Here is a 57,671-nt window from a genome sequence, read left to right as displayed (position 1 = left end):
AGTGGCGGCGGGCAAAGCGCATTTGATATGCTGGGGATCATGCTGCTGCCGATCTGTGAAACCCTCGCCGATGCCTCTGGCCGCACGCTTACCGTCACGCACAGCCGCCCTTTGTCCTTAACCGTGCGCTGAGTCTATGGCGAAGCAGTTACCGCCTTGCTGAAGGTGATGTCACGGCTCACGCCATGTCCCGGTTGCCGGAGAGAGGCTGAGGCTCTCTTACTTCAACGGAAATATACAGCGCATCATAGCGCCAGTATTCAACATCACAGTCAATGATGCAGTCATGACCGTCACGGTTAATGCGGGTAATAAACAGTGCCGGGCTGCCTGCCGCCATTTTTAGCGCCGGTGCGGCGCATTTTGGCAGCGGCATCGGTAACATGTTGAATCCGACCCGACCATAATGAATCCCGTACTCCTGCTGATAAAGCCTGGTTAGCGAGCGGGTTAAATCAAAGCTCAGGAGATCAGGAAAATAGCGTGGATTGAGGTAGTGCTCGACGTACAGCACTGCCCGGCCATCAATGCGTCGCAGGCGGCAGATGCGGTAAACATCCTCCCCTTCACACATCTCCAGTTTCGCGGCCAGATCGCCGTCCACTTTTACCGTTCGCGCATCCAGCACTTCGGTTTGTGCGGTGCGGCCTTGCTGTTCAGCCATGGCATGAAAGTGGCTGCGTAACAGCGGATCATACGCCAGCCTTGGCGGGGCAATAAACCAGCCGCGTCGCAGCTCACGATAAATCATCCCCTGTGATTCCAACTGGCCCAGCGCCTCACGCAGCGTGATGCGAGTGGTGGAGAACCGTTCGCTCAGTTCACGCTCCGAAGGCAGACGACCACTGAGGGCAAAGTCACCTTGCCGGATAAGATCGGCCAGCGCCTGGCAAATAACATCCACAGTTAATGCTTTCATCACCGCAATGCCTCATTTTGGTGCCTGCTGCACAGCATCAGAACGACCGGAATGTATCATCTTCAGCCCATCTTACTTTTTCATTTGCTGGACTAGTCCAGTACGAATCGGGTCTGACATAAAATTGTCATCTGAGCAGGCTAGATTGGCTCGGATCTTGCTGGACTAGTCCAGAAGGCAATTTAACTTATCACCCGGAGCAGCAGTTATGAAATCTTTGTTTGCATCTGTGCTGGCCAGTGCCGTTTTTCTTACCCTGCCCGGCGCGCATGCGGCCGGAAACGATCTTTCGGCGCTGGAAAAAGCGGCGAAAAGCGAAGGTCAAATCAACAGCGTCGGTATGCCGGACAGTTGGGCTAACTGGAAAGGAACCTGGGCCGATATCACCAGTAAGTACGGCATCACGCACAGTGATACTGATATGTCCAGCGCTCAGGAGCTGGCGAAATTTGCTGCCGAAAAGAGCAATGCCACGGCGGACATTGGTGATGTTGGCGCCGCTTTTGGTCCGGTTGCCGTACAGAAAGGGCTGGCTCAGCCTTATAAACCCGGCACCTGGGATCAGATCCCCGCGTGGGCTAAAGACCAGGAGGGTAACTGGATGCTGGCCTATACCGGCACCATCGCGTTTATCGTTAATAAAGATCAGGTGAAAGAGGTGCCACACAGCTGGGCCGATCTGAAAAAAGGTAAATATGTGGTGACCATTGGTGATGTAGGCGTGGCGGCACAGGCGGCAAACGGGGTGCTGGCGGCGGCTTATGCCATGGGCGGCAATGAGAAAAACCTCAAGCCTGCGCTTGATTTCTTCAGTGAACTGGCGAAAGAAGGCCGGTTGGGCGTTACCGATCCGGTTATTGCCAATATTGAGAAAGGTGAAATTCAGGTGGCGGTGGTGTGGGATTTTAATGGCCTGAACTATCGCGATCAGATTGATAAAAACCGTTTTGAAGTGGTGATCCCTTCTGACGGCAGTATCACTTCAGGCTATACCACCATCATCAACAAATACGCCAAACACCCGAACGCCGCCAAACTCGCGCGTGAATATATCTTCTCTGACGCCGGTCAGATAAACCTTGCCCGTGGTTATGCCCGTCCAATCCGTGCCGAGCATCTGACCCTGCCTGCGGACGTTCAGGCAAAGCTGTTGCCGGGCGACGAGTACAAAAATGCGCATCCGATCGCTGACATGCAGGCCTGGGATAAAGCCAGCAAAATGCTGCCGCGTCTGTGGCAGGAAAACGTCATTATCAATATGAAGCAATAAGGGCTGGCGATGAAAACGATTCTGGTAGTGCTGGATGGCCTGAGTTACAGCGTGGCGCAACATGCTATGGGGTATTTACAGGCAGAATGTGCACAGGGAAACGGACAGCGCTACCAGATGACGTGTGAGCTTCCTTCACTTTCCCGTCCGCTGTACGAATGTATTCTGACCGGTGTGACACCGGTAAACAGTGGCATTATCCACAACGGTGTCAGCCGTCTGAGTAACCAACGCAGTATTTTTCACTACGCCCGCGCCTGCGGCCTGACCACGGCGGCCGCTGCTTACTATTGGGTGAGCGAGTTATACAACCGCTCGCCGTGGCATTCCATCCGCGATCGCCATACCGCAGACACGGAATTACCGATTCAGTATGGCCACTTTTACCATGATGACAGCTACCCGGATTCACACCTGTTTGAAGACGCGGAAAGTCTGCGTCTGCGGGTCGATCCGCATTTTCTGTTGATCCACCCGATGAATATCGATGATGCGGGCCATCAGTTCGGGCTTTCCACGCCGCAGTATCGCAACCGTGCACGCATGGCCGATGGTTATCTTTCGCACTGGATGCCGGGATGGCTGGCACAAGGTTATCAGGTGGTGGTGACTGCCGATCACGGCATGAACGACGATCGCAGCCACGGCGGTAGCTTGCCGGAAGAAACCCAGGTGCCGCTGTTTGTCTTTGGTGAGGCCTTCTCGCTGCAAAACCACATCGCCCCATTACAGACTGAACTCTGTGGCACCCTGTGCGAAGTTCTGGGTATCGCACATGACAAGCCGGTCTGCACGGCCTTGCTAAAACAGGAGTCTGGAGGATGAAAGGAAAAGGGATCGCGCTGCTTTGTCTACTGCCTTTTGTACTGTTTTATGTGGCTTTCCAGGTGGCACCGTTGGTGTGGATCGCCATTAACAGTTTTTACAGCGAAATGAACGAGGCATGGGGTTGGGGGAATTACAGCGATATTCTCACTTCCACCTTTTATCAGCAGGCAATCCGTTTCTCACTGGAAATTTCGCTCTGGTCGAGCCTGTATGGGTTGATTATTGCGCTGCTCGGAGGCTATTCGTTACATCGCCTGGGAAGCGGCAAACTGCATCGTTTTTTTATGTCGTTTACCAATATGACCAGTAACTTTGCCGGCGTGCCGCTGGCGTTCGCTTTTGTGATCCTGCTTGGGCTGAATGGTTGCCTGACGTTGCTGATGCGCAGCCACGGCGTGCTGGATAATTTTAAGCTCTACTCCACCAGCGGCCTGATTGTGGTTTACACCTGGTTCCAGATCCCGTTGGGGCTGCTGCTGCTCTATCCGGCCTTTGACGCGCTGAAAAAGGACTGGGAGGAGTCAGCGGCGTTGCTCGGTGCCAGCCGCTGGCGTTACTGGTGGCATATTGGTTTACCCGTGCTCACTCCGGCACTGCTGGGCACGTTTGTTATTTTGCTGGCTAACGCGCTGGGCGCTTATGCCACCATTTACGCCCTGACCACCGGCAACTTTAATGTCATCCCGGTGCGGATTGCTGCGCTGGTGTCTGGGGATATCTCACTGGACCCGAATATGGGCAGCGCGCTGGCGATGTTGTTGGTGTTGCTGATGTCGGCGATCACGGTGGTTAACCAGTGGCTGGTTCGTCGCAGTTATCAGAATGCACGCTGATGGTAAAGGGAGCGGGAAATGTCGAGAAGTGAATATATCTACCATCGGGTAATTGTCTGGTTGGTGCTGTTGATCCTGGCGTTGCCGCTGGTGGCGACCCTGCTCTATGCGCTGGCAACGCAATGGGGGGCATCTATCCTGCCGGATGGTTTCACGTTGAAATGGATGGTGCAATTGTGGTGCGATCCCCGTTTTCTGCTGGCCCTGTGGCACTCATTACTGATCTGTTTTGGCGCACTGCTTTTTTCACTGGTGCTGGTTTTACCTGTGATGTTTGTAATTGCTTACTATTTTCCTAAGCTCGATGCAGTAATGAATGTACTGATCCTGCTGCCATTCGCCATTCCGCCAGTGGTGTCTTCAGTGGGACTGTTACAGCTCTATTCTGCGCCGCCGCTGATGCTGACCGGCTCACCATGGATCCTGATCGGCTGCTATTTCACTATCGCTCTGCCGTTTATCTGGCGTGCTATCAGCAATAATATGCAGGCTATCAATATGCGCGAGCTGATTGATGCTGCTCATCTGCTGGGGGCCAGCACCTGGCAGGCGGCGCTGTTGGTGGTACTGCCTAATCTGCGCAAAGGTGCGTTAATTGCGGTGCTGCTTTCCTTCTCCTTCCTGATTGGTGAGTTTGTGTTTGCTAACCTGCTGGTGGGCACCAGCTACGAAACCTTGCAGGTTTATCTCTATAACGTGCGCAATGCCAGTGGCCATTTCAGTAGCGCGCTGGTTATCTCCTATTTCTTTGTTGTCCTGCTGGTGACCTGGTTGGCAAACGCCCTGAACCGCGAGAGAGACTGAATATGAATTGCTGGCTTAATGTGACCCGACTGAATAAAAGCTACGGCCCGACCACCATTTTTGAAGATATTAACTTCAGCGCGGGCGAAGGCGAGTTTGTTACCTTGCTTGGCCCCAGCGGCTGTGGAAAATCTACGCTGCTGCGCTGTCTGGCAGGACTGACTCCGGTTGACAGTGGGCAGATCCTGCTACAGGGAGAGGACATCGCGCCGCTGACGCCGCAGAAGCGCTTAATTGGTATGGTGTTTCAAAGCTATGCGCTGTTCCCTAACATGACCGTGGAACGCAATGTGGCTTTTGGTCTGAAGATGCAAAAGCTGGCGGCGGCGGATATAGCGAGACGCGTCGCGGAGGTGCTTGAGCTGGTGGAACTGAACGACTTTGCCAGACGTTATCCGCACCAGCTTTCTGGCGGCCAGTGTCAGCGGGTGGCGCTGGCCCGTTCACTGGTTACCCGACCACGTTTGTTATTACTGGACGAGCCGCTCTCGGCGCTGGATGCCAGGATCCGTCGTCATCTGCGCGATCAGATCCGTCGTATTCAGAAAGAGCTTAATCTGACGACGCTGTTTGTGACCCACGATCAGGAAGAAGCGTTGTCGCTCTCCGACCGTATTGTACTGATGAACAAAGGTAAAATTGTCCAGAACGGCAATGCGGAGGCGTTGTATACCCAACCTGCGGATCTGTTCGCCGCCGGATTTATCGGCCATTATAACCTGCTGACGGCAGAGCAGGCTTACTGTTTGACCGGCCACCGCTATACGGGGCAGGTGGCGCTGCGACCTGAATCCGTGGTGTTCTGCCCACCGACACAGGGGATAGCGGCAGAAATCCTCAGCCACAGCCTGTTGGGTAACGTTATTCGCTACCGCGTTCGTACACGGGAAGTGGAGCTGTGGGTCGATGTACTGAACCGTTCACCCGCCGACCTGCACCCTGCGGGATACCAGGTTGGGCTGTTGCTGGATGCGTTAACCCTGCGTGAAGTCGCCTGATTTTTTAAGACTATCACGCTGATTAGCAACATTTTTTCAGTATATCGGCTAAACTTAACATATTCAGCGGGTACAGATTGCCCGATCTGAATTGGTTATATTTGCAAAGATGTGAGGTCGATATCGGTGTTAACCCTGCTTAACCTTCTTTCCGCCGTGGCTCTGCTGGTCTGGGGAACGCACATTGTGCGAACCGGCATTATGCGCGTCTACGGTGCTGAACTGCGGCGCGTACTGAGCCGCAGCGTGTCCAAAAAACCTATGGCCTTTGTGGCGGGCATAGGCGTCACCGCGTTGGTGCAGAGTAGTAATGCCACCACGCTGCTGGTGACCTCGTTTGTTGCTCAGGAACTGGTGGGACTGACCCCGGCGTTGGTGATCATCCTGGGAGCGGATGTGGGTACGGCGCTGATGGCGCGTATTCTGACATTTGATCTTTCCTGGCTTTCACCGCTGTTTATTTTCTTCGGCGTGGTGTTTTTCCTTGGCCGTAAGCAGACCCGCGCCGGACAGCTGGGCCGGACCAGCATAGGTTTGGGGCTTATCCTGCTGGCGTTGCAGCTGATCGTTGCCGCCGCCACGCCTATTACCCAGGCTGCCGGGGTGAAGGTGCTGTTCTCCTCGCTTACCGGCGATGTGATGCTGGATGCGTTACTGGGGGCGGTTTTTGCCATTATCAGTTACTCCAGCCTGGCTGCGGTACTGCTGACCGCCACCCTGACCGCCACCGGGGTGATTTCCTTCAAGGTGGCGCTGTGCCTGGTGATTGGCGCGAACCTTGGCAGCGGGCTGTTGGCGATGCTTAACAACAGCACCTCAAATGCCGCGGGTAAACGGGTGGCCCTTGGCAGTTTACTGTTTAAGTTTATTGGCTCGTTGATCGTGCTGCCTTTTGTCGATCCGCTGTCTGATGTGCTACATAAACTGCCGGTCAATGATGAAGAGCTGGTGATCTTTTTCCACGTTTTCTACAACCTGATACGCTGTCTGATCATGGTGCCATTTACCGGTGCGATGGCCACGCTGTGCCGTAAGCTGATTCAGGAAGAACCGGAAACCGACCAGCGTCTGAAACCCCGGCATCTTGATTCGAGTGCGCTCGATACGCCGGCGCTGGCACTGGTTAATGCCTCGCGTGAGACGTTGCGTATCGGCGACGTGCTGGAACAGATGCTGAGCGCATTTGGTAAAGTGGTCCACGGCGAATTACGTGAAGAGCGGGAAATCCGTAAGCTGGACGATGATGTGGATGTGCTCTACACCGCAATTAAACTCTATCTGGCACAAATGCCGAAAGAAGACCTGCCGGAAGAGGATTCGCGTCGCTGGGCAGAAATCATCGAAATGGCGCTAAACCTTGAGATGGCTGGTGATATTCTTGAACGGATGAGTGGTGAGGTAGCTGACAAATCGCTGGCGGCACGCCGGGCATTCTCCGTCGAGGGCAGAGAAGAACTGGAGGCGTTGCTGGAGCAGCTTTCTGCCAATCTGCGTCTCAGTCTGTCGGTCTTTTTATCGCGCGACATCACGACGGCCAAACGTCTGCGTCGTTCCAAGCATCGCTTTCGCATTCTCAACCGGCGTTATTCACACAAGCATGTTGACCGCCTTCACCAGCATAATGTGCAAAGTATTGAAACCAGCTCCTTACACCTGGGATTGCTTGGCGATATGAAACGCCTTAACTCGTTATTTTGCGCGGTGGCTTACAGCGTGCTTGAACAGCCGGATGACGATCGTAGCGAAGAGTAAAGATGGCTCACCTCATGGCAGGCAGGGGAGCGTCGGCAGATTACTTTTTATCGACCGTTTTACCTGACCAGTAGCCTGCGAGCAGGGAACCGGAAAGGTTATGCCAGACTGAGAACAGTGCGCCCGGCAGCGCCGCCAGCGGTGAGAAATACAGTTTGACCGGCAGCGCCGCCAGAGCGGAGTTTTGCATACCCACTTCCAGCGCCAGTGTTCGGCAGGTTGACTCGTCAAAGCCAAAGCGTTTGCCGCCCCGGTAGCCATCAGGCAGCCCGATGGCGTTGTGCAGCATCACGGCCACCATCACCATCAGCCCGACCGAACCGATAAAGCTCTGGCTGCCTGCAACCACCGCGCTGATGACAGCAGAATACAGACCATTGAAAAAGCGGGCAGGTAAGGCTCCACGCGTTTCACCAGTCCGTTCAGGGTGTGCTGCACAATCAGGCCGATACCGATTGGCACCACCACAATTTTCACAATGCTCACCACATCGACCTGAATATGGGTATTGACCTACAGTTTGGTCAGCAGTGGTGTGGCGAAAACGCCGACCAGCGCCGGGACAGAAGAGAGGGTCACTGACAGAGCGACGTCGCCTTTAGCCAGATAGATCATCATATTTGAGGCGGTACAGCTGGCCAGCAGAATCATTCCGGCGGCAAGGTCTGGCGGCATATGAGACAGTTTAGCCAGTTCCCTGGCGGCCAGCGGCATCACCGGACAGGCCCTGTGGGAGCGAAACTGCAAAATGCGACATTTTACAAAACGAGCGGGTTCGGGAGACTGAAGGCGTAAAAAAAGGATCTCAAGACGATCCTTTTAGATAAAAAATGCATCATCATTTCATCGACAGTAATTTTTCATAATCTGGATTGATGCGAGGAATTTCCGAACGACTATGATCGGGATATATTGCTGTCCAATTATCAGTTTGAACTGGTGGTTCCAGGGTCACAACCCTGGAAAGATGAACAATCGGTTCAATGGATATACTTTTAGTATCATCAATCCGAAAACGCCTGCGCCACTTTTCAGTGGCGGTATCACCGCCGAAAAACTTCATACTAACATCGTTATCAGTGAATTTTGTTATGACTGGGAAAAAGTCTGTCTTTAAGTCCAAACTCCCACTGACGTCCTTTGCCCTTCCAGTCCCGTAACCGTCACTGAGGCCGTAGTCTCCAAAATCGAAAATATAACTGGTATCGATAACCTTTTTCCCCTTCACCAGAGGAACATCGTCCGCAATCCTGAAGCTCACCATCAGCGAGTTCAGCTGCCACTGGCACGGGCCACCGCCATCCACTGCAACCCGCAGACGTCTAATATTGCTGCCGTTCTGCGAACTGAATGGCCGCTCAATATCGTTATAACCCGGAATATCATGCGGTTCATTGCTTGAGTTATAGCGGACAGATTTGCACTGTGCCGAGCGGTACAACAGCTCGGCAGGCTGCAGTGTAATACCCTCCGGCACCCGGAAAGTGACGTCCACCCACTTTGTACCCGCCGGGGGGAAAAGTGTCTTGTCAGGACGGTTATCACAGCCGGAAAGCAGCGTCACTGCTGACATAACAACGGCAGTTCTACTGAGAAAATTCAACGTCTTCATCCGTTACCTCCGCAAAACGCAGCAGGGCATTTTTTCCGGTCTCCTCAGCCCGTGTCCGGCTCAGCGCCACCGACAGCATATCCTGAAGCGCAAGGAACTCGCGGTTACGCCCGACCTCATTCGAATTGCTGCCGGGTGCACTTTTCTCCACCTCGTCCCGGAATCTCTCCCGCATCACTTTTCTGCTCATATCCTGCGCCGGATCGGCCAGTTCCAGTACCTGATTGTGGATATACGGCAGATAGCGGTGCGCCATTGAGTGGCTGCGGGGATCGGTTCCGATGCCGTTCAGCGTCGGGTTGGTATTCTGCGGAAAGGTCTTTTTCAGGCTGGCCGGATCCAGACACTCGATAAACGCCGCCTGATGCTTACCGGTGGATTTCAGGCATTCCTCATTCAGGGAGGGCACCACATAAAGCTTGATGGCCACAAAATGCCGGGTGTAGGCCTGCCCGTCAACCAGGCTTTTCTGGTACGGACTGGCGGCCCGCATCGCGCACTGCTGCGCCTGGAAGAATATCACCGTATTGCCGTGGTGCCAGTACGGATCATTTTTCTCCGTAAGCCCCGCCGACTGATACGTCAGATCCCGAACCGCCACGCTGAATCCGGCTGCCGTAGTCAGTGACCAGTCGAACCCCAGCTTGGTGCCCAGCGGCCCCCATGTTTTATAGAACGCATTATCGAGGTCTGCATCCGGTGGGATCTGCGTGATGGTGTCGTTGTCATTGACGTGCCGGTAATGCGTGATGCCGTCCAGTAATGCTATCGCCGCGCGGGTGAAGGTACGCGGCATCCCGTAGGTGTACAGTACCGGCAGGCTGGCTTTCATCTCGGCGGCGTACAGCAGCGCCAGTGCCCCGCCCAGACTGTGGCCGCAAATAAATAAGGGCTTGTGCTTTTTTATTACTGCTTTTACATCATTAAATTCGTTTTCAAACTTCCGCTTCGCCAGCTGATAAGCTTCCAGGAAGCCGCCGTGAACGCTTCCCGCCCCGGCCAGTTCCGGTAGACACCGCTTCGGCGCAAAGGATAAATCGGTCAGGACATTCAGCAGACTGTCGGTTCCGCACCAGGCAACCAGCACGTGTGCGGCACACTCCACCGTAAACAGGCGGGTATCACCTTCCCCCGCATCCCCCGCACCAGTGTTCATATACACCGGAGGCTGATAGCGCTCGCGGAAAGGGACGTCCACTGCCAGCGTGTGAAAGTAAGACGGGAACTCGGCAAACTGAGGGATGCAGGACAGGTCCAGACACTTCTGCCGGAAAAAATAATCGATGGTCGGGTTCTTCGTTTCAGCGGCATACACAAGATCGGCCATGATGCCAAGGTTAAGCGCATTAGCGAGGTCATAGTCTTTTGTGTCGTGCAGGGCCAGCACCCATGCCCGGAACGGGCAGATCTCAATCATATGCCGCTGCTCCAGCGCCTCACGTGCTATCTCCGTGCCTTTCAGCGATTTTCCCGGCGGGAAATGGAATTTCGGTGGCTCAGGTGCATCCCAGCCCTCAATATGTGGCAGTCGGTCACACAGTTCCCCGATAGTGACATAGTGATGCGTATACCCGCTGGCCTCAGCTTTCTCCTGCACGTCAGTGCGCCATGACGGATCGCGGGTTTCCGGTCTGAATATATTATTGGTCACCGGCTGGCTGTTCGGGTTGCGCCGGAGTCCCAACGGCCGCTGTTCCATCCCATCGGCCAGTTGCTGGCCGTCAACCTTCACATCAACCGTAATCCAGTACAGGTCATCAAAGCGGACCAGCCCCTGGCTGTCGGTCACTCCGGTGGGCGGATTAGGCGGCGGCGTGGGATCGTAGTCATAGCCACGACGGTGAGCGATGGCCACCTCCTTCGCAGAGGCCAGCGGATGGTATTCCAGCTGAACATTCAGCCCGGTAACCGGGTGGTTGTTCTCATCCACGAACTGAAGTTCAAGCCAGTATTTATGCGGCTCACCACGACAGTAAACGACCTTACTTTTGGGCCTGATGCTGGTAATACAGGTGTTGTCGCCAATAATTTCCATGCTGATTCCCTGCACATTTTTATGTGTAAATCATATGCCATCGTAACCACGCGATATTTAACGTCATTGTTGCAGGACAAAGAAACGACGGATTCTGCCAGGTGTGGGGAGTGACTCTGCTGAACCGGTCGCCTTCACCCTGAGAATAGCTGGCTGGCGAACCCGGAAAATACCGTTCACAATATGTGAAATCGCTGAGTGCAAAGACTCTTATCCTGCCCCTCTTCCTCACTCAGTGTCTGAGTGATATCGCCCGTCGTGCGGAATGCAAAGCGATCACAGATCCGGGTCGTTGAGTATCAAAACGTGACGAAAAAAGAGGGAATAACAAGAGCGGGTTAAGGCGTAACCCGCTCTGAGAGGGGTTACTCCCTGGTTTCAAATAGTGTGCGATAAATCAGCCCGCCCACGACGCCACCGATGAGGGGCATTAACCAGAACATCCACAGCTGATCCAGCGCCCAGCCACCCTGGAAGATGGCTACGGCAGTGCTACGCGCCGGGTTGACCGAGGTGTTGGTCACCGGGATGCTAATCAGATGAATGAGCGTCAGCGCCAGGCCAATGGCAATGGGCGCAAACCCCGCTGCCGCGCGTTGATCCGTGGTGCCGTGAATAACAATCAGGAATATGGCGGTCAGCACAACTTCGGTCACTATGGCAGAACGCAGCGAGAAACCGCCCGGTGAATGCTGACCATAGCCATTTGCTGCAAAGCCGCTGGCCGCTGCATCGAACCCGGCATGGCCGCTGGCAATTACATAAAGTATGCCTGCGGCAGCAACACCACCGAGCAGCTGGGACGTCACATAGCCTGGGATCTGCGACGCGGGGAAACGGCCACCGGCCCACAGCCCCAGCGTCACCGCCGGATTAAAATGCCCACCCGAAATATGACCAACGGCATAAGCCATCGTTAATACACTCAGCCCAAATGCCAGTGCCACCCCGACAAAACCAATTCCCAGTTGAGGAAAGGCCGCCGCCAGTACAGCACTGCCACAACCACCCAGCACCAGAGCAAAGGTTCCTGTAAATTCCGCCAGCATTTTTTTTATCATGAGTCTCACCATTTTTATTATTAAACCCGTAATTATCACTACAGGCTGTAATTCAATGTAATGGTTCAAGCTTAATACGATAAAAGCAGCGTTTTTTTTATTAAGATTTATTCGCTGTGAGCGCGAATTTTTTTATTAAAAAGATTGGTATCTTTTTGAATTAAAATAATCAGGAGCAGAAGGACTGATGCGGCATAATAAATAAAAAAAACCGGGCCACGCCCGGTTGGAATAATTTTTAGCGTTATTCAAATAAATTATGATGCAGTGTCTGCACTACCTGCTCGGCATCATTGCCCGGCACCAGAAAGCACAGATTATAACTGCTGGCACCATAGCAAATCAGCCGCAGATTGAAGGGTTCCAGCACGCCAAACACTTCTTTGCCCACGCCACAGGCTTTGGAGAGGTTGTTACCGATAATGGCGATCAGCGCCAGATTATCTTCCACCTCTACCCGGCACAAGGAAGAGAGTTCGGTTAGCAGCGCCTGGGTTAGCAGGCTTTCGCCGGTTGAAGTGGAGCCAGTGGTATCCAGCGTTAACGCGACGCTGACCTCTGAAGTGGTGATCAGATCCACAGAAATATTATGGCGTGCCAGAATATCGAACACTTCAACCAGAAAGCCACGGGCGTGCAGCATATTCAGGCTGTGCAGCGTCAGCAGAGTTTGCTTGCGACGCAGAGCCAGCGCCCGAAACAGCGGCGGATTTTGCATCTGATTACAGACACGGGTGCCACCCGCGGCGGGATCTTTACTGGAGCCGACAAAAACCGGAATATTGCAGCGAACGGCAGGCAACAGTGTCGCAGGATGCAACACTTTGGCACCAAAGGTTGCCATTTCGGCGGCTTCTTCAAAGGTGATTTCATCAATGCGTTTCGCGGCAGGCACGACGCGGGGGTCGGTAGTGTAAATCCCGGCCACATCGGTCCAGATGTCGATACGGCTGGCGTGAAGCGCTTCACCAAGCAGTGCGGCGGTATAATCGCTGCCGCCACGGCCTAACGTGGTGGTTCGGCCTTTCGCCTCGCTGCCAATAAAGCCTTGAGTAACAATCAACGCTTCCGACAGACGTGAAGCCAGCTGCGACTCCGCCAGTTCCGCCAGCAGCAGCACGTCGGGTTCGGCGCGACCAAACCGGTCGCTGGTGCGCATGACCTTACGGACATCAAACCAGCCGGCAGCCACCTTACGCTGGCGCAAAACTTCTACAAACAGCAGGCTGGACATTAATTCACCGTGGCTGACCAGTTCGTCCGTCAGCGCGTTGGAGGTGGCCAACGCCGCCGCTTCAGACAGCATGGTGATATTTTCCAGCAGGCGATCTATCTCTTCACGGATCACCGCTGGCTGAGTTAACTGGTCGATGATGGCGTACTGAATACGGCGGATCTCATCCAACAGATAAGCGCGCTGTTCCTGTTCCTGACCATCAGCCAGGGAAACCAGTAAATTAGTGACGCCAGCGGAGGCAGAAAGCACCACCAGACGAACATTAGGATCGCGCAACACCACATCAGCACTGCGATTCATCGCGGCAAAGTCGGCAACGCTGGTGCCGCCAAATTTCGCCACGATTAATGAAGATTGGGACATGTCTTGACATACCTCGTGTCAGGTTAGATTCCATCAGCCTTGGCACAAGGAAAGAGCAGAAACGGGGTAGACGTAGAAAAGGGTTTTACTACGAGTCACCCAGAAGCGCCCCACCTTGTTGACCTGATGACCGGTTGCGGCAGCTCAGGGCTGCGACGCTGGTGAATCAGGTGTGGATTGCCCGACAGTCGGACGATCCTGGTGACAACCCAGAGGATTCAGCCTCTGTAGCCGATACTCTCCACCCGCGTGGTTTGTACCTCGGCGTCGCACCCCATCATGTGTTTTCTGCGGATTCGGTTCCTCCAACACACTGCCTGGGCGACGCACCTCTTCTGGCTTGCGCATCAGGGATGCGCAACTAGGCGACTAGAAATAGCTGTTTATCGCCTGACTGTCAATCACTGCCGTTGGCGAAGGTCTCATTTTATTGCCGTGGCGACAGGCTAAAGGGGACAATGATATTTTTCATCACCACCCTCGGTAAATATCCCGTGGATTCGGCAAAACAGCAGGATGACGCCCTGATTTTTCTGCATCTACAATAAGAGCATTAACGATTCAGCTTGTCGCAGGAGCACCTCATAATCTGAAAAGCAGCAGGCAAAGCCTGACCGGATGCTGAAAACCAGCCGCGACAAAGTGGCACCGGTACACCGTATCCATACTGGTCGGTAGAGGACTGGCGAATATCATCAAAGGTGACCATCAGACGTCGTAAAAACATCGGTACAAAGTTTTTCCTTTCGACGGGAAGTGTGGTCATACTGCAATGTTAAGCGTGTAAGCGTCGCACCGACTGAATGATAAATAGCCCCGGACAAAGGGAGGGGAGATTCTCTCTGGCGATAGAGGCCACCTGTTGCAGGAAAAGGGAAGCTGAATACTGACAACAGGTAATATGGCGTCCGGTCTGATTTACGGTTCTCAATTGAAAAAGAGTGTGTTGTTATGAAAAGTATTAATCCGACACAAACCGCTGCCTGGAAGGCTCTGGAGCAGCATTTTGACGAAATGAAAGAGGTACAGTTAGCCGATCTGTTTGCGCAAGACAGCGATCGCTTCTCGGCCTTTTCCGCCACCTTCGACGATCTTATGCTGGTGGATTTCTCCAAAAACCGTATTACTCGTGAAACCCTCAGCAAATTGCAGGATCTGGCGAAAGAAACCGATTTGCCGGCGGCGATTAAATCAATGTTTTCCGGCGAAAAAATAAACCGGACTGAAGATCGTGCCGTGCTGCATGTCGCCCTGCGTAATCGCAGTAATACGCCGATCGTTGTCGATGGTAAGGATGTGATGCCGGAGGTGAACGCGGTGCTGGAGAAGATGAAATCCTTCTCAGCGCGCATCATTAGCGGTGAGTGGAAAGGCTATACCGGGAAAGCGATCACTGACGTGGTTAATATCGGTATTGGTGGTTCCGATTTGGGACCATTTATGGTGACGGAAGCACTGCGTCCGTATAAAAATCATCTGAATATGCATTTTGTCTCTAACGTAGACGGTACGCATATTGCTGAAACGGTTAAGGATCTCAGCCCGGAAACCACGCTGTTTCTGGTGGCATCCAAAACGTTTACCACTCAGGAGACAATGACCAATGCACACAGCGCGCGTGACTGGTTCCTGCAAACGGCCGGTGATGAAAAACACGTAGCGAAACACTTTGCCGCGCTGTCTACCAATGGTAAAGCGGTGGGTGAATTTGGTATCGACACGGCAAATATGTTTGAGTTCTGGGACTGGGTGGGCGGACGTTATTCCCTGTGGTCCGCAATTGGTCTGTCAATCATTCTGTCGATTGGCTTCGATAACTTTGAGCAGCTGCTTTCTGGCGCACATGCTATGGACCAGCACTTTGCGACGGCTCCCGCGGAGCAGAATCTGCCGGTGATCCTGGCGTTGATCGGTATCTGGTATAACAATTTCTTTGGTGCCGAAACCGAAGCTATCCTGCCTTACGATCAGTACATGCATCGTTTTGCCGCGTATTTCCAGCAGGGCAATATGGAATCCAACGGCAAATACGTTGACCGTAATGGGCATCCGGTGGCTTATCAGACCGGGCCAATTATCTGGGGAGAGCCAGGGACTAACGGCCAACATGCGTTTTATCAGCTTATCCATCAGGGAACCAAGCTGGTTCCCTGTGACTTTATTGCACCCGCTGTCAGCCATAATCAGCTTGGCGATCACCATGACAAACTGTTGTCGAATTTCTTTGCCCAGACTGAGGCACTGGCGTTCGGTAAATCGCGTGAAGCGGTTGAAAAAGAGTTTACAGACAGTGGCAAAGACGCGAAATCTGTTGAGCATGTGGTGCCGTTTAAAGTGTTTGCAGGGAACCGTCCAACCAACTCAATCCTGCTGCGTGACATCACCCCATACAGCCTTGGTGCGCTGATCGCGCTGTATGAGCATAAAATTTTCACTCAGGGTGCCATCCTCAACATCTTTACCTTTGACCAGTGGGGCGTTGAGCTAGGCAAACAGCTTGCCAATCGTATCCTGCCAGAGCTTTCTGGTGACGCACCGGTGAACAGCCATGACAGCTCGACTAACGGCCTGATTAATCGTTATAAGAACTGGCGTGCCTAATCTTTTGTTAATCGCCATTTAAGGTATTTTTACAGGGCCGAATGCGAAAGCAGCGGCCCTTTTTGTTTCCAGCAAAGAACAGGCAAATATTGCGACAGGCTGATTAATTCGTCTTATTTCCACTCCTGAGAAAAATCTTAAAATTTATTGTAATCGCCAGATTTATCACAGGATAATTCTGAAACACCCCTTTTATAGCATGAGGTTAATTTTTCTCTGACATCGATTTAATATCTCTATAATTCATGGTGTTATATTAGATTTATGTGTAATTAATGCATTAATATTACATTTTGGTTTCTGTGTCATTTATTGGTGTGTGTCACTGTGATACCTCTGCATTACAGTAATTCATGCTATTACATTGCATAATTTATTATAAATACGCTTAAAACTACCAAAATGGCTTTATTTAAAACAAAAATAATTGGGTGGTAATAACCATTCTGCCGTGATGAATTATGTCAATTAATTGCCTTATAATGAACGCGCCTGAAACCTTTCAGGTTAGTTATCCATTCATTTAATGAAGGGGAAATTATGAAAAAAGTCTTATGCGCTGTTGCAGGCATAGTGTACTTAGCGGGTGCTTCTGCTGCTTTTGCCGCTCCTGAAGAGGCAGGCAGTGCAGCGGGCGTAACGGCGGGAACGCTTTCCGCCGGGACCTCGACTGCTGTGGGTGTAGGTGCGCTTGGCGCACTGGTTGGTGTGGCGCTGGCAGCAAGCAGCGGCGGTAACGGTTCTAATACTGGTACCACCACTACTACCACCACGGGTACAACTCGTTAAGTTCAGTAAATTAATCATAACCACACGTCAGTGTGGTTATTTTTTGACATTGTCAGACTTTGCTCAGGGATCCACTCCGGTGCGCTATATACCACTGCTGTTTTTATGCCTGTTTTTGCAGGCCTGTACTCAGACGCAAAAAGGACTCACCGATACTGTCGAGCTTGCTCTGCTTGGGCCAGATGATGTTGAGGTAACCAGTCAACAGGTCGAAAATCTTCCCTATGCCAGCATGTATCTGCGTCTTAACGACGGTCAGCGCATTTTCGTAGTGTTGGGCTTTGATGAAAACGGTCAACAAAAATGGATTACTCGCGATCGGTCCGTGGTCGTTACCCAGCATGGCCGCGTAGTCAAAACGCTTGGTCTTCGCGACAACCTGTCCGGTGTCACTAATATGCAACAGGACCCGCTGTCCGATCCGTTACATATCAAAGAGGGCGCGACCTGGACCAGTACACAAAGCTGGACTGAGGCCGGAAAATTCCGCTCCGCCACGGCGGTATCGCATTTCACGCGCGCGGAGGATCGGGTGTTGGATCTGGCGGGTAAAAAAATCCCTTGCCGTGTCTGGCTTGAACAGGTGTCACTGCCCGCGATCGGCAAATCATGGACCAATACCTTCTGGTTTGATACCACCACAGGGCAGGTTCGCCAGTCACAGCAACAGCTGGGCGGCGCTGACTTCTCCCTTGAAACCATCATCTTGAAGCCCGCGAAATCATGAAAAAAATAACGTATCTTCTCGCAGGAATCTCGCTGTGTGCGTCGTTGCAGGTATCTGCCGAAAGTCAGGTGACCGTATATTATCCCGGACAGTCGCAAACTGCCGTGGTGAGCCATGCACAAAATCTCGCTCAGCTGGTGGCCAGCCCGGCGCTGGCGAATAAAACCTGGTGGCCGGGAACGGTCATTGCAGAAAAAATGGCGACCGCAGCGGCGATGCAACAGCAACAGCAACTGCTGTCACGGCTGAAAAGCTGGAGCGCCGAACTACGTGCCGATGGTGATGCCGATAAGGCTGCTGTCGTGGATAGCATCTGGCGTCAGGTTGCCGCCGTGAAAGTTACCGGCCGTCAGTTCGTTTCGCTCGATCCTGACTGGGTGCGCGTCCGTGCAGAAGAGAACCGCCGTCTTGAAGGGGAATACCGTGTTTATACCCTGCAAAAACCCCATACTCTGACGGTTACCGGACTGGTCAGCAACAGTGGCCAGTCGCCGTGGTTACCGGGTCGGACGGTAGTGGATTATCTTGATGAGCACGATCGTTTCAGCGGGGCGGAAAAGAATGTTGCCACGCTTATCGCGCCGTCTGGTGAAGTGACCCAGGTTCCGGTTGCTTACTGGAACCATCGGCACACCGAGCCGGAGCCTGGCAGCATCATTTACCTTGGTTTCTCCTCCTGGTCGCTGCCTGACCAGTATGAAGATCTTAACCAGCAGATTGTTTCTGTTCTGACGCACCGGATCCCAGACTGATGAAAAAAAATTATCTCTTCAGCCTGCTGGCGATGTCTGTCGCCTGCGCATGTCAGGCTTATGCGGACACCTTTCCCGATCCTGTTGGCCCTTCCCAGTCTGACTTTGGTGGCGTGGGACTGTTACAGGTGCCAACGGCAAGAATGGCGAAAGATGGCGAATTCAACCTGAACTATCGCTATAACGATCAGTACCGTTTTTACTCTTCATCGGTGCAGCTGTTCCCCTGGCTGGAGGCCACTATTCGTTATACCGATGTCAAAACCCGTCGTTACAGTGCGGTGGAAACCTTCAGTGGTAGCCAGACCTATAAGGATAAAGCGTTCGACCTTAAAGCACGGTTGTGGCAGGAAGGCTATTGGCTGCCGGAAGTGTCGGTTGGCGCTCGCGATCTTGGCGGAACCGGCCTGTTTGACAGCGAATATCTTGTGGCCACCAAAGCCTGGGGACCGTTCGATTTCACCCTGGGGCTGGGTTTTGGCTATCTCGGCAACAGCGGTACGGTAAGTAATCCGTTCTGCGAGGTGAACAGCAGCTACTGTTATCGTTCTGACAGCAGCGGTACGGCAGGTTCGGTCAACGGAAAAGATATGTTTAAAGGCCCCGCAGCGCTGTTTGGCGGGATCGAATACCAGACGCCGTGGCAGCCGCTGAGGTTGAAAGTGGAATACGAGGGCAATAACTACCAGGACGATTTTGCCGGCCGTCTGGAACAGAAGAGTAAAGTTAACGTTGGCGCGATTTACCGCATCACCGACTGGGCAGATATGAACATCAGCTATGAGCGTGGCAACACCTTTATGGCTGGTTTTACCCTGCGTTCAAACTTTAACGACCTGCGTTCGGCATCAGCCGATCTGGCCAAACCAGCCTACAAGCCACAGCCGCAGGGGGCCTTCCTTCAGTCCACGGTGGTGGCGGATCAGCTAACCGATCTGAAATACAATGCGGGCCTCAATGCGCCTGACATCCAGGTTAAGGGTAATACCCTGTACGCCAGTGGTCAGCAATCGAAGTATCGCAATACGCAGGAAGGTATCGATCGCGCCAATGTGATACTGATGAATCACCTACCGGAGAACATTGATACGTTGAACGTGACGGAAACCCGCGACCGTATGCCGCAGGTAACGACGGTGACTCGTGTCGACAGCCTGCGTCAGCAGCTGGAAGGGTATCCGTTGGGCAAAGAGAAAACGCTGGATCAGCGGCGTGTCGAGCCGATCGAACCAGAGCGCACCGAGCAGGGTTATCACATCGATGCGAACGATTTTAACTACAGCCTTTCTCCGGTGCTTAATCAGTCGGTTGGTGGCCCTGAGAGTTTCTACCTCTATCAACTGGGGGTAATGGGCAATGCCAGCTACTGGGTGAGCAATCACCTGCTGCTGGATGGTAGCGTGTTCGCCAACCTGGCAAATAACTACGATAAATTCAGCTACAACGGTACGCCGACAGATTCCACGCTACCGCGTGTGCGTACACACATCCGCGATTACGTTGAGAATAACGTTTACGTGAACAACCTTCAGGCCAACTATATGCATTACCTCGGTAATGGTTTCTATAGTCAGGTTTATGGTGGTTATCTGGAAACGATGTACGGCGGCGTAGGCGGCGAAGTATTATATCGTCCGCTTGACTCTGACTGGGCGTTTGGCATCGATGCCAACTACGTCAAGCAGCGTGACTGGGACAATATGATGCAGTTTACCGACTATAACGCCAAAGTCGGCAATCTGACTGCTTACTGGCGACCATCATTCTTTCATCATCAGGTGCTGGTCAAAGCCAGCGTCGGACAGTACCTGGCACAGGATAAAGGAGCGACGGTTGATGTATCACGCCAGTTTGACAGCGGGATTATCGTCGGTGCTTACGCGACCAAAACCAATGTTTCCGCACAGGAGTATGGCGAGGGTGACTTCACCAAAGGCTTCTACATCTCAATTCCAATGGATTTGTTCACCACCACGCCAACCCGTGGACGTGCTCAGGTCAACTGGACACCGTTGACACGTGACGGTGGTCAGATGTTGGGTCGTAAGTATCAGCTATATGATATGACCAGCGATCGCGATAAAAATTTCCGTTAAGTCACCAAATCCAAAGGGGCGAATAATCGCCCCTTTTCTGTCATCAGCAGACACCAATGCCCGGTTATCTCGCAAAAACTTGTGAACTTCATCACACTGAAGCATATTGTACGCCCTGGGATGACCCGGACTGTTAACACTGCTTTCTGAGGATTTTTGCATGATCACCGCTGCGCGCATTGCCTGGGCTTTACAAATGGTATTGAATACCGGTCTGATTATTCTTGCCTCCATTCTGGCTGTTTTTTTGTGTAAGGAAACTTACCATCTTTACAGCGTGTTACTGAATACCGGTGAGCAGAAATCGTCATATCTGCTGATAGATGGAATCGTTATCTATTTCCTCTATTTTGAGTTTATTGCGCTGATTGTTAAATATTTTCAGTCTGGCTATCATTTCCCGCTGCGTTATTTTGTCTACATCGGTATTACTGCAATCATCAGACTGATTATCGTTGACCATAAAAACCCGTTTGACACGCTGGCTTACTCGATCGCCATTCTGATCCTCGTTTTTACACTCTGGCTGGCCAACAGCAACCGACTGAAGCGTGAATAAAGCGTCCAGGTTTTATCTTCGGGGCTGAGTGCCTGGAAATACAGCGGGTGATATTCCGGTTTTATGTCCGACGCCCCGGGTTAAAATTCTGTTTAACGCTAAGTGTTCTGCCGTCCGCTCTGCGCTACACTATCAGCCCCTGTATATTGCCCGGAGAAGCCAATGAACGACCCCGCGCTGTCAACGCTGCGCGCCCTCGAATGGCTACCCATATCTTCACCTTTGCTGAACGCACCGCTGCTCGAATGGCTGATGGAAGAGGATTCCATGACCCGCCGCTTTGAACTCCATTGCCGACAGGTGACGGTAAATGTATTGCACGAAGGATTTATTACCGCCGGACAGGTTGGGGCGGAGGCAGTGTTACTGCCGCCGGCGTCACAATACTGGCTGCGGGAAATTTTGCTCTGTGGCGACGGTGTGCCCTGGCTGGCGGGACGAACGGTCGTGCCGGACTCAACGCTCAACGGGCCGGAGCAGATGTTGCAACGTCTGGGAACCCGACCGTTGGGGCGTTATCTGTTTGCCTCTTCCACCCTGACGCGCGATTTCATCGAACCGGGGCAAGTGGATGGATTATGGGGACGTCGTTCGCGTTTACGTCTTTCCGGCAAGCCATTATTACTGACTGAACTGTTTTTACCGCCTGCACCGCTTTACTGGCCGGTGCAGGCTGAAGGGAGCCTGTGACGTGGAAAAAAGTCTGCCAATGAGTAAATTCCGGGCATACAGCCGCTTAATGCGTATTGATAAACCCATCGGGTCGCTGCTTTTACTGTGGCCGACAATGTGGGCGTTATGGCTGGCCGGGATGCAAATTCCGCCCCTGAATGTGTTGCTGGTATTTATACTGGGGGTGTTTTTTATGCGGGCTGCGGGCTGCGTGGTGAATGATTTTGCCGATCGTAACATTGACGGCCATGTAAAACGTACCCGTTCCCGGCCTCTGCCCAGCGGTGCAGTCACATCCACGGAGGCGCGGTTACTGTTTGCCGGGCTGGCGCTGGTGTCGTTTTGTCTGGTGCTGACCATGAATGCGATGACCGTCTGGCTGTCGTTTGGTGGCCTGGCGCTGGCCTGGGTCTATCCCTTTATGAAACGTTGTACTCATCTTCCCCAGGTGGTACTGGGTGCCGCCTTTGGCTGGGCAATTCCGATGGGGTGGGCCGCGGTAAGCGAATCCGTGCCGCCGGTGTGTTGGCTGTTGTTCTTCGCCAATATCTGCTGGACGGTGGCTTATGATACGCAGTACGCGATGGTGGATCGCGATGATGATTTATGCATTGGCGTCAAGTCGACAGCCATTCTGTTTGGGCGCTTTGATAAGCTGATTATTGGCCTGTTGCAATGTGCCACGCTGCTTCTGATGGCGCTGACGGGCTGGATGATGCAGCTGGGCGGCGCGTTTTACTGGTCAATCCTGCTGGCGGCCACGCTGTTTGTACACCAACAGAGGCTGATTGTTAACCGTGATCGCGAAGCGTGTTTCCAGGCATTTCTGAATAATAACTACGTCGGATTGGTGCTGTTTGTTGGTATTGCACTGAGTACCGCACCACTTTCTGGTTGGTTGTAACTGCAAATCGCATTTTATCAACGGTGGATTACCTGCCGTATTACGGGTCCGAAGGCAATGATGGCCGCTGTTCGCCGTCATTGATGCGAGGCACCGGGCTGGGCGGTGAAAGCTCAGACGTGCAGATAGCACTGCCGCTGAGCCTCACGTTAATCCCGCTTTACTCGTGGGCAACTGCACTTTCAATGGTCATTCTCACTTCCTGGGTAATCAAATCAGCCAGCATTTGATAAACCCTGTGCGTCTGTTCAACCAGCGCATCACCCGTATCACTGATATAACCTTCGTCGCGCAGGGTCAGCACCAGCGTTGAGAAGACCGCCTTGTCGAAAAATTCCGGGGCGTTGATACCATGTAGTACTGACAAACGCTGAGCCATGGTGCGGCTCTCTTTTTCCAGTGTGCCACGATTAATTGACGGATTGGCGCTAAGGATCGAGAAGGTGATTGCATAGCGCTGTAGCGTTTCACGCACACCTGCCGCCAGTAATTGCAGGGTATGGAAACGCACGGCAGAAAGACGCATACCCCCCTGTTCATCTGCGTTCAGCAGACCCTGATGGGCCATTTCACTGACCAGCGCGTCCAGCAGGGTTGGCAGGTCTTCTTTTTCCCAACGCAGAAACAGCTCACTTTTCAACATGGGATAAATGATGCTCACCTGGCGAAGTAGCTCGGCACGCGTCACTTCACGGTGCTGTGTCAGGATCACCGCGATGACCGACGGCATCACCAGCATATGGTGAATATTGTTACGATAGTATGTCATCAGCACCGCCTGTTCACGTGGCAGCACGATGATTTCGCCAATATTATCCTGTTCAATTTCAAACTTGTTCATTCCCAGAGCATGATCCAGCAGTTTTTCTGGTGTCAGGTCGGGTACCGTTGCGTCTGATGAATAGGGCACATTGCGCATTAGCTGGGTGTAGCACCCCAGCTGGTCGATCATCTGTTCACGGGTCAGCGAGCGCTGACGTGAAGCTAACAGGGCGGTCACACAAAGGTTCATGGCATTGGCCGCACCGGCGTTATTAATCCGCACCATCACCCGCTGGGCGATATCATTTACTGCAGGCGTCAGCCAGGCCGGACGCTGTGCTTCAAGGGGATCGATCGCCTCACGCCATTCAGGAACGTGCCTGTTCAGATAGGCAACCAGCGGCAGCGGTTCACCAAAGTTAACGTAGCCCTGGCCGAGGTTACGTAACTTGCGAAGTCCACGCACCATCTGCATAAAACCTTCTTTCTCTTTAGTGGCGCCGCGCAGCTCTTTGGCATAGGTTCCCACTTCCATGACATGTTCATAGCCGATATAAATCGGCACCAGGGTAATTGGGCGATTGCCCCCGCGTAGCATGGCCTGAATGGTCATCGACAGCGTGCCGGTTTTCGGGTCCAGCAAACGGCCAGTGCGGGACCGTCCGCCTTCCACAAAATATTCAACGGAATAACCACGGGTAAACAGTTCACCCAGATACTCCCGAAACACGGTGGAATACAGTTTGTTACCCTTAAACGTCCGCCGGATAAAGAACGCACCGAGGCGACGAAAAATCGGTCCGGCTGGCCAGAAGTTCAGGTTAATACCGGCCGCGATGTGTGGTGGCACCAGGCCCTGATGATAGAGCACATAGGAGAGCAGAAGGTAATCCATATGGCTGCGGTGACAGGGGACGTAGACGATTTCATGGCCGTCCTGTGCCAGCTGACGCACGCGCTCACCGCCATTCACGTTGATGCCCTGGTAGAGCCGGCTCCACAGCCAGCCCATAATACGATCGGTCAGACGAATGGCTTCATAGGAGAAGTCTGCAGCAATCTCTTCCATCAGTTCCACCGCATTCTGTTGGGCTTTTTCTGGAGAGATTTTTTTGCTGCGGGCCTCATCTTCTATCGCTTTCGCGATAGCTTTTGACTGTAACAGTTTATTGAATAAATCCTGGCGAACCGGTAAACGTGGTCCAACCGCTGCAAGACGCTGGCGGGCAAAATGCATTCTTGCCACTCTTGCCAGTTTTTGCGCAATGGTTTTGTCCGTGCCGTGTTCTGTTGCCATGCGACGCATTGAAACCATCGGAGAGAAACGAACAAAGCTGTCACGGCCGAGCCACGAGACAGCACAGAATTTCTGAATGCCGTTCAGGACCCGCAGATGAGGCTGTTCATCGCCCTGGACCTCACGGCCTGGCGCACGGCCAAACATCACTGACACCGGCACCATTTGTACGTCAAGGTATGGATTGCTACGGTGCAAATCCAGATAATCATGAAACAGCTTTGCCGATTCAGGATTGGGCACAAAATAGGGAAATACGCGGGGACCATCATGAATAAAGACATAACGCGGTAGTACAGTCCCGTCGATTTCCAGTGGTTCCAGTGGGTCCGGGAGTTCCTGTTTGCGGCACTGTTCCCGTAGCGCCAGCAGATCGGCCTTTGAATCGTAAGGCAGCACATACATAATAGGACGCGAGGTATCCAGTCCCAGTTCGGCGACGGGATCGGAAGGGATTGCCTTACTTTTCACCAGAAATTTAACCGGTAAATTCAGTGTCTTATAATAAAATTTACGCCAACCTGACATAGACAATATTGAGCCTCTTGTTAGCAAAACGCCGCAAGCATACCAGAAAGTGCAGGTGAGATCTGTGGTGTTGCAAAATGTGCTCGCCCTGTTTACTGACGTTACTATCGTATAAAGGTTTTTTCCAACATGACAAACAGTGTCCGCGGAGTAACCCGCATCATTAAAGCCGCTGGCTACTCGTGGAAAGGTCTTCGTGCCGCCTGGCAGAACGAAGCCGCTTTCCGCCAGGAAGCCATTGTGGCAATTCTGGCCATTATCGTTGCCTGCTGGCTTGATGTGGATGCAATCAGCCGCGTTCTGCTGATTGGCTCCGTCGCGCTGGTGATGATTGTTGAAATGATCAACAGCGCGATTGAGGCCGTCGTGGATCGTACCGGTAGCAACTTCCATCTGCTGTCCGGCAGGGCTAAGGATATGGGATCCGCTGCCGTATTACTGGCTATTCTGTTGGCCATTTTCGTCTGGAGCACGCTGTTATTCGCCCATTTTCGTTAGCGCTCGCATAATCTGATAAATGACTGTTTTTTGCATAACTTTAAGTTTTCAACGCGCAAATACCTGTATATACTCACAGATGACTGTATAAACAACCAGGGGGTGGGATGAAAGCATTAACAGCAAGGCAGCAGCAGGTGTATGACCTGATACGTGAACACATTAGCCAGACGGGGATGCCACCGACGCGGGCTGAGATCGCCACCCAGCTTGGTTTTCGCTCCCCAAATGCAGCTGAAGAGCATCTTAAGGCGCTGGCGCGTAAAGGCGTTATTGAAATCATTTCCGGGGCCTCGCGGGGTATCCGTCTGATGATGGAAGAAGAAGCAGGCTTGCCGCTGATTGGTCGGGTTGCCGCTGGCGAACCATTGTTGGCTGAACAGCATGTTGAAGGTCATTACCAGGTCGACCCAGGCCTGTTTAAACCCGGCGCAGACTTCCTGCTGCGTGTCAGCGGCATGTCGATGAAAGATATTGGCATTATGGATGGCGATCTGCTGGCCGTACATAAAACGCAGGACGTACGCAACGGCCAGGTTGTGGTGGCGCGTATTGATGATGAAGTTACCGTAAAACGACTGAAAAAACAGGGTAATGTCGTCCATCTTCTGCCCGAAAACAGCGAGTTCCAGCCTATTGTTGTCGATCTCAACAAGCAAAACCTTTCCATCGAAGGGCTGGCAGTGGGTGTGATCCGCAACGGTAACTGGCTGTAATCCTGATTCGGTGGGTAATTCTGGTGGCGCATTCTGCTGGCTATCGTGCCCGGCCAGACTGAAGGCTGAATGGTAACGCCGTTGAGCAGTAGGTGATAATGCAATTCTTCAGCTCTTCCGGCAAGCACCTTTGGCGGCTGGCATGGCCGATGATCCTGTCCAATGTCAGCGTGCCGTTGCTTGGCCTTGTTGATACCGCCGTGATTGGACACCTCGACAATTCCAGCTACCTCGGCGGTGTGGCGGTGGGTTCTGGTATCACCAGTTTTCTGTTCATGCTGTTTTTGTTCCTGCGTATGAGCACAACCGGGCTGACTGCCCAGGCGTTTGGTGCCGGCGACAGGGTTGCACTGGCCCGTGCTCTGATTCAGCCTTTGTTGATTGCCCTGACCGCCGGACTGGTTTTTATTCTGTTGAAATTCCCCCTGAATCATTATGCTCTGTCGGTTATTGGCGGAGATGCCTCCGTATTGCACCAGGCCTCGCTTTTCCTGAACATTCGCTGGCTGAGTGCTCCTGCAACGCTGGGTAACCTTGTGCTACTGGGATGGTTGTTAGGCGTACAGTATGCCCGTGCGCCGGTGATCCTGCTGGTGGTGGGTAACCTGGTGAATATCGTGCTGGATGTATGGCTGGTGATGGGCCTGAAGTGGGGAGTGCAGGGTGCCGCAGTGGCAACCGTTATCGCTGAGTACAGTTCGCTGGCTATCGGGCTGTATATGGTGTGGCGAGTGATGAGGTTACGCGGCATTACTTTCGCGGTGCTGCAAAGCGCATGGCGGGGTAATGTCGCCCGTCTGCTCAGACTCAACCGCGATATTATGCTGCGTTCGCTGATGCTGCAACTTTGCTTCTTTTCGCTGACGATCTTCGGCGCCCGTCTTGGTCGTGACGTGGTGGCGGTGAATGCCGTACTGATGATGTTTCTTACCTTTACTGCCTACGCGCTGGATGGCTTTGCTTATGCGGTGGAAGCCTGTTCAGGAGAAGCTTATGGTGCCCGTGACAGCAGCAACCTGTTGAATATCTGGCGTACCGCATGTTGGCAGGCAGGACTGGTGGCCCTCTTTTTTTCGCTGGTTTATGCCGTCGCCGGACGTGACATTATTGCGCTGCTCACTTCTCTGCCGGCGCTGCGGCAGCAGGCCGACGCCTTTTTGCTCTGGCAATCGATATTGCCCGTCTGTGGGGTATGGTGCTATCTGCTCGATGGCATGTTTATCGGCGCCACGCGGGCCAGAGAGATGCGCAACGGTATGGTGATAGCGGCATCTGGCTATGCGCTTACCCTGTTTAGCGTACCGCTGCTGGGAAACCACGGCTTATGGCTGGCGGTGACTGTTTTTCTGCTGTTACGTGGTCTGACGTTATGGCTGATCTGGCGACACCACTGGCGCAATAACAGCTGGTTTGCCTGTTGACATATTCTGTTACGCAACGAGTGTGCTTCTTGTCTTCTGTTTTTACTGGCTTTTTTCCCTTTTTAACGAACTTTGGTATTAATATCGATTTTCGGGCAGGTGACTTACTAAATTTCAACTATATTTAACTGTAAGTTAAGCATTTTTTAGCGCTTAATTTTGATTTAATACGTTTATTAAACCGATCTCACTTAGTCCGTTAATGTCTGATTGAAGGAATAATGCAATGAACAAAGATGAAGCCAGCGGTAACTGGAAACAGGTTAAAGGTAAAGTGAAAGAAAAATGGGGCAAGCTGACTGACGATGACATAACCGTGCTGGAAGGCAAGCGCGATCAACTTGTTGGTAAAATTCAGGAACGCTATGGCTACGCTAAGGATCAGGCTGAGAAAGAAGTGAGCGACTGGGAAAGCCATAACAATCATCGTTTCTGATTTAAGACCCTTTTTACCCTCGGCGGCACAGGGAGAGTGCCTGCATACTCTTCTGTGATATATCTCACGAACCTCTTAGCTCTTATGCCTGACGCCCACGTTTACGGCTGATTATCGTATGATCGTGCTGACATGCGTCCTGATGTGTACAGGCTTCTACTTCAACACACTCCCGACATAAACCATGTGCTTCAATAACGCTGTTCGTCAGGATAAATCCTGAAGGCAGGGCCAGTGATTTCAATATTTTTTCCACACCGTCAGCGTGTTGTTCTGCCACGGCGCCACAGCGGTCACAGATTAGCATCGCTGAGGCGTGTGATGGCTGCTCAAAATGATGACAAACCACGTAACTGTTTGTGGATTCAACGCGATGTACAAAACCCTGCTCAAGCAGAAAATCCAGCGCGCGATAGACGGTGGGGGGTTTTGCCTGAGGTTCATTGGCGCGCAACAAGTCAAGCAGGTCGTAGGCGCTGATTGCGCCCTGGTGCTGGCACATCAGGCGCAGCACCTCCAGCCGCTGTGGTGTCAGTCTCACATTACGCTGTTTGCAGAGCGTTTCGGCCTGTAAAAGAATTTTTTCAGCGCTGTTCACATTCATGATTTTCTCCCCGGCCAGATCAGAATGTTATGTTATCACGCCCGTTCTCAAACGCCGAATTCTCGCCTCTTTGTCCTGGCGTATGGCCAGATTTGCTCCTGCTGACCCGTTATCCTATGAAAAATCGTGGTATTTGCACTATGCGTAAGGATTTTATGCATGCAACGTTTAGTGGCTAATGATTTAGTACCATATGATTTGTATAAAACCCTGCTAATGTTATTTGCAGCCTGTCATCTTAATGGCTACATTTTTGCAGTATTTAAGGTCATTTCTGAGCGAAAACCCCCGCTGTGTGTGGGGAACGATCAGTCTTTTTAACAGATAAATAAAACAACAATAAGCAGATAAACCACCTCATTGTTATTTAATTCACAGCAATGAATGACTGACTTTGTGTTCATTATGCAATCAGACTCTCATGTGCGGGCTTTCGCTGAGCACTTACCCCTTCTCTGGACAGGTTTAAACTTAAATGGCAAAAAAATACAGTACGTTAAGCAGGATCTCTCGCCCTGTTGTCTGGCCGGTTTTCTTTTTTGCTCCCCTCAGTGCTCTGGCTGCGGGCAACTATTATGACGCACGCAATGATGCGATGGGCGGGACGGGTGTTGCATCTTCAACGTATAGCTCCGCGGTGTTGGCTAACCCGGCGCTAATGACGAAAGCAAAGCCCGAAGATAATGTCAGTATTATTTTGCCTGCGGTAGGTGCCCAGCTGACGGATAAAAACAAACTGATTGATAAGGTCGACGATTTAACGGATAGCGTGGACCACTACCAGGACCTTTATGACAATTTGCTCGCCACGCCGCTGACCGCAGCCGGGTTGAACACATTGTCTGCCAACCTGGCCACTGTTCGCGCCGCGGCGGGCGATCTGGCCAGCCAGTTGCGTGGTATTAAGGGCTCCAAAGCAAGTGCCACAGCGGGTGCAGCATTCGCCGTAACTATCCCCAATGATACGCTGTCGGCGGCTTTTGTTACCAAAGCCTATGGCACGGCGAATGTCACAACCAATGTTACACAAAGCGATATTGACTACCTGCAGGGCGTGGCAGATGGCGGGACAATACCTACCTCAAACCCCAAAGATACGTTAACCTCGTCCGCCACGGGCGTTGGCGCGATTGTTTATGATTACGGTATTGCTCTGGCACATGAGTTTGATATTGCCGGCCATCCGGTATCCTTTGGCGTGACGCCAAAATTACAAAAAGTTTACCTGTATAATTACAGCGCTTCTGTTTACAACTACGACAAATCAGACTTCACCAACGGTAAATATAAAAACAGTGACAGCGGCTTTAATCTGGATGCGGGTATGGCTACCGATCTGGGAGAGAACTGGACGCTGGGCGTGAGCGCACAAAACCTTATTTCGCGTGATATCGAGACTAAAGAGGTCAATGGCTCGAAGGATACTTACCAGATCGGTCCGGTTGTAACGCCAGGTATTTCCTTTCACACCGAGCGCTTCACCGCCGCACTGGATGTTGATGCCACGCCGACTAAAGGCTTTCAATCCGTGGGGGACAGTCAGTTCGCGGGTATAGGTGCTGAATACCGCTTGCTTAGCTGGTTGCAACTGCGTGCGGGATACCGTGCAGATATGAAATCTAACCAGGCCAATGTTGCCACTGCCGGTTTCGGACTGTCACCGTTCAATAAGGTGCATCTGGATCTGGCGGGTATGAAGGGCGATGACAAGACATGGGGTGCCGTTGCCCAGATGACCTTTACCTTCTGATTATCGGTGGGGGCTGTCGCCCCCGCTTCTTTCCGTTCCTTCTCTTCAGCCGATAAGCTTCTGCCGCAGATGATTGCTCATCCGTGGCATGTTATGATTGAGCGCAACTGTCCCCATTGTTTATCTCACCGAGTTTTTGTGTTTTATGACCCCAAATTTACCCGCCCATCGCTTTTCCGTCGCCCCGATGCTTGACTGGACCGATCGTCACTGCCGCTATTTCCACCGTCAGCTGACGCGGCAGGCGCTGTTGTACACTGAAATGGTCACCACCGGCGCGATTATTCATGGCAAGGGGGACTACCTGGCCTGGAACCCGCAGGAGCAGCCGGTTGCATTACAGCTGGGCGGGTTTGATCCTGCGGCGCTGGCGGAGTGCGCGGTACTGGCAGAGGCGCGTGGCTATAACGAAATAAACCTCAACGTTGGCTGTCCTTCCGATCGGGTACAGAATGGGCGCTTCGGAGCCTGCCTGATGGGAGAGGCTGCACTGGTGGCAGATGGCATCAACGCCATGCGTGATAAAGTCAGCATCCCGGTGACGGTCAAAACCCGCATTGGCATCGATGAACAGGACAGCTACGCGTTTCTGTGTGACTTTATTCATCAGGTTTCCGTGAAGGGGGGTTGCGGGATGTTTATTATTCACGCCCGTAAAGCCTGGCTGTCGGGACTCAGCCCGAAAGAAAACCGTGAAATTCCTCCGCTGGATTATGAGCGCGTGTACCAGCTTAAACGGGATTTCCCGCATCTGACCCTGTCAATTAACGGTGGTGTGAAGTCGCTGGAAGAAGCGAAAATCCATTTACAGCATGTGGATGGCGTAATGATGGGGCGTGAAGCCTATCAAAATCCTGGCCTGTTGGCACAGGTGGATCGTGAGTTGTTTGGCTGTGAGCAACCGCCAGTGGATCCGGTAGCGCTGGTTCGTTCGATGTATCCGTATATTGAACATGAACTCGCCCAGGGAACGTATCTTGGGCATATTACCCGCCATATGTTGGGGCTGTTTCAGGGAATTCCCGGTGCGCGCCAGTGGCGACGCCATTTAAGCGAGAATGCGCACAAACCTGGCGCCAGCATTGCTACGCTGGAACAGGCGCTGGCACTGGTAGCAGACAACATTCCTGCCGGTATTTAAACGGCGTTGACGGCCGCGCTGGCTACCTTGCAAGCATCGTATGACGGATGAAATTTTCACTGAAAAGTGGTGTATTTCACCATATTCAGTTGCGGTATATGATTAAAGTTAATTTATATCAGTGGCTTAATTAACCCCCTTTTTCTGGCGCGTATTTTGCATCAACTCTACCATACCTTATGATGGAGCATCCTGATGGACATTCTCTTTGTTGTTGGCTTTTTTGTGATGTTGCTGCTGGTTGGGATTACGCTACCCGCGATCATTGCGGCGCTGATTGTGGCGACCGCCTTGATGGTGCTGGGTGGCATGTTGGCATTTGTTGTTAAAATGTTACCGTGGCTGTTGCTTGCGGTGGTGGCAGTAGGGCTTTATCGCCATTTTCGGAAAACGCCATCGAAGTATTCCGCCAGGTTATCCCGGTAATCTCACTTTCCTGACGATATTGTGTACAGGATAAATGCGGTACCGATCACAACCTGAAAAAGCATTGAGATGATTTCTGATTAAACATATTTTTTACTTATGAATTCTGCCAGGATGTTTTCCATTGAATGTAAAAAATTCATAGCCGCTGACCCTACAAACAGCGCGAATAAAAAAAGGGCTTCCTGCGGGAGGCCCTAATCATTTCTGACCGTCAGGGAATGAGCAGGCTTGACCCCAGGGTTGCGCGGCTTTGCAGCGTTTTATGCGCCAGTTGTACATCATGCAACGCAAATTTCTGTTGTGGTGGTACATCCACCTGAATCGCGCCGCTGGCCATCAGTGAAAACAGCTCGTTACTGGCGGTGATTAAAGCCTCCCGTGTGGTGATGTAACCATGAAGTGAAGGGCGGGTAACATACAGCGAGCCTTTCTGATTCAGAATGCCCAGATTGACGCCGCTGACCGGGCCGGAGGCGTTTCCGAAGCTGACCATCAGGCCGCGACGTTGCAGACAGTCCAGTGATGCTTCCCAGGTATCCTTACCCACTGAGTCATAAACCACCCGCACTTTTTTACCCTGCGTCAGCTCGCTGACACGTTGAGGAATGCTCTCTTCACGATAATTAATGGTCGCCCATGCGCCAGCCTGCCTCGCCCGCACGGCTTTTTCATCTGAACCTACGGTGCCGATCAGACGGGCTCCGAGGGCTTTTGCCCACTGGCAGGCAATCAACCCGACACCACCTGCCGCTGCCTGAAACAGGAAAATTTCCTCCGGCTGAACCACGTAGGTTTGACGCAGCAGATAATACACGGTCAACCCTTTCAGAAACGATGCGGCTGCCTGCTCAAAAGAGATTGCCTCAGGAAGCAACACCAGCTTATCACTGTGTACCGCATGATATTCGCTGTATGCCCCAGGCGCTGACTGCGCATATACTACGCGGTCACCCACTTTCAGCGTAGTCACGCCCGCGCCAACGCTTTTCACCACGCCTGCCGCTTCTGTGCCTAATCCGGCGGGTAACGTTGCCGGATACAACCCGCTGCGAATATAGGTATCAATATAATTGATGCCGATCGCTTTGTTTTCCACCACCACTTCACCCGCTGCCGGATCGGGGAGATCAACATCAATTACCTGCATGACTTCCGGGCCGCCGTGCTGGCTGATTTGTATACGTTTTGCCATTGGTCACTCCTGTTGATTGGGTGTCATTGAGGGAGGACGGCAGGTAGGCAAACGGGTATACTTGCGCACTTCCCCTCAGATTTTTGGTATCTCATCACTATGGCAGGAAATAAACCCTCCAACAAATCCGCTGACAGCCGTGGGTCGCATGACCGGCAAATGGAAGGGCTGAAATTACCTCCCCATTCTCTGGAAGCGGAGCAATCCGTATTAGGTGGGTTGATGCTGGATAACGAACGCTGGGATAACGTTTCTGAACGGGTGGTGGCACAGGACTTTTTCAGTCGGCCACACCGGATGATCTTCAGCGAAATGCAGCGCCTGCTTGAACAGGGTAAGCCAATTGATTTGATCACCCTTTCGGAATCGATGGAAACCAAAGGCGAGCTGAGTATGGTGGGTGGTTTTGCCTATCTCGCCGAATTATCGAAAAATACACCAAGCGCGGCGAATATCGGCGCTTATGCGGATATCGTGCGTGAACGCGCGGTGGTGCGTGAGATGATCGCGGTGGCAAATGAGATAGCCGACGCCGGCTACGATCCGCAGGGGCGCACCAGTGAGGATCTGCTCGATCTGGCGGAATCCAGGGTGTTCCAGATTGCCGAAAATCGGGCTAACAAAGACGAAGGGCCAAAAGGTGTCGATCAGATCCTTGAAGCGACCATCTCCAGGATCGAATCGCTTTATCAGACGCCGCATGATGGCGTTACCGGCGTTGATACGGGGTATCAGGATCTGAATAAAAAAACGGCGGGGTTGCAACGTTCAGATCTGATCATTGTCGCTGCCCGTCCATCAATGGGTAAAACCACCTTTGCAATGAATCTCTGTGAAAATGCGGCGATGTTGCAGGATAAACCGGTTTTAATCTTCAGCCTGGAGATGCCCGGTGAGCAAATTATGATGCGTATGCTGGCCTCGTTATCGCGGGTGGATCAAACCCGTATTCGAACCGGTCAGCTGGACGATGAGGACTGGGCGCGCATCTCCAGCACCATGGGCATTTTGCTGGAGAAAAAGAACATGTTTATTGACGACTCTTCCGGCCTGACGCCAACGGAAGTACGTTCCCGCGCACGACGCGTCTTTCGGGAACATGGGGGGTTGAGCCTGATTATGATCGATTACCTGCAACTAATGCGGGTGCCGTCGCTGTCAGACAACCGAACGCTGGAAATTGCAGAAATCTCACGCTCCCTCAAGGCGCTGGCGAAGGAGCTACAGGTGCCGGTGGTGGCATTGTCACAGCTTAACCGCTCGCTTGAACAGCGCGCTGATAAGCGACCGGTCAACTCGGATCTGCGTGAGTCTGGCTCGATTGAACAGGATGCTGACCTGATTATGTTCATCTATCGTGATGAGGTTTACCACGAAAACAGCGATCTCAAAGGCATTGCAGAGATTATTTTGGGTAAACAGCGTAACGGTCCTATCGGGACAGTGCGTCTGACCTTTAATGGCCAGTGGTCACGCTTTGATAATTACGCCGGGCCACAGTACGACGATGAATAATTTCCCTGACTAATCCTCTCCCGCTAATGACTCTCTTCCGTCATAGTATTAATGTCGGAAGAGATATATCCTTGTGTTAATGGTTGTGTCTGATTTTTTTTATTGCCGTTGTGTATTTTTAATTATTAATTATTAGCTGCATCATTCCTTATTCGGTAAAAATATTTGGTTGCTGACCGATATTTCACGCATCAATGCGGCGGAATATCCGGCCAGACAAAAAGCTATTTTCTAACTACCGAAAGGGTCTCCATGTGAATATAAATAACAATACACCATCCTTGATCTCGTCCAGGGTTCAGACGGCCACTATCGTACTGGAAGTGGCAGGAGGAAGCCGCGTGGCGTTCAGTGCGTATCAGCCTTCCGGTGCTGAGCAGGCCTCGCTGAGCTATCGCTGGCACGCAGACCATGCCGCTGTCATCAGCCCTAATGAGGTGAATACCGACATCCTGATGCCGCAAGTGGCTGCTGCCACCCTGGCGAATATAACGCTGACCGTCACTAATCATCGTGGCGATATCGCTCAGCGTTCCTGGCCCGTTTGCGTGATGCCATCCGATCATGGTGCAGAGAGTGATAACCAAGAGCCCCTGCCACAATATCCACTGTGGAATGCTTCCTCAACCTATCCGGGACAAAGCCGGGTAAGTCATAAAGGTGCGAATTACCAGGCGAAATGGTGGATTGTCGCGGGTGTTGAACCTGGATTGCCTGGTACGACAGGACCAGCATCCGGCAATGCCCTGCCGTGGATGCAAATCTGATTAATCCCCCAAAATATTTTTATGAAATAAAGACACCGTGCCATGCACAGGTGTGACTCATTTCAATTATTGACAAAGAGCAGGGTGTTTATTTTCACTTATTCTCTCTGTCCCGTTTATTGCTGAATAATCAAAAATATATTTATATCAAGGTGAGTGTGATGAAAGAACTTCTTGAGGTTTACCGCAGCCTGCAATTTGATGGTTGTATTTATGCCCGACTCCATTCTGATCTGTCGGTAAATTGTATTACCTACTCGCTTTATTGCAATGATGTGTTAGTGGCACAGCAAAGCGCACAGGGAGCAGGTATTACCGTTAAATTTACCGGACAGACAGCAGGTAAATTCGAACTGAGGGCAGACATTCTGGATAGCAACGAAAGTCTGCGTCTGCTGACCCGTAAACTGCACATTTCTGCCCATCCACGGCTGTTGGCAAGCGTTCAGCCACTGGCTGAAACCTGCAATATTAAAGATGTTTCATTTGGCTGTGATAACATCAGCAACTACTTCCTTGAGATTCAGTTTTTGGTTGATGGCGTTGACCTTTTTTACAATGAGGATGATGCCTGCACCCCGCTGTTCGCCGAATTTAAGAAAAAGCATTTGGCGGAGGTAGCCAGAACGAACCGTCATGCTATTGCCGCGGTGTTTCCAGAAGGTGACTCCCCGTATCTTGCTGACCTGTACCAGGTTGTAGCCAGCGGTGATTTTGGCGAATTAAGGCTAATCGCTAACGAACTGGAGGCGCTGTCATATATTGCGTCCTGCTCGCTAAATCCTGATACCAAAGATTTGCTTCCCCCGACATTGACTGAAGAAACCTCTTCCCCGCTTATGAAAGAGGATGTTACGACCATTTCCGGCCGAAGCAGCGTAGGCACACCCGATTTTACGTCCCGCCAGAATTATCTGAACAAGGGAAACGGCCTCAATGTTCGCGCGGCATGGCAGGCAGGTGAGAACGGCAGTTTTTCCACCATCCATTTTCTGGATTTCGGTGTCTATCGTAATCATGAAGACCTGCAGGGTAACATCAACGTGGTGAACAGTCGTGCCGAAACCAATGACTGTAATCATGGTACGGCGGCAACGGGCTGTATATCGGCTGAAAATAACGCATTTGGCGTTACCGGTATCGCTTATGGCAGCCAGTTCAACTTTTATGATACCGGCGACCTTAACCTGATTGTCCAGAACGCCCAGCCGGGCGATATCGTGGGGCTGAATATTCAGCTGGTAGTCAATGGGCGCTATCTGCCATGGACGTATTCCCGAAGTATCTGGGACAGGATTAACCTTCTGTCCCGCCGTGGTGTTACTGTTGTACTGGCCGCAGGTAACGGTAACGTTGACCTCAGCCCACAGGCAGGCATCATGCCAGATTATGGTGACAGTGGTGTTTTTCTGGTGGGTGCCGTTGCCAGCACAACCGGCCGTCGGCTCTCATTTTCTAATTATAACAATATCAGTTCACTGATCTGTTCATGGGGGCATCAGGTCGCTACCACCGGATACAGCGGACTACAAAGATTACCGGGGAATAACCATAATTATACTGCGGAATTCAACGGTACCTCCAGTGCCACACCGTTGGTTACTGGTGTTTTGGCGCTGATCCAGTCTTACACGAAACGCAAGTTTGGTATTTATCTTAACTGCCTGGAAATGCGAGAGTTAATTGCTAAAACCGGAAGTGATGTTGGTGTGGTGGATGGCGTGGGACACCAGCCCGATGTCATGAAGGCATGTGCCTGGCTGGACGCGAATCTCGGCGCTGATGGCGATGAAAATAGTGATGAGCATGATGGTAGTGACAGTGATGACGATATCACAGACATTGCACCGGTTGCACAGATGCGTATCAACGCTGTCGCGGGCAGTGAGCTGGCTTTTTCTGTGCTACTGCCGCCGGATGTGGATGCAGAAAATGTCAATTTCCACTGGCTGACGACGGCGAGAGAGATATTGTCGACGCCACGGCAGCAGCGCACGCTGGTACGTTTCCCGGCAGTGACTGAGCAGACCATCAGTCAGATCTCAGTCAATCTGGCTGGCGCTTATCAGGGAAGTAACGTGATAGGTTTGATCATCGTGCCAGCGGCAGAAGACGGGAGTGATGACCATGACACCGCACCGCTTTATCCGCTATGGGCAGCGAACAGAAGCTACAGCGGAAGCGAACGGGTTAGCCATAAAGGCGGTAATTATCTGGCCAAATGGTGGATCTCTGCCGGTGTTGAGCCGGGGCTGGAAAGCACGACTGGCGCTGCCAGCGGGGATGCAAAACCCTGGACCCGCATCTGATGCTGTAAATTGACTTTTCACCCGGTACAGGCTGTCCCTGCCGGGTGTGATGCATGGTGACATCAGCCAAATAGTGTTGGACAACAGAGTAAAATGTGCGGTTATCTGTCCTGCCAGATAACCTGATTTACTGCCGGATGAATAATGACCCAGATTGATGATTATGACCTTAAGATACTGACGTTGCTGGAGAGTAATGGTCGACTGACTAACCAGGAACTCAGTGACCTGGTGGGGCTTTCTGCCTCGCAATGCTCGCGGCGTCGTATCGCCCTTGAGCAGGATGGCCTGATCCTGGGTTATCACGCCCGGCTTTCCCCTGACGCTGTGGGTTTGAGGGTGATCGGTCTGATCGAGGTCCGCCTGATTAACCATACCGCAGACTACGTTGACAGTTTTCACCGCATGGTGGCGGAACAGCCAGCCATTGTGGACGCCTATAAAACCACTGGCGATGCCGATTATCTGCTAAAAGTTGCCGTGGCCGATTTGGCCGGACTGAGCGCACTGATCAGCCAGCTGGTGGCAGGCCATCAGAGCGTTTCGCATGTGAAAACCTCGGTGGTGCTTTCCCGCCTGAAAGAAAATGGAGCAATGCTCCCCGCTTAGGTTAACTGTGCCGCACCGGCCTGGTGCGACGAGCCGTGCTGTTTTCCTGAGCAGACAGCACCTGAATGCTGTTTCTGACTGAATACAGACCTGAAGTCAGCGGGTATGACTCCCTGTTGTCCTGAGGAAAATCATCATCCATGTCACGCGGGAGCAGATGAAGGGTATTTCACAATGTTATTGAGCATAAAGGCACACTTATAGCTGAGCGGGGCATCCTGCTATAGCTGAGCGGGGCATCCTGCCCCGGAGGGGTATGCGTTTATAATCATATTTACGGATACGCTTTGAATACAAAATAACGGTTCTGTGGTTCTGTCGCATTAAGACGCCGGCAGGTAACATTCTGTTTTTTTTATGTAATGTTGTCGACTATGTACCTGATCAGAAAATCTTTACGACGCCTCCATTATCCCACTGATATTATCGCCCAGTGCGTCCGCTGGTATCTGGCGTACTCACTTAGTCTGCGCAACCTCGAAGAGATGATGGCTAAGCGGGATATTATTGTTGATCACTCCACGCTTCACCGCTGGGTCATCCGCCTGGTGCCGGTACTGGATAAGGCGCCCCACCGGGCGGTATGCCATAGCCCTGAATGCCGGCGTGAACGGCATTTATCTCTCACGGACTAACCTCGACGCGGCTTTTGACGACGATGGGCGACAGATAAATCCGCTGCTGACGCGCCTGACCGGTAATGTGGGGGGCGTGGTAAAGCTGTTTAACCGGTGTGGCTGGCAGGCTGATTCAGGAGATGGGCGTGGTGCGGGTGCCGGGCTACAGGCGGCCCAACAGGGGCCTTAATGAATATCAGAAAAAGCGCTTCCGTTACGACGCAGGGCGGGACCTGTACCTCTGTCCGGCGGGCAGCGAGCTGATCTGGAGCACCACGGACCGCAACGGCTATCGTCACTACCGCTCTGACAGCCAGATATGCGCGTTATGCCCGGAGCGAAACCGGTGTACGCAGAGCCGGGGTATGCAGAAAACGTTGACGCGGCATGTGTGGGAAGAGGGGAAAGAGGAAGCAAACGCGCTGCAGCTGACGAAGTGGAGCAAAAAGGTGTACGCGCGGCGAAAACAAATGGTGGAAAGGAGCTTCGCGGACGCAAAACAGCACCATGGTCACCGGTACGCGTGGTACCGTGGGTTGTTTAAAGTACAGATACAGTGCCTGCTTGCGGTGACGGCGCAGAATATGAAGAAAATGGCGCTGCTGGCGCTCTTTTTACCCTGAATATGCTGGCATAAGGTCTGAAAAAGGGACAGAGGCGCGGGAAGTACCGGATAAAAATGATAAGAAGCTTGCAGGGAAAAATATCGCGATCGCGAACTGCGGTCGCTACAAAAGAAGAACCCCACATAAAAACGTGGGGTTCGTCAGCAGTCAGACCCCTGAATTAACAGGGGTCTGTGTATTTATTCTTTACAAATGACTCTCAGGTCAACTCTAGAACGGAATATCGTCGTCAAAATCCATTGGGGGCTCATTGCTGGCCGGAGCGCTATTCTGCTGTGGCTGTGGACGCGACTGCTGACCGCCACTGAACTGGTTGCTGCCCTGCGGCTGCTGCGGCTGACCCCAACCGCTGTTGTTACCCTGGTTACCACCCGCTGGCGCTCCACCGCCCTGACGGCCACCCAGCATCTGCATGGTACCGCCGACGTTAACCACAACTTCCGTGGTGTATTTTTCAACGCCAGCTTGATCGGTCCATTTGCGGGTCTGAAGGGAGCCTTCAATATAAACCTGGGAACCTTTACGCAGGTACTCGCCCGCCACTTCGGCCAGTTTGCCGAACAGCACCACCCGGTGCCATTCCGTTTTCTCTTTGGTTTCACCGGTTTGCTTATCACGCCAGCTCTCGGAGGTGGCCAGGGTGATATTGGCAACAGCACCGCCATTCGGCATGTAACGGACTTCAGGATCCTGACCCAGGTTGCCTACCAGGATCACTTTGTTTATGCCTCTGCTGGCCATGTTCGCATCTCCGATAAATGTTCTGCGTTAAGTCTAAGCCGTAAATTCTAACATTGTATATCGCCAAATCCTATCTTCCGATCTCGGTCCATCCTGGCAGATCACGCTTGCAGTACTACATTTTACCGCTGAAGACAGATCGCAATTTTTCCCCTGCAAAGCCTAAGCAGTACTCACCTTAGCAACCTCCTCCTCCATAACACTGTATATCCAATCAGGTTTTTTTGTGCCATAATGACAGGCTTCATTCTGGCTGTGCCAGACGGGCATGCTGGGGTCTGTGTTAATCCGGGAATTGTGAATGGATAAGATCGAAGTTCGGGGTGCACGCACCCATAATTTGAAAAATATCAACCTGATCATCCCCCGTGACAAACTGATTGTGGTCACCGGCCTGTCAGGTTCTGGGAAATCCTCACTGGCGTTTGATACGCTCTACGCCGAAGGGCAACGCCGCTATGTGGAGTCGCTGTCGGCCTATGCGCGCCAGTTTCTGTCCCTGATGGAGAAGCCCGATGTCGATCATATTGAGGGCCTGTCTCCCGCGATTTCCATCGAACAGAAATCAACCTCACACAACCCACGTTCTACCGTAGGGACCATCACAGAAATTCACGACTATCTGCGCCTGCTGTTCGCCCGCGTTGGCGAACCGCGATGCCCGGATCACGATGTGACCCTGGCCGCCCAAACTGTCAGTCAGATGGTGGATAACGTGCTGGCCCTCACCGAAGGACGCCGCCTGATGCTGCTGGCCCCGATCGTGAAAGAGCGCAAAGGCGAGCACACCAAAACCTTGGAAAATCTGGCCTCGCAGGGTTATATCCGCGCGCGCATCGACGGCGAAGTCTGCGATCTTTCCGATCCGCCCAAACTGGAATTGCAAAAAAAACACACCATCGAAGTGGTCGTGGATCGCTTTAAGGTGCGCGACGATTTGCAACAACGCCTTGCCGAATCCTTTGAAACCGCGCTGGAACTCTCCGGCGGCACCGCGGTGGTGGCCGATATGGACGATGCCAGCGCCGAAGAACTGCTGTTCTCCGCCAACTTTGCCTGCCCGGTGTGCGGCTACAGCATGAGCGAGCTGGAACCGCGCCTGTTCTCCTTTAACAATCCGGCAGGGGCCTGTCCAACCTGCGATGGACTGGGGGTTCAGCAATATTTCGATCCCGATCGTGTGGTACAGAACCCGGAGCTTTCCCTGGCCGGTGGCGCCATTCGCGGCTGGGATCGCCGTAATTTCTATTATTTTCAGATGCTGCGTTCGCTCTCCGATCATCTGGCCTTCGATATCGAAGCGCCGTTCAATTCACTCGATGCCAGCACCCGCAAGGTGATCCTTTACGGTTCAGGCAAAGAGAATATCGAATTTAAGTACATCAACGATCGCGGAGATACTTCAGTCCGTCGTCACCCGTTCGAAGGTGTCCTGCACAATATGGAGCGCCGTTATAAAGAGACAGAATCCTCCGCCGTTCGGGAGGACCTGGCGAAATTTATCAGTAACCGCGCCTGCGCCAGCTGTGAAGGGACTCGCCTGCGCCGTGAGGCTCGCCATGTATTTGTTGACAATACCAGCCTGCCAACTATTTCCGATATGAGCATTGGCCATGCGATGGCGTTTTTTCAGAATATGAAGCTGAGCGGGCAGCGGGCAAAAATAGCGGAAAAAGTGCTGAAAGAGATCGGGGATAGGCTGAAATTTCTGGTCAATGTCGGCCTGAACTACCTGTCTATGTCCCGTTCAGCGGAAACGCTCTCTGGCGGTGAAGCACAGCGTATCCGACTGGCCAGCCAGATTGGTGCCGGTCTGGTGGGGGTGATGTATGTGCTGGACGAGCCCTCCATCGGCCTGCATCAGCGCGACAATGAGCGCCTGCTGGAAACTTTGGTGCATTTACGCAATCTCGGCAACACGGTGATTGTGGTAGAGCATGACGAAGATGCGATCCGTGCCGCAGACCATGTGATTGATATCGGCCCCGGTGCTGGCGTGCACGGCGGCCAGGTGGTGGCTGAAGGCACCGTCAATGACATTATGGCGGTGGATGCCTCACTGACCGGGCAGTTCCTCAGCGGCAAGCGGGGGATCGCCGTCCCACAGGAACGGGTCAATGCCGATCCAAATAAAGTCCTGAAGCTCACCGGTGCGAGGGGCAACAACCTGAAGGATGTGACCCTGACGCTACCGGTTGGTCTGTTCAGCTGCATTACGGGCGTTTCCGGCTCCGGTAAATCCACGCTGATTAACGACACGCTGTTCCCGATTGCCCAACGACTGTTAAACGGTGCCACTATCATCGAGCCGGCCCCTTACCGCGATGTCAGCGGCATGGAACATTTCGATAAAGTTATCGATATCGATCAAAGCCCGATTGGGCGAACCCCTCGCTCGAACCCGGCAACCTACACCGGCATTTTTACCCCGGTACGTGAGCTGTTTGCCGGCGTTCCTGAGTCACGCACCCGTGGTTACACGCCGGGCCGCTTCAGCTTTAACGTTCGCGGCGGTCGCTGCGAAGCCTGTCAGGGCGATGGTGTGATCAAGGTGGAGATGCACTTCCTGCCGGACATCTACGTCCCCTGCGACCAGTGCAAAGGCAAACGCTATAACCGTGAAACCCTGGAGATTAAGTACAAGGGCAAAAGCATTCACGAAGTGCTGGAGATGACCATTGAGGAAGCACGGGAGTTCTTTGATGCCGTGCCGGCGCTGGCGCGTAAGCTGCAAACGCTGATGGATGTCGGGCTTTCCTATATTCGTTTGGGACAGTCGGCCACCACGCTGTCCGGCGGCGAAGCACAGCGCGTCAAGCTGGCGCGTGAGCTGTCGAAGCGCGGTACGGGCCAGACGCTGTATATTCTTGACGAACCGACCACCGGCCTGCACTTTGCCGATATTCAGCAGTTACTGGAAGTGCTGCATCAGCTGCGCGATCAGGGCAACACCATTGTGGTGATTGAGCACAACCTCGATGTGATCAAAACCGCCGACTGGATTGTTGACCTGGGGCCAGAGGGTGGTAGCGGTGGTGGTGAGATCCTGGTGTCCGGCACGCCGGAGACAGTGGCTAAATGTGAAGCATCCCACACTGCTCGCTTCCTGAAACCGTTGCTGAACACCAGGTAATTTTCTCCGGGCATCCTGTGGCACAGGCGAAATATTATCCATGCCACCCAGCCACCTGCCGCTGTTGATGACAGAGCTCCCCTGTTCGCCGGGGAGCACAGCAACATATTTCCTGTCTGCCTGTCGACATTTGCTGGCCATTCCCCCGCTATTTTGTGCCACTTCTGACTGAAATTTGCAGGATCAGGCAAGATTTAAACAGATTCCGACATGTCCCCTTAGCCGATGGCTGACTATCCTTAACCTTCGTGTTTTGCACATTACCACAGGAGTCTGTGCCACCAGGCCATCGCCAGCCAATGCAGATGCGGCACACCAGCACTCAACGGCGGCTAAAACCGTCCTTGTAAATCGGGCTTCGCGACATTTTCAACCCTGGGAGGAACCATGAATATTACTCATGCTTATGCAGCACAGGACGCCAAATCTGAGCTGGCACCGTTTGAATATCAACCGCGTGAACTGCGCGATCATGATGTGCTGATCGACGTTCTGTACTGCGGCGTCTGTCACTCCGATCTCCACCAGGCCCGCAACGAATGGAAAAACACCCTTTTTCCGGTCGTCCCTGGCCATGAAATTGTTGGTCGGGTAAGCGCAACGGGCAACCATGCCCACAAATACAAACCGGGCGATCTGGTCGGCGTAGGCTGCCTGGTCGACTCCTGCCGCACCTGTGACAGTTGCCAGGAAGATCTGGAGCAATACTGCGAAAACGGCTTCACCGGCACCTATAACGGCCAGGATCGCATCACCGGAGAAACCACCTACGGCGGCTATTCCACTCAGGTGGTGGTAACGGAAGATTTTGTCCTGCGCGTCCCGGAAAACCTTGATCCGGCCGGTGCCGCACCGCTGTTGTGTGCCGGAATCACCACCTACTCTCCCCTGCATCACTGGGGCGCGGGACCGGGCAAGAAAGTGGGTATTGTCGGTCTGGGTGGTCTGGGTCATATGGGTGTTAAAATTGCCCACGCAATGGGTGCCCATGTGGTGCTGTTCACCACCTCACCATCAAAAATCGCAGACGCAAAGCGCCTGGGTGCAGATGAAGTGGTGATTTCGAAAGATGCCGACCAAATGGCGGCGCACGCTAACAGCGTCGATTTAATTGTTAACACCGTCGCGGCGCCACACGACCTGAACCCCTTTATCAACCTGCTACGCCGCGATGGGACCCTGACGCTGGTTGGCGCGCCGGAACATGACCATCCGTCACCACAGGTTTTCAATCTGATCTTTAAGCGTCGGAGCGTCGCCGGTTCACTGATTGGCGGCATTAGGGAGACGCAGGAGATGCTGGATTTCTGCGGCAGGCACAATATTACCTCAGATATTGAGATGATCAGGATGGACGAAATTAACGAGGCCTATGAACGGATGTTGAAAAGCGACGTGAAGTATCGTTTTGTGATTGATATCGACACCCTGCGCGCCTGAACACAGCGGGGCGAGACATCGCCCCAGTTGCTCAGGCGAGTCAGGCATACGTCCTGCCAGCAGGCCGGCCAGAACTGGCGATGCAGCGTTTCAGCAGCCTTTGCGACTCGCGGCCCGATGCAAGGTATCAGTGCCCGATCGATGGCAACGATACGCCGGTTTTACATGCGGCGGTGTGAGTGATGCCGATAAACACCTTTACCGGCCGGCACCGTGTCACTTACGTTGTCCGGCCGCTGACGAGTGTGGCTTACCCTCACCTTACCCTGTGCAGCTGGGTGCCAGCGTGTAAATATCGTTATATGTCTGCTCAACCCTGGCCGGGAGGCGCGGCAGCGTAATCAGCGGTACCTTCTGCACACGAAGCGTCACGATCGCCAATGGCGGCCCGCCATTCTGCCTGGTAAGAAAACGGTCCGGGTTCAGCGATAAAAGCGCTGCTCTGTTAAGCTGTATCCGGTTTCCGGCAGAAAATGGAAGTTATCCCCCTGGCACCGGTTCTCCAGGCCCAGGGCAAAAATCAGCGCACCACGTGAGTCATCCGAAACCTACAGTTGGTCAGCTGCTGAACAGACAAAACCGCGCCAGTAATCCCGCGGCTGTTTTCTTCATTTATCTGAAATGCCATGCAAAGCCGAGAGCGGCGTTAAAACCTGCGGCGGGGATTGATTCATGCGCCGTCCGGTAACTTTTATTGGTCAGATTATTCAGTGCCAGATTGAGCTGGTAGCGATCCTGTGGGCCGAATTCGGTATTAAGGGCAAGGTGCAGCGTCTCCCAGCCGGGGTAATGCGCGGTTGTACCAGCAGTCTTATCCGTTGCATCAGAGGCAGCACGCAGATAAAAGTCAGAAGTGAGCGTCATGGCGTCAAGCAGCAGCGTATGCTTCAGCCCCAGGCGACCACTGAGGGTCGGATCGCCGGTATCCCAGGTTTTCAGCGCCGCACCGTCGTACCGACGGCGGATAAGCGTACCGCTCAGATACGGCGATACCACCCAGCCATTGTACTCAGCCACCAACTCCATCCCCCAGCTTTTGGCGCGGTCAACATTATCGTAGTAGTAGTATCCCCCGCGGGAAGTGCTGCTGTTGCCAGCACAAACTGCCTGTCCCGTACAGGCAATGCTGGCGATATAGCCTTTTGCTTCGGAATACCATACCGCGCCATCAACCAGCCACGTGCTGCCCAGGTAGCGCATCCCCAGTTCAATGTTATTTGAGTGCTCTGCCTGCAAATGCGGGTTGCCATAGGTCACACCACCGCCAGCTGATGTCTGCATAAACTGCTGGTTCAGCGTCGGAAAAGCATATCCCTGAGCGAACGCAGCGCGCAGTTCAAGATGCGCAAAGCCGGAATAGTGCAGGCTGGTCGAGGTAACCAGCTCATTATCACGCACGATATGCCCTCCCTCTGAGGTAAAGGTACTGAGGGTGTTGGTGACGGAATGCAGCTCGCTGCCGTTCAGCTTTGATGACAGCCAGTAGTGACGGACGCCGAACATCCACCGCCAGTCTTGCGCAAAACGCCAGTCATTTTGTGCAAACAGGGAGAACGTGGTTTGCTCTGATTCATTATGCGACAGCGTATGGGTTTCATTATCAAATAAGCCAGTCGCCGCCATCTGCCGGGTATAGCCGCTGGTCGTCTGCCTGATGTTATCGTGCTGGTACTGGGTGCCGGTCACCAGCTCGTCATTGTCGAACAGCAGAAAATGGCTTTGTAGCGTGGCACCCTGAGTAAGCTGCCTGTCGTTGGTATGCGTCTGATTGTGTACCGTCAGGGCTTTGATCAGAGGGCTGGCGATCGCCTGTGTCGTCACGACCTCATTTTCAAATTTACGATCGATAGTCTGACTGTAGGCGTCTACATGGAGGGTTTTCAGCACCTCACCGCCCATCTCATTATCGTAAAACAGGCCAATTTTCTGGCGTTCCAGTTTTGGGATCTTCACGCTGAAGGCGGCATAATCTCCTTCACCATGATTAAACCAGGTTTGCGTGGAAAGTTTATAGCGATCGAGCGATAAGCCTACTTTCTGCCGTTGAAAACGATAGCCCAGCCACGCCCCCTGGCTGTTATTGCGAAAATGTGTATCCGGTAATCGGCCATCCGCTGTGTCACGATCGCCCTGATCGGCATAGCTGCCGTTAATACGGTAATCAAAACGGCCAATGCTGCCCCAGCCAGTGGCGGACTCTTGCCAGCCCGCCGTGGCGGAGCGGTAAACGGCTTTTACCGTCGCCGCCAGCGGACGGTCACCGCCTTTTTTGGTGATAAAATTCACCACGCCGCCGACAGCCTGCGAACCGTACAGCACGGAATAGGGGCCTTTCAGCACTTCAATCCGTTCAAGCGCTGAGGCGTCGATTAGCAATCCCGCGCCGTAGTTTTGCCCTGCCCGTTGATAGGTCACTTGCTGGCCATCAATCAAAATCAGCACGCGGGAAGAGGTTTCGCCGCGAATGCGGATTTGCCTGCGGCCTGCCAACGCATTATCCGTCAGTTCAACGCCTGGGATATCCTGAAGATCGTCAGCAATCGCAACATGGGTGGAATTTTGCAGCATGTTGCTGTCGATAACCTGTATCGTCGCCGGGCTGTGCCAGAGCGATGTTTCACCACGGTTTGCCGTGATAACCATCGTATCTTCTTTCGTCGTTTTAGCCTGCGTGGTGGGTGCGGCTCCGGCGACAGTTTCACCCGCGGTAAATAATAACAGGGTGGAGAGCATGACAGCTCCCCGGCAGATCCATTGCGACATGTGAGCATCCCTTACAACACAAATGATAATGAATATCATTTGTGTTTATCCTAAAAAGGTTATCGGATCTACCCGGAAATATCCCAATAGAATGGCGGCTTGACCCATATCACAGTAAAACTGCTGATTAATTTATAACCGTGAAAAAGGTCACGCTTTATTGCGCCAGAACCAACCCACCTGTCTTTTGTGCAGCACGGCATGACCTGACTTAACTGGCACCACGTGTCTGTCAGACTGCATTATTACCGGTCCGGGAACACACCAGACCGATAAATACTGCCCGCCCGCACCGCGTGAGCCGGGACGCCAGGCAGATGTGTGACTGGCAACGGGGTTACAGGCCAGAGAATATATGGCTACCGCGAATATATGGCTAACGCTGTGCCGGACTGAAGCCATCCGGCGGCCACTAATGGCCGGTTTTATTGCCCAGCGCCTGCTGCAACGAGGCATCCACCAGAAAGTAAATTTGCGAATCCTTCAGCGTTCCATTCAGCAACACCGTACTCCAGTGAGATTTGTTGAGGTGTTCGCTGGGCTGCACATCGTGGTGCTTCTCGCGCAGTAATTCAGCCAGTGCGGGCGTGGTTTTCAGTGCCACCGCTGGTCGCCCGTTAATCTCATACACCTGTGCAAACAGCACATTATTCACCTTGATCTGCGTGGCTTTCCAGTCGCTGTGTACGCTTTGCTCAGCACCAGGTTTGCTCATGCAATAAGCGAGAAGATCCGATATGGTCATCCTGTTTTATTCCCCTTGTAACGTGGCGACGATACGTCTGGCGCCACCATGCTGACGGTGTTCGCCCAGCCAGATACCCTGCCATGTCCCAAGCACCAGACGCCCACGGCAGACTGGCAAGGTCAGTGAAACCCCAATTGATGAAGATTTAACATGGGCGGGCATATCATCCGCCCCCTCGTAATCATGTTCCCAGGGCGCACTCTCCGGCACCTGTCGCAAAAAGTGTTGTTCCATATCGCGTCGCACACTGGGGTCGCAGTTTTCATTCAGCGTTAATGAAGCGGAGGTGTGTTGCAACAGCAAATGCAGCAGCCCCACCTGCACATCGATGCGGCGTAGCGCGTCGGTGATCTCATCGGTCACCAGATGAAACCCGCGTGATTTGGGGGCCAGGGTAATGATTTGCTGATACCACATCGTGCTGCTCCTTAAACGAATAACTGTTGTTAAGTGTGGAGCAAAAGGCGAAAAGGTAAACCCGGAATTGTTGCAACGTGCTGTCCGTTGCACCTGCTCTGTTTGTCCGCCGGGTCGCACCCGCCAGACAAACAGAGTAAGGTCACAGCGCTTATGGAGTGGCGGCGACACAATGGCGCTCTGGACGCAGGAAGAACCAATAACCCACACGGTTAAGAACGAAAAACGGCTCCCGAAGGAGCCGCCCGTAAAGCCATCGGCAGTTACATGACCGCCGCAAACGCTTTGGCAACCTGATGAACATTTTCGCTGTTCAACCCGGCCACGCACATCCGACCGCTGGCGATCAGGTAGATGCCAAATTCCTCCCGCAGCCTGTCCACCTGTGCCTCGCTCAAGCCGGTGTAGCTGAACATACCCCGCTGCCGGAGCAGATAATCGAAGTTTTTATCCGGCATCGCCGTCGCCAGTACATCCACCAGCCGCTGGCGCATGGTCAGAATACGCAGGCGCATCGCTTCCACTTCCGCCAGCCAGCTGGCTTTCAGTTCAGCATCATGCAACACGCAGGAGACCAGTTGCGCACCAAAATTGGGGGGACTTGAGTAGTTACGACGCACGGTTGCCTTCAGTTGTCCCAATACTCTGGCGGCTTCTTCCGCATTGTCACACACCACCGACAGGCCACCAACGCGCTCACCGTAAAGCGAGAAGATTTTCGAGAAGGAATTGCTGACCAGCGCTGGCAATCCCGCCGAGGCCACAGCCCGGATAGCATAAGCATCTTCTTCCATCCCCGCGCCAAAGCCCTGATAAGCAATATCAAGGAACGGGATCAGCTCGCGTTGTTTCAGCACGTCCGTAACAATATCCCATTGTGCATTGGTCAGGTCGGCACCGGTCGGGTTGTGACAGCACGGATGCAGCAGCACAATGCTTTGTGCCGGGAGTGTCTTCAGCGTCGCCACCAGCCGATCAAACTGCACGCCATTGCTCTCTGCGTCGTACCACGGGTAGGTATTTACTTGGAAACCGGCACCGGAGAAGATCGCCACATGATTTTCCCAGGTGGGATCGCTGACCCAGACCTGAGAATCGGGAAAATACGCTTTCAGAAAGTCCGCGCCAATTTTCAGCGCCCCGGAGCCGCCAACCGTCTGGATAGTGGCGATACGTCCGGCCTGGAGTACCGGGTGCTGTTGGCCGAACAACAGCGATGCAACAGCACTGCGGTAAGGTGGCAGTCCTTCCATTGGCAGATACAAAGACGCACTGGCCGCCTGAGCGTTCAGACGGGCTTCTGCGATGGTCACGGCGTTCAGCTGTGGGATCTGCCCCTGTTGGTCATAATACAACCCGATGCTCAGGTTCACCTTGTGTGGTCGCTCATCCTGTCTGAAGGTTTCCATCAGGGAAAGAATGGGATCGCCGGCGTAGGCATCAACGTTTCGAAACACGGTACATATCTCCATAATTAACTAACAGGGGGTTGACGCTGCTTTTTGCAACATCTCAGGCTCAGACGAAATAACGGCCAGGACGATGGTTCATGGCAATAATCAGGTTAAGGACTGCGGCTCCGGCGACAGAGGCGACCAGCATGGTCGGGGACACCACAAACAGCGAGGCCAACACCACGCCGCTGTCAACGCACATCTGTAACTTACCGGCGCGAATACCGTACCGCGCCTGTAACCACAACGCCAGAATATTGATGCCACCGAGGCTGGCTTTATGCCGAAATAATACTATAAAGCCAATGTCCATTATTAGGTTACCCAACAGCGTGGCGTAAAACGATCCTGTACATGATTCTGTGTAAATGCCTTTTTCAGAAGTGACCGTCCAGGCGGACACCGCACTCGATAATAAAGCGGCTCATTGCCATACGCCAGTCCCTCAGCGACATGTCCATTTCTGTGATGCCGTCTGGATTGTGCCAGCCACACCACCTTGTTCACCGCGTCGTCTGTCGGGAACACCTTCCGTTTCTTGATGGCATGTCGGATCACGCTGTTCAGTGACTCGATGGCGTTGGTCGTGTAGATCACCTTGCGGATGTCTGCCGGGTAAGCGAAGAACCAGGCAGCCTGGCGGCTGCAAATCGATGTGTGGCAGAATGGCGTTATTCTGAAATTCGCCAGCCGAAGGTTATCCCGTGTCACATTCCTCTGAGCATCAGCTTGCTCATACTAAAAGGGCTCAGTTTGGGAAACGGAAAATATTGTACATTAAGGTTGTTTTTTGTACTGACTGACATCAACAGGTCGTAAAGGACGATACTTCCCTTTAGCCAGCTTCTTATTGGTTCGCCCGATATAATTAATGTGCTCCCAGTCCAGCGGAGGCAGGTGTGACAACAATTGATCATTGAGTGGTAGTCCCTTCTTTTTCAGATGGTTAATAGCGTTTTCTATATACACGGTATTCCACAATGTGATCGCTGCTGTGATCAGCTTAAGACCGCTGGCGCGGTAACTCTGGTTTCCAAAACGGAGCCCAGCTATGACGAAAGGAGTAAATAATACAATAGATGAAATGAGCATCGGCAGGATTGTCAATCTCATAGTCGTGTACTCCCTGTTTAAATCATGCTATTGCAGATAGTTCTTGTACTAATGATTTTATCATGCGACTGGCAATGGTAATGTTGATACACGGCATTATCCAAAATATACTTTTTAACGGCATCAATGCGTTCACAAAAGGGACATTTCACTTCAGCCTCGGCCATTAATTTACACCTGTAACATTGTTCATTCTTCAGGAGTGTCAACGTATTGAATACATGACCACTAATGGCGGCGAATGATACCCGTCTGCGGCGCTGAGCACGGGGGGAACCATCTTTTCTCATTATAAAATCACCGGCTAAATTACCTAAAAAAGCGTTAATTGATAGAATTGTGGTATGTGGATTTTATTTAATACTTCTTTTATTGAGAGAATTAAGTAATGCTGCAATCAGTGACGCAGTACCACCATACCATGGAATACACTGCTGGAAATAATAATGCAGGAAACAGCGACCGGCAACGGGACCTGAAGCCTGGAGACAGGATTGCTGAAAGTGTTGGTGCTGTGGTCTATCAGGATAAAGATAACCCGCATAAAGTAATCAAAAAAATAATATTCGGTAGCACTGGAAATATCGATGAGGCGATAAAAAATTACCATCTCTTTAAAAAATATTACGGAGAGAACTCTGCATATTTGCTGAAGAAAGACGACTGTTGCTATATCCATATGGATAAACTATCTGGAGAGACCCTCGATAAAACAGGAGCCTTTCCTGATAATGCAGAAGAGTTCTTTATCAAAATGTTGAGAGAAATGGAGGCGAAGGGAATATATCATGCAAATTTAAAGCCTGATAACGTTCTGTATTGTGCCAGGGAAAATCGCTTTTATCCATTAGGTTTCAGTGATAATAGTGATCTGAGGCGTAGCGCAACCCATGAAGAATACAAAGTACTTGATCAGGAATATAAATACCGTATTAATTTAATATTAGATATTATTAATAACAGAACGATTGACGTTTCCCGGACAGATGAGCCACCTGTATTAGTTTCAGGTGTTCCTTCAGAAGACCTCGCTGAAGGTGAATTGTCCCGTAACACCAATTTTTCTTTCTACAAATTTCTATCTGGATATTACTGTGGTCAGGAGTTAAATAATGATATAAAACCTGGGGAGAGTTATGGTCGAGATGTAAATGGTGATGTAGAAACTGGAGAGAATGGTGGTCAGGAGTTAAACAATGATATAGAACTTGAAGAAATAATTTCTGAGGGGAGGGAGCTTTTATTTTTAGCCGACCAACAGAAAGAGATAAATCGTCGTACACATTCATCTACTTTCGCATCTGTTATAAATAATAAAGGGAGGGTGATATTGGCGTCAGCATCCCTTTTAGGAATGGCAGCCGGTGCTTACTATTTTAATGAGAATTTTCGGCATGATGGCGAGAATAGGGGGAGTAGCGATGCAATTATTAGTAATGAAGAATACCAACAAGGTATGGAATTAATCAATTCTCTTGAAGGAAGTGATCTTGACTTTATTTTTTCAGATAGTAAAGTTAATTTAACACCTCACATAAGAATGAAGCGAGATAATCTGCAACAAGAAACAATTGACTTGGAAATAAAAGATGAAAACATTCCTGTTTTCATAGAGGCAATACTCACTGGAGTACAGGATGTAAAAATTAAAGAGGTATTCAGAGAAATATGGGATAAGAATAAAAACGTATCAGGTAAAGTCAGAGGTAGTGAAAATCTCAAGGTTTTACTTGGTGTTTTAAATGGTATTATTGTTTTTTTATTAAATAACAAAAATACTATCAGTGATGGTCAATTTTCAGATGGTCGTAATGTCGTTAAAGCATTATGGTCCGTATCCAGGAAAGCTTATTTTCCTGTGAAATATAAAAAATTAATAGATAAAATAGACGCAAATAAAATTTTTATTACGTCATCGGCTCGTGATATATCGTATATTTTGGATTTTATTATTAGTGATATAAAGGATGTTTCATTTAAGCGTGAAATGGAATCTATTTCAAAAAAAGCATATCACTCATTAAATAAATTAGATAATTATAATCAGGATGATGAAAATCTCTATTTACTTATGGAGCATGTTTCGTTGCTTACTGAGTTTTCCACTGATTTTTATATTAAGCATGGCGCAAGCAAAACATATAAAATGAGTGTGAAATTGATTAAAAAACTTTGGAAACTTGCTGATTCTTTACCTGAATTGAATAGTAAACATAAGATAAAGATGTTTGCAGAGTACAGACAGATGATACAATCTGGAGATGAGGTGCTAAGTACGATTGAAAACCTGGCTCCTCCAATCTTTGATCCTAATTCATATATAGATAATTTTATAGACGATGAAATTAGAAAGTTTGAGAAAATAAGCGGTAAGAAACTGGGTTTGAAAGCAGATAGCATTATTCATGCTACCCGGCATGTCCATAAGTATGATGCTTTTGTTAACCAAACAGTAATTATTAAATTAGATATTCCACTTAGGGATATTGTGACAAACATGTATTTTATGAGGGTTGGACAGGTTTATAATCTCAGTTATGATAGTTCAATTAAACCCCTAATTGAATCTTTAAAAAAAACTCACTTGCAAAATAAAATGACTCAGGCACTACATGATTATAAGAAGGAGGAAAGCAATATAAAGGCAATGACTACACATTATCGTCAGATGATAGACTATCGTTGCCTGTCTTACCTGTCACCATCTAATAAAGATAATAAGTATGCCTCTTATGTTGAAGGCTTCCTTAAAGGAAAGGTACAGGCAAGGGAATTTTTATTTTACAATATAAAATTAAATGGTGTTTTTTTTATACCTGCCGGAAATATTCGCAAAGGTGTATTGTTTAGTATAGATGAACCCAAATTTTTTAATCTGGACGATTTTCATCATAAATTTATTATAAATGGTTATATGCATACTGGAACATATACATCGACACCTCGTGATCCAGCATTCAAGGCGTGGATATTAAATAAAATCCCCATTAAAGACAGAGCGGAATATGGTGAAGAAACGAAGCCGTTTGGCTACCCGCTGGATACTACTATGCTACTGGCAATGCCACCCATTGAGAATCATATTAATCATTATCTGACACCCTCAGATCAGGGATTCAACATTAAAGGAATACCAGACAAGCTTTTTAGCCAACTGATGGAGCGTTTGGAAAGTGATATCGATACGCTGAACTTCTCAATAGAAGAGATGGATGCCCATGAAAGGGAGAAAATATTTAGGGTAATAAAAATATTTTTTGCAGCAGCCAGTCTCATTATTGCTCCAGTGTCGGGGTTTTCCAGTACGGCTGCCTGTTTAGGGTTTATTATCTCAGCAATAGATGTAGCAGTTTCATTGGCAGAAGGTAGTATCGCAAAAGCGAAAGGTGATAAAAATGCAGATACGCTAATGAATGAAGCAATCATCTCCTCTCTTATGTCTGTTAACTTTCAAGCCCGACTTAGTTTTAATGCGCCAATGATAACTCGAAATCTGATTAGTGCCTCAGTCAAGAATTATCAAAATATTAGTAAGTTATCCAAGAATATCATTCCTGTCATCCTCAAAAATAGAGCGAAATATGCGAATATGGTCAAATATGGTGATTTGTCCCATAGAGGAATGAGCCCTAAGCTGGTTAAGCCAAAAATGTCAGATTTTACCAATGAACATGGTTTTTTTAATGAGTTAGAATTTAATAAAAGTATGAATGAATATATTAAAGAAAAAGGCGTGTTAGAAAGAATGGTTAAGGCTGGCAAGAATGCGCCCGATGAGCGCCAGAGAAGAAAATTGATAGCAGAAAGCAAAATGATGAGTTTACGGGGAAGTCACTCTTGTACATTGGATACAGTCACCGATAACCGATTTACACTTCATTATGTAAAGGACTCGCCAGCGGATACAGCCGTTTTAAGTGCCCATGGTTGGTTTACCGTGGATTCAACACAATTAACGCTGTCAGGTGATAAAGAAATTTTATTTCTTGGTCCTCATGGTGAAATATTACTGGAACCACCTGAAGTGGAAGGTATGTTGCCAATGGAAAATCTATTATCTGGCAAGAAAAACCCATCCCTCTACAGTAAATTGACTAATAAGGGACTTATATCCTATAAACCAGGAAGTAGCCTGTTGAATGAAGAAGTTGCCATGAATTATAAACTTAGTTATTATGAAAAAGCACCAGATGAGGAAATGCAGTTAGCTTTGTTATCCAACAGAATTAACAAAAATAAGGAAAGAATGGATATCATTACAGTTAATGAAAAAGTAGACAGTGATCGTTACAGAGATCCAACATTACGTGATTTGATGGCCTTAATCAAAAATAACAAATCATTTCAGCCATATAAAAAGATACTGTTTGTAGCCTGTAGAGAAGAAAAAACACCTGGGTTGTTAAGAAAATCAGTAAAAGATGTTAAGCTTGGTAGCGGATATGAAGTTGAATTTAGTGAAAAATCTTTTGCTGAACAGTCAACAAGGAATAAAAGAAGTACTAATCATACCAGCTATGATGATGATATTAATTTCGATGGTTTTCTTCTTTATGAGTTAATTACCCTGGAAAAAGGTAAAATGACCAGAGAGATCAAGGAAATAGTGCCATATATAAAAAGCAAATAAGAAACCTTCAGTGCTCAATTGAACTATGCTTACTGCAGCCAATGCCAAATTCTGTGATGCCTTTGAATCTGTTGGCCACAATCAGAGAATATTTGTGAGGAGAGGACATAATGATATTACCTGCACAGGTTCTTGTCGCTCCTTATCAGATCAAAGAGGGTGAGTTATGGCAGGCTATTTTAAAACGTCAGGATATGGATGTGTGGCAATGAATCGCCGTAGGGGTTGAGGAAAATGAATCAATTCTGGCTGCGGCGTTGAGAGATTCCGGGGAAGATCTGGGTATTCATTCAGGTGAGCTTGAGATAATACCGTTGGAATCAAAATGCTCTGTCCCTAAAATAGACGTTGAGGCCAGAAGATATGTATACGGTGACAGAATATGCCTTTGCGGTGTGCATACCACCTGATTCAGGTATCGCATTAAATCCTGAACACAGTACATATAAGATGAGCAGATTCAGCGAGATAGTGAATTACAAAGCCTGGGGGCAGTAACAGAATTGCCGCCTGGGAATTACGCTCAAAGACTCCTGAGCAGGAATCTGACCGATGAGAAGGTACTGTAAAAAATGGATTTTTAATCAGCCCAGGATGCTATGCCAAATGAGGGGCATTGTATTCTCAGGTATCAGATCGGCAGAGGTGTACGATCTTATTTATATAAGGAAATTACGCTTTATCTCCCCCCTTTCCTGAATGTGATAAAATGTCATGTTTGGCAAATTAACCTTCTGGAAGAACGGGGGAATTTATTAAAAAGTGAATACTCCAGTTGGATGGCATTGAGGGTTTATTCTCTCTTTAATTTTAAAAGAAAATAAATGCGCCTTACAGCCAATAAATAGCTGTTCCGAATAGTAGATCACTGGGTAACAAGTGGTGATTGCTTCATTAATTCTGACGATAACTTTGCAGCGTTGATAGCACCGGCTTTCGTTGTTGAAAGCGGGTTATCCCTTGTGCCACAGGGTTTAGGTTAAGTGTAGCGATATCAGGAACTAATGAAATGGACACCTCCCTTTACCGGCTTCATTGAGCCATGCTGTAAGTGCAAACCAACAGCAAAATAAAGAGGTGCCCCGTGGAACAAATTATCGGAATTGATCTGGCAAAGCGAGTATTTCAGGTGCATATCGTTTCTGCGCAGGGTGAAAATAAATTCAATAAAATGATCACTCGCGAAAAACTGATGGCGTTTAT

Annotated in this window: 43 protein-coding genes, 8 pseudogenes and 1 riboswitch (1 of these 52 running past the window's edge); of the genes and pseudogenes, 32 read left to right on the top strand and 19 right to left on the bottom strand. The window is 51.2% G+C overall.

Going from position 1 to position 57,671, the window contains the following annotated elements:
• Both EB241_RS20985 and EB241_RS19710 read right to left on the bottom strand, forming a co-directional pair.
• Window positions 1-22 carry the 5' end (the start) of a hypothetical protein gene (locus tag EB241_RS20985; RefSeq protein ID WP_158612430.1) on the bottom strand. It extends 119 nt beyond the left edge of the window, so 22 of the gene's 141 nt are visible here — the first part of the coding sequence; the start codon lies at window positions 20-22; its stop codon lies off the left edge, out of view.
• A 156-nt stretch (window positions 23-178) separates the two neighbouring features.
• Window positions 179-919 carry a UTRA domain-containing protein gene (locus EB241_RS19710; protein WP_124234778.1) on the bottom strand — a complete coding sequence of 247 codons (741 nt, stop codon included), beginning with the start codon at window positions 917-919 and terminating at the stop codon, window positions 179-181.
• Window positions 920-1,127: 208 nt separating this feature from the next.
• Here EB241_RS19710 and EB241_RS19705 point away from each other — a divergent pair, with 208 nt between their 5' ends.
• The 6 genes from EB241_RS19705 (at window position 1,128) to EB241_RS19680 (ending at window position 7,404) form a co-directional block, all read left to right on the top strand.
• Window positions 1,128-2,189, top strand: coding sequence for an ABC transporter substrate-binding protein (locus tag EB241_RS19705; protein WP_124234777.1), 1,062 nt, complete (start codon window positions 1,128-1,130; stop codon window positions 2,187-2,189).
• Window positions 2,190-2,198: 9 nt separating this feature from the next.
• Window positions 2,199-3,014: an alkaline phosphatase family protein gene (locus tag EB241_RS19700; protein ID WP_124234776.1), complete on the top strand. Its 816-nt coding sequence runs from the start codon at window positions 2,199-2,201 to the stop codon at window positions 3,012-3,014.
• The gene (locus EB241_RS19695) at window positions 3,011-3,850 is read left to right on the top strand and encodes an ABC transporter permease (RefSeq protein WP_124234775.1); all 840 of its coding nucleotides are present in this window, start codon (window positions 3,011-3,013) and stop codon (window positions 3,848-3,850) included. The genes EB241_RS19700 and EB241_RS19695 overlap by 4 nt, the downstream gene beginning before the upstream one ends.
• 18 nt (window positions 3,851-3,868) lie before the next feature.
• Window positions 3,869-4,654 (top strand): ABC transporter permease, encoded by a 786-nt coding sequence (locus EB241_RS19690; RefSeq protein ID WP_124234774.1) that lies wholly within the window; start codon window positions 3,869-3,871, stop codon window positions 4,652-4,654.
• Between the two features lie 2 nt (window positions 4,655-4,656).
• Window positions 4,657-5,652 carry an ABC transporter ATP-binding protein gene (locus tag EB241_RS19685; RefSeq protein ID WP_124234773.1) on the top strand — a complete coding sequence of 332 codons (996 nt, stop codon included), beginning with the start codon at window positions 4,657-4,659 and terminating at the stop codon, window positions 5,650-5,652.
• A 126-nt stretch (window positions 5,653-5,778) separates the two neighbouring features.
• Complete coding sequence (locus EB241_RS19680; RefSeq protein WP_124234772.1) at window positions 5,779-7,404, top strand: Na/Pi cotransporter family protein; 1,626 nt, start codon at window positions 5,779-5,781, stop codon at window positions 7,402-7,404.
• Window positions 7,405-7,444: 40 nt separating this feature from the next.
• Here the strand turns inward: EB241_RS19680 and EB241_RS19675 are convergent.
• The 6 genes and pseudogenes from EB241_RS19675 to EB241_RS20980 form a co-directional block, all read right to left on the bottom strand.
• A pseudogene (locus EB241_RS19675) lies at window positions 7,445-8,121 on the bottom strand (bile acid:sodium symporter family protein); the annotation flags it as partial.
• 121 nt (window positions 8,122-8,242) lie between these two features.
• Window positions 8,243-9,016 carry a hypothetical protein gene (locus EB241_RS19670; RefSeq protein ID WP_233592657.1) on the bottom strand — a complete coding sequence of 258 codons (774 nt, stop codon included), beginning with the start codon at window positions 9,014-9,016 and terminating at the stop codon, window positions 8,243-8,245.
• Window positions 8,991-11,051, bottom strand: coding sequence for a lipase family protein (locus EB241_RS19665; protein WP_124234771.1), 2,061 nt, complete (start codon window positions 11,049-11,051; stop codon window positions 8,991-8,993). The genes EB241_RS19670 and EB241_RS19665 overlap by 26 nt, the downstream gene beginning before the upstream one ends.
• Before the next feature lie 365 nt (window positions 11,052-11,416).
• Complete coding sequence (gene aqpZ / locus EB241_RS19660; protein WP_124234770.1) at window positions 11,417-12,112, bottom strand: aquaporin Z; 696 nt, start codon at window positions 12,110-12,112, stop codon at window positions 11,417-11,419.
• Window positions 12,113-12,356: 244 nt separating this feature from the next.
• Window positions 12,357-13,712 carry a lysine-sensitive aspartokinase 3 gene (lysC, locus tag EB241_RS19655; protein ID WP_124234769.1) on the bottom strand — a complete coding sequence of 452 codons (1,356 nt, stop codon included), beginning with the start codon at window positions 13,710-13,712 and terminating at the stop codon, window positions 12,357-12,359.
• A 95-nt stretch (window positions 13,713-13,807) separates the two neighbouring features.
• Window positions 13,808-14,055: riboswitch (Lysine riboswitch) on the bottom strand.
• A gap of 210 nt (window positions 14,056-14,265) precedes the next feature.
• Window positions 14,266-14,439 carry a hypothetical protein gene (locus tag EB241_RS20980; protein ID WP_158612429.1) on the bottom strand — a complete coding sequence of 58 codons (174 nt, stop codon included), beginning with the start codon at window positions 14,437-14,439 and terminating at the stop codon, window positions 14,266-14,268.
• 224 nt (window positions 14,440-14,663) lie between these two features.
• On the opposite strand from EB241_RS20980, the gene pgi reads away from it, so the two are divergent.
• The 8 genes from pgi to ubiA all read left to right on the top strand — a co-directional run bounded on the left by pgi (window position 14,664) and on the right by ubiA (window position 22,812).
• The gene (gene pgi, locus EB241_RS19650) at window positions 14,664-16,313 is read left to right on the top strand and encodes a glucose-6-phosphate isomerase (RefSeq protein WP_124234768.1); all 1,650 of its coding nucleotides are present in this window, start codon (window positions 14,664-14,666) and stop codon (window positions 16,311-16,313) included.
• A gap of 540 nt (window positions 16,314-16,853) precedes the next feature.
• Window positions 16,854-17,102, top strand: a complete 249-nt coding sequence (yjbE, locus tag EB241_RS19645; RefSeq protein ID WP_124234767.1) for an exopolysaccharide production protein YjbE — start codon at window positions 16,854-16,856, stop codon at window positions 17,100-17,102.
• 79 nt (window positions 17,103-17,181) lie between these two features.
• Complete coding sequence (locus tag EB241_RS19640) at window positions 17,182-17,829, top strand: YjbF family lipoprotein (RefSeq protein ID WP_124234766.1); 648 nt, start codon at window positions 17,182-17,184, stop codon at window positions 17,827-17,829.
• Complete coding sequence (locus EB241_RS19635; RefSeq protein ID WP_124234765.1) at window positions 17,826-18,581, top strand: capsule biosynthesis GfcC D2 domain-containing protein; 756 nt, start codon at window positions 17,826-17,828, stop codon at window positions 18,579-18,581. The genes EB241_RS19640 and EB241_RS19635 overlap by 4 nt, the downstream gene beginning before the upstream one ends.
• Window positions 18,581-20,677: a YjbH domain-containing protein gene (locus EB241_RS19630; protein WP_124234764.1), complete on the top strand. Its 2,097-nt coding sequence runs from the start codon at window positions 18,581-18,583 to the stop codon at window positions 20,675-20,677. The genes EB241_RS19635 and EB241_RS19630 overlap by 1 nt, the downstream gene beginning before the upstream one ends.
• A 160-nt stretch (window positions 20,678-20,837) precedes the next feature.
• The gene (gene psiE / locus EB241_RS19625; RefSeq protein ID WP_124234763.1) at window positions 20,838-21,236 is read left to right on the top strand and encodes a phosphate-starvation-inducible protein PsiE; all 399 of its coding nucleotides are present in this window, start codon (window positions 20,838-20,840) and stop codon (window positions 21,234-21,236) included.
• Between the two features lie 162 nt (window positions 21,237-21,398).
• Window positions 21,399-21,926: a chorismate lyase gene (ubiC, locus tag EB241_RS19620; RefSeq protein WP_124234762.1), complete on the top strand. Its 528-nt coding sequence runs from the start codon at window positions 21,399-21,401 to the stop codon at window positions 21,924-21,926.
• Between the two features lies 1 nt (window position 21,927).
• A complete protein-coding gene (ubiA, locus tag EB241_RS19615) occupies window positions 21,928-22,812 on the top strand; it encodes a 4-hydroxybenzoate octaprenyltransferase (protein WP_124234761.1) in 885 nt (294 codons plus the stop codon).
• Window positions 22,813-22,972: 160 nt separating this feature from the next.
• Here the strand turns inward: ubiA and plsB are convergent, their stop codons facing one another.
• The gene (gene plsB, locus EB241_RS19610; RefSeq protein WP_124234781.1) at window positions 22,973-25,399 is read right to left on the bottom strand and encodes a glycerol-3-phosphate 1-O-acyltransferase PlsB; all 2,427 of its coding nucleotides are present in this window, start codon (window positions 25,397-25,399) and stop codon (window positions 22,973-22,975) included.
• Window positions 25,400-25,528: 129 nt separating this feature from the next.
• Here plsB and EB241_RS19605 point away from each other — a divergent pair, with 129 nt between their 5' ends.
• From EB241_RS19605 to EB241_RS19590, 4 genes are all read left to right on the top strand, one after another.
• Window positions 25,529-25,897: a diacylglycerol kinase gene (locus tag EB241_RS19605; protein WP_124234760.1), complete on the top strand. Its 369-nt coding sequence runs from the start codon at window positions 25,529-25,531 to the stop codon at window positions 25,895-25,897.
• A 107-nt stretch (window positions 25,898-26,004) separates the two neighbouring features.
• Window positions 26,005-26,613, top strand: coding sequence for a transcriptional repressor LexA (lexA, locus tag EB241_RS19600; RefSeq protein WP_124234759.1), 609 nt, complete (start codon window positions 26,005-26,007; stop codon window positions 26,611-26,613).
• A 98-nt stretch (window positions 26,614-26,711) separates the two neighbouring features.
• Window positions 26,712-28,034: an MATE family efflux transporter DinF gene (dinF, locus tag EB241_RS19595; protein WP_124234758.1), complete on the top strand. Its 1,323-nt coding sequence runs from the start codon at window positions 26,712-26,714 to the stop codon at window positions 28,032-28,034.
• A 226-nt stretch (window positions 28,035-28,260) separates the two neighbouring features.
• Window positions 28,261-28,470: a CsbD family protein gene (locus EB241_RS19590; protein ID WP_124234757.1), complete on the top strand. Its 210-nt coding sequence runs from the start codon at window positions 28,261-28,263 to the stop codon at window positions 28,468-28,470.
• An 82-nt stretch (window positions 28,471-28,552) separates the two neighbouring features.
• Here the strand turns inward: EB241_RS19590 and zur are convergent, their stop codons facing one another.
• The gene (zur, locus tag EB241_RS19585; protein ID WP_199737402.1) at window positions 28,553-29,074 is read right to left on the bottom strand and encodes a zinc uptake transcriptional repressor Zur; all 522 of its coding nucleotides are present in this window, start codon (window positions 29,072-29,074) and stop codon (window positions 28,553-28,555) included.
• 475 nt (window positions 29,075-29,549) lie between these two features.
• On the opposite strand from zur, the gene EB241_RS19580 reads away from it, so the two are divergent.
• From EB241_RS19580 to pspG, 3 genes are all read left to right on the top strand, one after another.
• Window positions 29,550-30,824: a conjugal transfer protein TraF gene (locus tag EB241_RS19580; RefSeq protein WP_124234756.1), complete on the top strand. Its 1,275-nt coding sequence runs from the start codon at window positions 29,550-29,552 to the stop codon at window positions 30,822-30,824.
• Window positions 30,825-30,969: 145 nt separating this feature from the next.
• Complete coding sequence (gene dusA, locus EB241_RS19575) at window positions 30,970-31,965, top strand: tRNA dihydrouridine(20/20a) synthase DusA (RefSeq protein WP_124234755.1); 996 nt, start codon at window positions 30,970-30,972, stop codon at window positions 31,963-31,965.
• Between the two features lie 195 nt (window positions 31,966-32,160).
• On the top strand, window positions 32,161-32,391 hold the full coding sequence (gene pspG / locus EB241_RS19570) for an envelope stress response protein PspG (protein ID WP_199737401.1): 231 nt from the start codon (window positions 32,161-32,163) through the stop codon (window positions 32,389-32,391).
• A 214-nt stretch (window positions 32,392-32,605) separates the two neighbouring features.
• Here pspG and EB241_RS19565 read toward each other — a convergent pair whose 3' ends face one another.
• Window positions 32,606-33,586, bottom strand: a complete 981-nt coding sequence (locus EB241_RS19565; RefSeq protein ID WP_124234753.1) for a quinone oxidoreductase — start codon at window positions 33,584-33,586, stop codon at window positions 32,606-32,608.
• 99 nt (window positions 33,587-33,685) lie between these two features.
• Between EB241_RS19565 and dnaB the strand changes: the two genes are divergently transcribed.
• The 7 genes and pseudogenes from dnaB to EB241_RS19530 all read left to right on the top strand — a co-directional run.
• Window positions 33,686-35,101, top strand: a complete 1,416-nt coding sequence (gene dnaB, locus EB241_RS19560) for a replicative DNA helicase (RefSeq protein WP_124234752.1) — start codon at window positions 33,686-33,688, stop codon at window positions 35,099-35,101.
• A 254-nt stretch (window positions 35,102-35,355) separates the two neighbouring features.
• Window positions 35,356-35,868 carry a hypothetical protein gene (locus EB241_RS19555; protein WP_158612428.1) on the top strand — a complete coding sequence of 171 codons (513 nt, stop codon included), beginning with the start codon at window positions 35,356-35,358 and terminating at the stop codon, window positions 35,866-35,868.
• Between the two features lie 161 nt (window positions 35,869-36,029).
• On the top strand, window positions 36,030-38,177 hold the full coding sequence (locus tag EB241_RS19550; RefSeq protein ID WP_124234750.1) for a S8 family serine peptidase: 2,148 nt from the start codon (window positions 36,030-36,032) through the stop codon (window positions 38,175-38,177).
• A 144-nt stretch (window positions 38,178-38,321) separates the two neighbouring features.
• Complete coding sequence (locus EB241_RS19545) at window positions 38,322-38,786, top strand: Lrp/AsnC family transcriptional regulator (RefSeq protein WP_124234749.1); 465 nt, start codon at window positions 38,322-38,324, stop codon at window positions 38,784-38,786.
• 374 nt (window positions 38,787-39,160) lie between these two features.
• Window positions 39,161-39,364, top strand: a pseudogene (locus EB241_RS19540) (IS6 family transposase); the annotation flags it as partial.
• Window positions 39,351-39,593: pseudogene (locus tag EB241_RS19535) on the top strand (DUF2913 family protein); the annotation flags it as partial. The pseudogenes EB241_RS19540 and EB241_RS19535, both read left to right, overlap by 14 nt.
• A pseudogene (locus tag EB241_RS19530) lies at window positions 39,532-40,026 on the top strand (transposase); the annotation flags it as partial. The pseudogenes EB241_RS19535 and EB241_RS19530, both read left to right, overlap by 62 nt.
• A gap of 213 nt (window positions 40,027-40,239) precedes the next feature.
• Here the strand turns inward: EB241_RS19530 and ssb1 are convergent.
• A complete protein-coding gene (gene ssb1 / locus EB241_RS19525; protein WP_124234748.1) occupies window positions 40,240-40,770 on the bottom strand; it encodes a single-stranded DNA-binding protein SSB1 in 531 nt (176 codons plus the stop codon).
• Between the two features lie 301 nt (window positions 40,771-41,071).
• On the opposite strand from ssb1, the gene uvrA reads away from it, so the two are divergent.
• On the top strand, window positions 41,072-43,903 hold the full coding sequence (gene uvrA, locus EB241_RS19515; RefSeq protein ID WP_124234747.1) for an excinuclease ABC subunit UvrA: 2,832 nt from the start codon (window positions 41,072-41,074) through the stop codon (window positions 43,901-43,903).
• A gap of 387 nt (window positions 43,904-44,290) precedes the next feature.
• Window positions 44,291-45,343 carry an NAD(P)-dependent alcohol dehydrogenase gene (locus EB241_RS19510; RefSeq protein ID WP_124234746.1) on the top strand — a complete coding sequence of 351 codons (1,053 nt, stop codon included), beginning with the start codon at window positions 44,291-44,293 and terminating at the stop codon, window positions 45,341-45,343.
• A 612-nt stretch (window positions 45,344-45,955) separates the two neighbouring features.
• Here EB241_RS19510 and EB241_RS19500 read toward each other — a convergent pair.
• From EB241_RS19500 to EB241_RS19470, 7 genes and pseudogenes are all read right to left on the bottom strand, one after another.
• The gene (locus EB241_RS19500) at window positions 45,956-48,106 is read right to left on the bottom strand and encodes a TonB-dependent receptor plug domain-containing protein (protein ID WP_199737400.1); all 2,151 of its coding nucleotides are present in this window, start codon (window positions 48,104-48,106) and stop codon (window positions 45,956-45,958) included.
• 412 nt (window positions 48,107-48,518) lie between these two features.
• Window positions 48,519-48,851: an MmcQ/YjbR family DNA-binding protein gene (locus EB241_RS19495; RefSeq protein WP_124234744.1), complete on the bottom strand. Its 333-nt coding sequence runs from the start codon at window positions 48,849-48,851 to the stop codon at window positions 48,519-48,521.
• Between the two features lie 6 nt (window positions 48,852-48,857).
• Window positions 48,858-49,271: a secondary thiamine-phosphate synthase enzyme YjbQ gene (locus EB241_RS19490; RefSeq protein ID WP_124234743.1), complete on the bottom strand. Its 414-nt coding sequence runs from the start codon at window positions 49,269-49,271 to the stop codon at window positions 48,858-48,860.
• Window positions 49,272-49,534: 263 nt separating this feature from the next.
• Window positions 49,535-50,728 (bottom strand): amino acid aminotransferase, encoded by a 1,194-nt coding sequence (locus EB241_RS19485; protein ID WP_199737399.1) that lies wholly within the window; start codon window positions 50,726-50,728, stop codon window positions 49,535-49,537.
• A gap of 61 nt (window positions 50,729-50,789) precedes the next feature.
• A pseudogene (locus tag EB241_RS19480) lies at window positions 50,790-51,068 on the bottom strand (YitT family protein); the annotation flags it as partial.
• Between the two features lie 34 nt (window positions 51,069-51,102).
• Window positions 51,103-51,358 (bottom strand): annotated as a pseudogene (locus EB241_RS20775) (transposase); the annotation flags it as partial.
• A 144-nt stretch (window positions 51,359-51,502) separates the two neighbouring features.
• Window positions 51,503-51,757: pseudogene (locus EB241_RS19470) on the bottom strand (Tn3 family transposase); the annotation flags it as partial.
• A gap of 469 nt (window positions 51,758-52,226) precedes the next feature.
• Between EB241_RS19470 and EB241_RS19465 the strand changes: the two are divergent.
• Both EB241_RS19465 and EB241_RS22080 read left to right on the top strand, forming a co-directional pair.
• Window positions 52,227-56,468 carry a putative adhesin gene (locus EB241_RS19465; protein ID WP_124234741.1) on the top strand — a complete coding sequence of 1,414 codons (4,242 nt, stop codon included), beginning with the start codon at window positions 52,227-52,229 and terminating at the stop codon, window positions 56,466-56,468.
• A 1,084-nt stretch (window positions 56,469-57,552) separates the two neighbouring features.
• Window positions 57,553-57,671 (top strand): annotated as a pseudogene (locus EB241_RS22080) (IS110 family transposase); the annotation flags it as partial.

The organism is Erwinia psidii, assembly GCF_003846135.1.
Taxonomy (GTDB): Bacteria; Pseudomonadota; Gammaproteobacteria; order Enterobacterales; family Enterobacteriaceae; genus Erwinia; species Erwinia psidii.
Note: the sequence above shows the minus strand (reverse complement) of the source record. Positions and strands in the feature narration are given on the sequence as shown.

What these genes read in the sequence shown, in the direction of transcription:
- EB241_RS19710 (WP_124234778.1), bottom strand. Translation starts at nt 919, where the DNA reads ATGAAAGCATTAACTGTGGATGTTATTTGCCAGGCGCTGGCCGATCTT.
- EB241_RS19705 (WP_124234777.1), top strand. Translation starts at nt 1,128, where the DNA reads ATGAAATCTTTGTTTGCATCTGTGCTGGCCAGTGCCGTTTTTCTTACC.
- EB241_RS19700 (WP_124234776.1), top strand. Translation starts at nt 2,199, where the DNA reads ATGAAAACGATTCTGGTAGTGCTGGATGGCCTGAGTTACAGCGTGGCG.
- EB241_RS19695 (WP_124234775.1), top strand. Translation starts at nt 3,011, where the DNA reads ATGAAAGGAAAAGGGATCGCGCTGCTTTGTCTACTGCCTTTTGTACTG.
- EB241_RS19690 (WP_124234774.1), top strand. Translation starts at nt 3,869, where the DNA reads ATGTCGAGAAGTGAATATATCTACCATCGGGTAATTGTCTGGTTGGTG.
- EB241_RS19685 (WP_124234773.1), top strand. Translation starts at nt 4,657, where the DNA reads ATGAATTGCTGGCTTAATGTGACCCGACTGAATAAAAGCTACGGCCCG.
- EB241_RS19670 (WP_233592657.1), bottom strand. Translation starts at nt 9,016, where the DNA reads ATGAAGACGTTGAATTTTCTCAGTAGAACTGCCGTTGTTATGTCAGCA.
- EB241_RS19665 (WP_124234771.1), bottom strand. Translation starts at nt 11,051, where the DNA reads ATGGAAATTATTGGCGACAACACCTGTATTACCAGCATCAGGCCCAAA.
- aqpZ (WP_124234770.1), bottom strand. Translation starts at nt 12,112, where the DNA reads ATGATAAAAAAAATGCTGGCGGAATTTACAGGAACCTTTGCTCTGGTG.
- lysC (WP_124234769.1), bottom strand. Translation starts at nt 13,712, where the DNA reads ATGTCCCAATCTTCATTAATCGTGGCGAAATTTGGCGGCACCAGCGTT.
- EB241_RS20980 (WP_158612429.1), bottom strand. Translation starts at nt 14,439, where the DNA reads ATGTTTTTACGACGTCTGATGGTCACCTTTGATGATATTCGCCAGTCC.
- pgi (WP_124234768.1), top strand. Translation starts at nt 14,664, where the DNA reads ATGAAAAGTATTAATCCGACACAAACCGCTGCCTGGAAGGCTCTGGAG.
- yjbE (WP_124234767.1), top strand. Translation starts at nt 16,854, where the DNA reads ATGAAAAAAGTCTTATGCGCTGTTGCAGGCATAGTGTACTTAGCGGGT.
- EB241_RS19635 (WP_124234765.1), top strand. Translation starts at nt 17,826, where the DNA reads ATGAAAAAAATAACGTATCTTCTCGCAGGAATCTCGCTGTGTGCGTCG.
- EB241_RS19630 (WP_124234764.1), top strand. Translation starts at nt 18,581, where the DNA reads ATGAAAAAAAATTATCTCTTCAGCCTGCTGGCGATGTCTGTCGCCTGC.
- psiE (WP_124234763.1), top strand. Translation starts at nt 20,838, where the DNA reads ATGATCACCGCTGCGCGCATTGCCTGGGCTTTACAAATGGTATTGAAT.
- ubiC (WP_124234762.1), top strand. Translation starts at nt 21,399, where the DNA reads ATGAACGACCCCGCGCTGTCAACGCTGCGCGCCCTCGAATGGCTACCC.
- plsB (WP_124234781.1), bottom strand. Translation starts at nt 25,399, where the DNA reads ATGTCAGGTTGGCGTAAATTTTATTATAAGACACTGAATTTACCGGTT.
- EB241_RS19605 (WP_124234760.1), top strand. Translation starts at nt 25,529, where the DNA reads ATGACAAACAGTGTCCGCGGAGTAACCCGCATCATTAAAGCCGCTGGC.
- lexA (WP_124234759.1), top strand. Translation starts at nt 26,005, where the DNA reads ATGAAAGCATTAACAGCAAGGCAGCAGCAGGTGTATGACCTGATACGT.
- dinF (WP_124234758.1), top strand. Translation starts at nt 26,712, where the DNA reads ATGCAATTCTTCAGCTCTTCCGGCAAGCACCTTTGGCGGCTGGCATGG.
- EB241_RS19590 (WP_124234757.1), top strand. Translation starts at nt 28,261, where the DNA reads ATGAACAAAGATGAAGCCAGCGGTAACTGGAAACAGGTTAAAGGTAAA.
- zur (WP_199737402.1), bottom strand. Translation starts at nt 29,074, where the DNA reads ATGAATGTGAACAGCGCTGAAAAAATTCTTTTACAGGCCGAAACGCTC.
- EB241_RS19580 (WP_124234756.1), top strand. Translation starts at nt 29,550, where the DNA reads ATGGCAAAAAAATACAGTACGTTAAGCAGGATCTCTCGCCCTGTTGTC.
- dusA (WP_124234755.1), top strand. Translation starts at nt 30,970, where the DNA reads ATGACCCCAAATTTACCCGCCCATCGCTTTTCCGTCGCCCCGATGCTT.
- pspG (WP_199737401.1), top strand. Translation starts at nt 32,161, where the DNA reads ATGGACATTCTCTTTGTTGTTGGCTTTTTTGTGATGTTGCTGCTGGTT.
- EB241_RS19565 (WP_124234753.1), bottom strand. Translation starts at nt 33,586, where the DNA reads ATGGCAAAACGTATACAAATCAGCCAGCACGGCGGCCCGGAAGTCATG.
- dnaB (WP_124234752.1), top strand. Translation starts at nt 33,686, where the DNA reads ATGGCAGGAAATAAACCCTCCAACAAATCCGCTGACAGCCGTGGGTCG.
- EB241_RS19550 (WP_124234750.1), top strand. Translation starts at nt 36,030, where the DNA reads ATGAAAGAACTTCTTGAGGTTTACCGCAGCCTGCAATTTGATGGTTGT.
- EB241_RS19545 (WP_124234749.1), top strand. Translation starts at nt 38,322, where the DNA reads ATGACCCAGATTGATGATTATGACCTTAAGATACTGACGTTGCTGGAG.
- ssb1 (WP_124234748.1), bottom strand. Translation starts at nt 40,770, where the DNA reads ATGGCCAGCAGAGGCATAAACAAAGTGATCCTGGTAGGCAACCTGGGT.
- uvrA (WP_124234747.1), top strand. Translation starts at nt 41,072, where the DNA reads ATGGATAAGATCGAAGTTCGGGGTGCACGCACCCATAATTTGAAAAAT.
- EB241_RS19510 (WP_124234746.1), top strand. Translation starts at nt 44,291, where the DNA reads ATGAATATTACTCATGCTTATGCAGCACAGGACGCCAAATCTGAGCTG.
- EB241_RS19500 (WP_199737400.1), bottom strand. Translation starts at nt 48,106, where the DNA reads ATGTCGCAATGGATCTGCCGGGGAGCTGTCATGCTCTCCACCCTGTTA.
- EB241_RS19495 (WP_124234744.1), bottom strand. Translation starts at nt 48,851, where the DNA reads ATGACCATATCGGATCTTCTCGCTTATTGCATGAGCAAACCTGGTGCT.
- EB241_RS19490 (WP_124234743.1), bottom strand. Translation starts at nt 49,271, where the DNA reads ATGTGGTATCAGCAAATCATTACCCTGGCCCCCAAATCACGCGGGTTT.
- EB241_RS19465 (WP_124234741.1), top strand. Translation starts at nt 52,227, where the DNA reads ATGCTGCAATCAGTGACGCAGTACCACCATACCATGGAATACACTGCT.